Below are 57,671 nucleotides of genomic sequence, written 5' to 3' on the forward strand. Positions count from 1 at the left end.
GTATATGCTATTAGTTTTATCCAAAGGAGCAAAAATGATACTGAAAAATTTGAGTGATATAAAAAATCTTGGCCATAAAGGCCTTGATATATAAGGGTTAAGAAATATGATTAACCCTAAAATTGTAAATTATTACGAGGTGAAGAAATGTGGCAAGATGTACTTATGATAATAGCGATAGGGTTATCTGTATATAGCATATATGATTTTGGTTCTATGATAATTAAAAAGATTATAAATAATACAAAAATATCTAAAAAGATATATAGTTTTAAAGGTAAAATTAGATATTATCCTTTACTTGGATTAATTATATTTATGAGTAATTTAATTGGATTAACCAAAAAAAGTGATGAGGAAATAATTATTAGTAAATATATGTTAAGTGTAATGGTACAGAAACTTTATAGTAAATCTGGAACTTTAAATAAGCTGACTATAGGTATTTTGAGTCTTTTTTTAATAATAAATTTTATTTTAAGTATACTTGTAAAACCTATTATGTATGAAGAAGGAATTGTATGTTATGATGGAAATTTTTTATCATGGGATAAGATAAAATCAATAACTACCGTACAAAATCAGATAGGTAGTAGAAAGTTTATAGTTATTAATACGGCTAATAAAGAAATATACCTTAGAGTAGCTAATAGTGAGAGTAATAAAGTAAAAGAAATAATATTTAATAAAACTGGTATAGTAAATAAGGAAATAGTAACAGAATTTAATTAGGATTGATAATACATACATAAAAGCAATTGTTATATAGATAACAATTGCTTTTGTGCTTAAAAAGTAAAAAAAGGATAAAAAGGAAATGATAAATAAAAATACTCGTAAATACAAAGGTTTTACAAAGGGGGAGAAGTATTTAAAAATAAAATTCAAAAATTACCATGAAAAAGATTGACAAAAAATAAACAATAGAATAAAATAAAGACATAGGAGATGTTAAAAAAATAACAAACACAGTATAAGTTAAATAACTAAAATAAGTAAATAAGTAAAATTCATATATATTTAGGAGGAAATAGAATGATAGTAACAAATGCTCAAGAGTTAACAAAAAGAATTGAAGAATTAAGAAAGGCTCAAAGAGAATTTTCAAAATTTAATCAAGAACAAGTTGATGAAATTTTTAGACAAGCAGCTTTAGCAGCTAACCATAATAGAATTAAATTAGCGAAGATGGCTGTTGAAGAAACAGGAATGGGAATAGTTGAAGACAAAGTAATTAAAAATAACTTTGCAGCTGAATATATATATAATCAATATAAAAACTTAAAAACTTGTGGGGTTTTAGAAGAAGATAAAACAAATGGTATTACTAAAATCGCTGAGCCAATCGGAGTTATTGCAGCAATAGTTCCAACAACAAACCCAACATCAACAGCGATATTTAAGTGTTTAATAGCCTTAAAAACTAGAAATGCAATAATAATATCACCACATCCAAGAGCTAAAAAAGCGACAATTGAAGCAGCTAGAATAGTATTAGATGCAGCGGTAAAAGCTGGAGCTCCAGAAGGAATAATTGGATGGATAGATGAACCATCAGTTGAATTATCACAAAATGTTATGAGAGAGTCAGATATAATTCTTGCAACAGGTGGGCCAGCAATGGTTAAAGCTGCTTACTCATCAGGAAGACCAGCTTTAGGTGTTGGAGCAGGTAATACACCAGCAATTATAGATGAAAGTGCACATATTAAAATGGCTGTAAATTCAATTTTATTATCAAAAACATTTGATAACGGAGTTATTTGTGCATCAGAACAATCAATAATAGTTTTAGAACAAGTTTATAATGAAGTGAGAACTGAATTAGCTGAAAGAGGAGCGTATATCCTTAAAGGTGAAGAAAGAGATAAAGTAAGAAAAGTTATTTTAAATGAAAGAGGCGGCTTAAATGCTGATATAGTTGGACAAACTGCTCATAAGATAGCAACAATGGCTGGTGTTGATGTTCCAGAAACAACTAAAGTATTAGTTGGAGAAGTTACATCTGTTGAATTAGAAGAACCATTCTCTCATGAAAAATTATCTCCAGTTTTAGCTATGTACAAGGCTACTACATTTGAAGAAGCTTTAGATAAGGCTGATAGATTAATTGAATTAGGTGGTATGGGACATACTTCAATCCTTTATACAGATCAAATAATAAATAGAGATAGAGTATTAGTATTTGGCGAAAGAATGAAAACTGCTAGAACTTTAATAAATATGCCAGCAGCTCAAGGGGCAATCGGAGATTTATATAACTTCAAATTAGCACCATCATTAACATTAGGATGCGGTTCTTGGGGTGGAAACTCAGTTTCAGAAAATGTTGGTCCTAAGCATTTAATAAACGTTAAGAGTATAGCTGAAAGGAGAGAAAATATGCTTTGGTTTAGAGTTCCAGAAAAAACTTACTTCAAATACGGATGTTTACCAGTTGCTTTACAAGAATTAGGAGAGATGGGTAAAAAGAAAGCTTTCATAGTAACAGATAGAGTGTTATTTGAATTAGGATATACAAATAAAGTTACTGAAATATTAGAAGCGAATGGAATTCAATATAAAATATTCTCTGATGTTGAGCCAGACCCAACTTTAAGATGTGCTAGAGCTGGAGCAGCAGAAATGACAAGCTTCCAACCAGATGTTGTTATTTCATTAGGTGGTGGATCAGCTATGGATGCTGCAAAGATTATGTGGGTTATGTATGAACATCCAGAAGTTAACTTCCATGATTTGGCTATGACATTTATGGATATCAGAAAGAGAATATACAAATTCCCAACAATGGGACAAAAAGCAATGATGGTTGCTATAGCAACTTCAGCTGGTACTGGATCAGAAGTAACACCGTTCGCAGTAATAACTGATGAAGAAACTGGAGTTAAATATCCATTAGCTGACTATGAATTAACACCTGATATGGCTATAGTTGATGCTGAATTAATGATGACATCACCAAAAGGGTTAACAGCTTGTGCTGGTATAGATGTATTAGTTCATTCAATTGAAGCTTACGTTTCAATTATGGCTTCAGAATATACTAATGGATTAGCGTTAGAAGCAATAAGATTAGTATTTAAATATTTACCAGATGCTTATAACGAGGGAACTACTAATGTTAAAGCTAGAGAAAAGATGGCCCATGCTTCATGTATGGCAGGTATGGCATTTAGTAATGCATTCTTAGGAATTAATCACTCAATGGCTCATAAGCTAGGTGCATTCCATCACTTACCACACGGTATGGCTAATGCTTTAGTTATGAAAGAAGTTATCAAATTTAATGCTACTGATGCACCAACTAAGCAAGCAGCATTTGCTCAATATAAGTATCCAAATGCAGCATGGAGATACGCAAGAATTGCTGATCACTTAGGATTAGGCGGAAATACTGAAGCTGAAAAAGTTGAATTATTATTAAAGGCAATAGACGAATTACAAGCAAAGGTTAATATGCCAAAGACAATTCAAGAAGCTGGAGTAAGTGAAGTTAAATTTATGGAAACATTAGATGAAATGGTAGAGCAAGCATTTGATGATCAATGTACAGGTGCAAATCCAAGATATCCATTAATGAGTGAGTTAAAAGAAATGTATATTACTTCATATTATGGAGAAAAGGCTAATGTTATGGCAGAAGCAGCAGTAGAAAATACAAAGAAAAAAGAAAAGAAACAAAAATAGTACTTTATAAATAATGATGTAAAAAATTTATTACTTTCAATAGGGATCTTAGTAGAAATGCTAAGGTCCTATTTTTATTGTAAAAGAATAGAGGTTACATATAGTAATTAATGAAAGTTATGAAAATAAAGAGAGATTATTCAATGTTAAACAGGAATCTACTATTAAGATAATAGCAGCTTTATGGTATAAATGTAATTGGCTATGTTAAGTGAAGTAAAAGTACTTTACTAATAAAATATTGGACAAGTATTATGTTGTTCGAAAAAATAAAAAGGGGTGGTACAATGAAAAATAAACTTATAGCCGCGATTATATCGATTTGTATAATAGGGGGATTGGGTGCTGCTATTGTATTAGGTTCAAAGGTTGATGATTCAAGCAATTTAGCTGATAAAAAAGTTATTCAAGAGAAAAGTATAGAAGAAAATAATTCGATAGAAAAAGATGATGATAAATCTCAAGAAAACGTAGAGGTTGAAAGCGTAGAAATTACCAATGATAGTGATGTCCAAACTGCAATGATAGAAAATTCGCAGCCAATCCAAAATTATGTAGAAAAAGAAATGGAAGCATCTAATGATGCTATAGAGAATTATACTGAGGAATCCACACAAGTAGTAGAATCAGAGCAGAATAGTATTGAATTCTCTGAACCAAACATTGAAACACAAACTCCAAGCTACTCTTCTGATTTTATGGCTGAAGTAGAAAGTATGATTTTTAATAAAGTGAATGAAGAAAGAAGTAAAAATGGACTTGCTCCACTAGCTTATAATAGTACGATGGAGCGTTATGCAAGAATAAAATCTCAAGATATGGGAGATAGGGGATACTTTGACCATAATAATCCAGAAGGTGAACTTATAACAGCTCAAATGCAAAGGGATGGTGTAAGTTATAGTTCGTGGGGAGAAAATATAGCTTATATAGGTGGCGTTTCTGATGCAGCTACATTAGCTAATCAATTTATGACTAACTGGATGAATTCATCAGGTCATAGAGCTAATATATTATCAACTAATTTTACTTCTATTGGAGTAGGGGTATATAAGATTGGTAATACAGTTTATGCAACACAAGAGTTTTATAGATAGATAAATATTAACTTTAATTATTTAAGGAGCTATACATTTTGTAATAGCTCCTATTTTTTATTATAGATTTTAATATATAATATAAATTATGTTATACTTTTGTGATGATAGGAGTTTAAAATTTTTAATTTAAATAAATTTGAGGTGTTAGAATGAAACCGTTAGCGGATTTAGTTAGGCCAAAAAAGTTAAGTGAGGTTTATGGACAACAACATATATTGGGTGAAAACAAAATTTTAGATAGAATAGTAAAAAGTGGACGTATTTCTAATATGATTTTCTATGGGCCACCAGGTGTTGGGAAAACTACAGTAGCCAATATTATAGCAGAGAAAGCTGGTAAAAGGTTTTATAAATTAAATGCTACAAATGCATCCTTGAAGGATATTCAAGATATAACAAAAGAATTGGATACATTCATGGGGATAAATGGAGTGCTTTTATATTTAGATGAGATACAAAACTTTAATAAGAAGCAACAACAATCCTTATTAGAGTATATAGAGGATGGAAGAATTACCCTTATTGCATCAACAACAGAAAATCCGTATTTTTACATATTTAAAGCGTTGTTGTCTAGATCGACTATCTTTGAATTTAAACCTTTAAGTGAAGAGGATATCAAAAAAGCTATAAATAGAGCTATAGATATTAAAATTAAAGATTATAGCGAAATAAAGTTGGAAGTTACAGATGAGGCGAAGATGTACCTTGCATCATATTGTAATGGTGATGTTAGAAAAGCTTTAAATGGGTTAGAAGTAGCTCTCAATTCTACTAAACCTAATGAAGATAAGGTTATATTAATAGATATTGATGTAGTTAAAGATTCTACACAAAATAAAGTTATATCCTATGATATGGATGGAGATGCTCATTATGATGTTTTAAGTGCTTTTCAGAAATCAATTAGAGGTAGTGATCCAGATGCAGCTATTCATTATTTAGCTAGATTAGTTAAAGCAGGTGATTTGATTTCTATTTGTAGAAGGCTTCAAGTTATAGCATCTGAGGATATAGGGCTTGCTTATCCACAAGCAGCTTTAATTGTAAAATCATTAGTAGATTCAGCAAGGGAGCTAGGTTTTCCAGAAGCCAGAATACCATTAGCTGAAGCAACTATACTTTTGGCAACAAGTCCTAAATCAAATTCGGCGTATTTGGCATTAGATGCTGCACTTAGAGATTTAGAAGATATTACTATAGGGGATATACCTATGCATTTGAAGGATGCTCATTATAGTGGGGCTTCTAAGTTGGGGAGAGGGTTAGAGTATAAATATCCTCATAATTATCCTAAGCATTATGTAGAACAACAATATCTTCCTGATAACATTAAAGATAGAAGCTATTACAAATATGGAGATAATAAATTTGAAAAAGCTACTAAAGATTATTGGAGAGCGATTAAGGAAAAATAATGGCTATAGATTAATAAAATAAGCATTTTTTATATTTAAAATAAAAGTTTTGACAAAAAAAGTATATGAAAAACTTATTATTAATTAAAAATTTAAAAAACTAATTAGTATAGTTGACAAAAGCAGAGTAAGTTAGTATGATATAAATATAAAGCAGAGCAAAAGAGTCAGAATAAGGGGTGAGAAAATGAAACTATCTACAAAAGGAAGATATGGAGTAAAAGCTATGGTAGAACTTGCTATAAACCATGGTAAATCCCCTCTATCAATAAAAACTATTTCTCAGAGACAAGGTATTTCTGAATATTATTTAGAACAACTTTTTTCTCCTTTGAGAAAGGCAAAGCTTATAAATAGTATAAGAGGTGCTCAAGGGGGGTACGTCCTTGGGAGGGAGCCAAAAGACATAAAAGTTTCTGATATAATGTATGTTCTTGAGGGACCTATAGAAATTGCTGATTGTATTGAAGGGGTATCTTGTGATAACATTGATTGTTGTGCTACAAGGCTTTTATGGACAAAGATTAAAAATAGTATAGATGAAGTTATGGAAAACATAACATTACAAGATATAGTAGATGACTACAATAGAATAAAAGAAAAGAATGAAACTTTAGTTTTAAAGAGGAGTGAACAGTAAATGAGAACAGTATATATGGATTATGCGGCTACTACATATGTTAAGCCAGAGGTTTTAGAAGAAATGATGCCATATTTTACTCAAAAATTTGGAAATCCATCATCTTTTTATGGGATTTCAAGAGAAACGAAGATGGCTATAGATAAGGCTAGAGGTCAAGTGGCTAAAGCTCTTAATTGTGATGTTAATGAGGTTTACTTTACAGGAGGTGGATCTGAAGCAGATAACTGGGCGATAAAAGGAATTGCTTCAGCACATAGAAAAAAAGGTAATCATATAATAACTACAAAGATAGAACATCATGCTGTTCTTCACACTTGTGAATATTTAGAGAAAAATGGTTTTGATGTAACATATTTAGATGTAAATGAAGAAGGATTTATAGATTTAGAAGAATTAAAAAATGCAATAACTGATAAAACTATTTTAGTATCAATTATGTTTGCTAATAATGAAATTGGAACTATTCAACCTATAAAGGAAATAGGTCAAATCTGTAGAGAAAGAAAGGTATTCTTCCATACGGATGCAGTTCAAGCAGTAGGAAATATCCCTGTTGATGTTAAAGAAATGAATATAGACTTATTATCTTTAGCAGGACATAAGATATACGGTCCTAAAGGTATAGGTGCATTATACATAAGAAAAGGAATAAAGATTGACAACTTAATCCATGGCGGTGGGCAAGAAAGAGCTAGAAGAGCTGGTACTGAAAATATTGCTTCTGTAGTAGGATTAGGAAAAGCTATAGAGTTAGCAACTGAAGATTTACAATGTCATATGGAGAAATTATCTTCATTAAGAGATAAACTAATAGACGGAATATTAGAAAAAGTTCCATATTCATATTTAAATGGACCAAGAGGAGATAAAAGATTACCTGGTAATGTAAATGTAAGATTTGAATTTATAGAAGGTGAATCTATACTTTTATCTCTAGATTTTGAGGGTGTATGTGCATCAAGTGGAAGTGCTTGTACTTCAGGATCATTAGATCCATCGCATGTATTATTAGCGATAGGATTACCACATGAAAAAGCTCATGGATCATTAAGATTAACTTTAGGAGATGGATCAACAGAAGAGGATGTTGATTATGTTATTGAGGTATTACCTGGAATTATAGAAAGAATTAGAAATATGTCACCATTATGGAGTGATTTTGTGAAGAAGGGAGAAAAATAATATGATATATACAGATAAGGTTATGGACCATTTTAGAAATCCAAGAAATGTAGGAGAAATTGAAGACGCAAATGGTATTGGAGAAGTAGGAAATGCTAAGTGCGGAGATATAATGAGAGTTTACTTAAAGGTTGAAGATAATATAATAAAAGATGTTAAGTTCCAAACTTTTGGCTGTGGATCTGCTATAGCTTCATCTTCAATGGCAACTGAAATGATTAAAGGTAAAACTTTAGAAGAAGCTTGGGAACTTTCAAACAAGGCTGTTGCTGAAGCGTTAGATGGACTTCCACCAGTTAAGATGCACTGTTCAGTGTTAGCTGAAGAAGCTATTCATAAAGCTATAAATGACTACAGAAAAAATGCTGGATTAAGCACAGAAGGATGGGAATTTGAAGAAACAGATCACGATGAATTACATGATGCTGTTCATGGTCATGAATAAAATTTAAGGTGTGAGTTAATGAAAAAGAAAGTAGTTATAGGTATGAGCGGCGGAGTAGATAGTTCCGTTGCTGCTTACCTTTTAAAAGAGCAAGGTTATGATGTTATTGGTGTAACAATGCAAATATGGCAAGAAGATAATGAGTATACAGAGAGAGAAGGTGGATGCTGTTCACTTTCTGCTGTTGATGATGCAAGAAGAGTTGCGGATAAAATAGGTATTCCTTTCTATGTAATGAACTTTAGAGATAGTTTTAAGGAAAAAGTTATTGATTATTTCGTTCAAGAATATATAGATGGAAAGACTCCTAATCCTTGTATAGCTTGTAATAAACATTTGAAATTTGATGAGTTATTAAGAAAAGCAAAAGGGATTGGTGCTGATTATGTAGCAACAGGTCATTATGCAAAGATAGAAGAGAAAGATGGAAGGTATCTTTTAATTCGTTCTGATGATGATAGAAAAGATCAAACATATGCATTATATAATTTTACTCAAGATCAATTAGCACATACATTAATGCCTTGTGGAGAATATACAAAAGACAGAATTAGAGAGATTGCTAAAGAAATCGGATTAGCGGTACATAATAAAAAGGATAGTGAAGAAATATGTTTTATTCCAGACAATAATCACGGACGATATATTTCAGAAGCTAGACCTTTAGAGGTTGTTCCAGGAAATTTTGTTGATAAGAATGGTAATATATTAGGTAAACATAAAGGTATAGTTTATTATACTATAGGTCAAAGAAAAGGGTTAGGAATAGCACTTGGAAGACCGGTTTTTGTAACTGATATAAATCCACAAACTAATGAAGTAGTTCTAGGACCAGAGATAGATATATTTAAAACAGATCTTGTTGCCAAAGATGTTAATTTTATTCCTTTTGATAAATTAGAGGGCGAACTAACTGTTGAAGCGAAGGTTAGATATTCAGGAAGACCAGCAGAAGCCGTTATATCACAATTAGAAGGTAATAGGGTTAAAGTTAGCTTTAAAGATAAACAAAGAGCTATAACTAAAGGTCAATCTGTTGTTTTCTATCAAGGTAATATAGTTGTTGGTGGTGGAATAATAGAAGAGATTCTATAATACATTTAGCTTGTAAGAAGTCATTTTATATGACTTCTTTTTTTATTAGAAAAAATAGCTAGTTGTTAGTAATAATATTATTTAGATAAGGCAATAATAAAAAAATAATATTTAAAAGGAGAAAATCTATGTTTAAAACTAGAGATTTTTATTTGATGAAAGTCTATGATACAAATGGAAAGTATCTAGGGGAAATAAGTGATATAGCTATAGATTTTTATGAGGGCAGTATTATAGGTTTTATTATCTCAAGTTTATCTATTTTTAGTAAAAAGAATTTTATTAAAAAAGAAAGTATACTCTCTTTAGAGGATGTACTTATAGTTTCTTCTATTGAAAGTTATAAAGGTCTAACATTTAATAATATTAAATTTATGGATGTTATAGATAATAAAAATGTTATGAAGGGTGTTTTGGAGGATCTTATAATAGATAAGGATACATTTACTGTTAAAGGTATGATAATAAGCTCTGGAGTTATAGATACAATGTTTAAAGGGAAAGAAATCATTTTATCTAGTGGATGTGTTTTATGCGAAAAATTTATTCTCTATAAAGGGAAGGACTATATTAGGCTTAAAACATTACCTCATAACTTAGGAGGAATAATATCGTGATTAAAAGAAAATATAAATCTATATTAATAAAAATATGTATAGTACTTATTTTTATATTACTTTTATCAATTTATTTTTTTTATGATCCAGTACGTTCTGTTGTAAATTTAATATTAATATCTTTTATTATAGCTTATGCAATAAAGCCTCTAAGAAACTATTTCTGTGATAAGTTTAAAATTTCTAAAAGAATATCATCTTTAATTATAATTATCTTATCCATAGGTTTATTTACTACTATAATATATTTTATAGTTCCTACTATAATTTATGAAAGTGGAAATTTTGGAGTTATGTTAGATAATGTTGAATTGTATTTAATGAATATGGCTAATAAACTTAATTTAAGTGATTTGAGTTTATTTGAAACTGCATACATTCAAATAAATGAAAAAATAAATTTGTTTTTAGCATCTTTATCAGGAAATTTAATAGACAATATAGCTTCTATTTTAGAAAATTTAGTTGGATTTGCTATAGTTCCTGTAGTGGCATATTATTTTTTGGCTGATGGGGAGCTTATATATAACAAATTGTTATTAATATTCCCAACAGATAAAAGGATATTAATTAGAAAAATAAATGGTAATATTGACAAGGTTCTAAGTAGGTATATTATCAGTCAGTTATTATTATCAGGAATTATTGGTGTGCTAACTTTTATAATGTTAATAATCTTAGGAATAAAATTGCCACTTATATTAGCTATACTTAATGCAATAGCTAATATCATCCCTTATTTCGGCCCAATTATAGGGGGAGCTCCTATAGTATTTATAGCATTAATGCAATCACCTACAAAAGCTATATTAGCTCTAATAGGCGCATTTGTAATTCAACAGATTGAAGGAGATTTGCTTGCGCCTAAAATTACTGGGGTATGTATAAATTTTCATCCTATAATCATTATTATATTGCTTATATTAGGTGGTAAAATTGGAGGAGCTGCTGGAATGATCTTAGCTGTTCCTATATTGGTTATAATAAAAGTGATATATGATGATATTAATTATTACTTATTTTAAGGATAAGAATTGACATAATGCTATAAATAAACTATAATTTGCCTAGGAATAAACAAATAAATATAAAAGACGATGAAAAGAATGAGTAGGTATGTAATAAATATAAAGAGAGGAAGTGGTTGGTGCAAACTTCTTATTTATCATATTGAAGCTATCTTGGAGTCTTTATGCTTTAAGTGATGTGCAATTTAGTACATAATTAGGGTGGTACCGCGGAATTCAAGTTTTCGTCCCTTGTTTTTAGGGATGAAGACTTTTTTATTTTATAAAATTATAATAATAGTAAAAATGGAGGAAATTATATGCAATTCATAGGAGCAAATGATTTAAGAGAGCAATTTTTAAAGTTCTTTGAATCTAAAGAACACTTAAGAATGGAAAGTTTTCCATTAGTACCTAAGAACGATAATAGTTTATTATTGATTAATGCTGGTATGGCACCGCTTAAGCCATATTTTACAGGTATACAAACCCCACCAAGTAAGAGAGTAACTACATGTCAAAAGTGTATAAGAACCGGTGATATTGAAAATGTTGGTAAGACATCAAGACACGGTACTTTCTTTGAAATGTTAGGAAATTTCTCCTTTGGAGACTATTTTAAAAATGAAATTATTCCATGGTCATGGGAATTTGTAACTGAAGTTTTAAAGTTACCTAAAGAAAAACTATACGTAACTATTTATTTAGAAGATGATGAAGCTTATGATATTTGGACTTCTAAAACTGATATAGACCCAAATAGAATTTTTAGATTAGGTAAGGATGATAACTTCTGGGAAGTTGGAACTGTTGGACCATGTGGGCCTTGTACTGAAATACATTTTGATAGAGGTGTAGACGTAGCACCAGTTACAAATGTTGAAGATTTCGTAGCTGCATCTGATGCAGATAGAATAGTTGAATTCTGGAACCTAGTATTTATTCAATTTGATAAACAAGAAGATGGAAGCTATGCTCCATTAAAGAATAAAAATATAGATACAGGTATGGGATTAGAAAGAATTGCAACTATAATGCAAGGTGTTGATAACATATTTGAAATAGATACAGTTAAAAATATACTAAATAGAGTATCTAAGCTATCTGGTGTTGAATACGGAAAAGAAAGTAACACTGATGTATCTTTAAGAATTATAACAGATCACGTTAAAGCTGTTACAATGCTTATATCTGATGGTGTTCAACCAAGTAATGAAGGTAGAGGTTATGTTTTAAGAAGATTACTTAGAAGAGCTGCTAGACATGGAAGACTTATCGGAATTAAAGGCTTATTCCTAAAGGAAGTTGTAGATGCTGTAATAGAAAATTACGGTGGATCATATCCTCAACTAGTAGAAAATAAAGAGTATATTACGAAGATAATAACTTTAGAAGAAGAAAGATTTAATGAGACAATTGATGCTGGTATGAATATATTATCAGGTTATATTGCGGAGTTAGAAGAGATAGGAACTAAAGTTTTAAGTGGTGAAAAAGCATTTAAGCTTTATGATACTTATGGATTCCCTATAGAATTAACAGAAGAGATTTTAGAAGAAAAAGAGATGACTGTTGATTCAGAAGAGTTTAAGAAGGAAATGGAAGCTCAAAGAGAAAGAGCTAGAAGTGCAAGAGGCGAAACTTCGTATATGGGAAGTGAAGAAGTTCCAATAAATAAAGTTAAAGCAGATGTAGAAACTGAATTTATTGGATATACTGATACTATAGGAACAGGAAAAGTTGTAGTTCTAGCAACAGATGAAGAGTTTGTTGAAGAATTATCAGAAGGAAATAAAGGTTATATTCTAACAGATAAAACTCCTTTTTATGCAGAAATGGGTGGTCAAATAGGTGACACAGGTATAATAGAAGGAGAAAATGGAACAGCATTAGTTTATAATACTAAGAAAAATGTTGGTGGAAAAACTATTCATTATGTTGAAGTTAAAAATGGAACTATAAAAATTAATGATGTTGTAACTTTAAAGGTTGATAAGGTTAGAAGAAATAGTGTTTGTAAAAACCATACTGCAACTCACATGTTACAAGCAGCTTTAAAGGAAATAGTAGGATCACATATACATCAAGCAGGTTCATATGTTGATAATGAAAGATTAAGATTTGACTTTACTCACTTCCAAGGGTTAACAATTGAAGAAATTGAAAAAGTTGAAGATTTAGTTAATGAAAAGATAATGGAAGTTGATTCTGTATGCACTAAGTTAATGACAATTGACGAAGCTAAAGCATCAGGTGCAACTGCACTGTTTGATGAAAAGTATGGAGATAAGGTAAGAGTTGTATCAGCTGGTGAGTTCTCAAAAGAATTATGTGGTGGTACTCATGTTAGTAATGTTGGGGAGATTGGTTTCTTTAAAATTATATCTGAGACTGGTGTTGCAGCTGGAATAAGAAGAATTGAAGCTTTAACAGGTAAAAATGCTATAAGATATATGGAAGAAAAACAAAGACTATTAAAAGAAGCGTGTTCAACACTAAAATGTAATGAGAAAGATATCTTAAAGAAGATTGCATCGCAAGGAAATGAAATAAAGGAAAAAGATAAGGAAATAGCTGAATTAAAAGCTAAACTAACTTCAGGTGCAGAAGATGATATATTAAATTCTGCAAGAGATATATCTGGAATTAAAGCTATAGCTTATGGATTAGAAGGCGTTGATGGAAATGCTTTAAGAGATTTAGCTGATAAAATTAGAAGTAAGATGAGTAGTGGTGTGGTAATCTTATTAAGTAATGGTGGAGATAAGGTTAATTTAGTGGCTATGGCAACTAAAGATGTATTAGCTAATGGAATCCATTGTGGAAAGATTATAAAAGAAGTTGCAGCTGTTGTTGGTGGCGGCGGTGGAGGAAGACCGGATATGGCTCAAGCTGGTGGTAAGAATCCAAGTAATATTTCACAAGCTATCGAAGTTGCTTACGAAGTAATAGAAAATTTAGTTAAGTAAAATAGTATACTTTTATAAAGTTTTGTTATATAATTAAGTTAACAATATTTGAATAAATAATCTAAAAGTGATAATACTATTAATAGTTGTAAAAAACGTAAGGGGGTGAGCTGCAAATAAGCAGCACAGTATGGAAAACAATCTTGACAGAACAATGCAATTCAACTTAGGTGTTGATAAAGAAGATTTAACAAAGTCTATATTAACAGATGTATATAAGGCATTAAAAGAAAAAGGCTATAATCCTGTAAATCAATTAGTTGGATATTTAATTTCAGGAGACCCTTCTTACATTACAAGTTACAACGGAGCAAGGGCTTTACTTAGAAAGCTTGAAAGAGATGAAATACTAGAAGAAGTAATAAAATCTTATTTAGAAATAAAGTAGAAAGTGCCCGTTAATCGGGCACTTTTAATTTAAGGAGTTTTTAATGAGAATATTAGGGCTAGATGTTGGTTCAAAGACTATAGGAGTAGCTTTAAGTGATCCCCTAGGATGGACAGCACAAGGAATTACAACTATTAGAAGGACAAAAAAAGAACAAGATATAGAAGAAGTTCATAAGATATGTAAGGAATATGGTGTAGAAACTATAGTTATTGGATTACCTAAAAATATGAATGGAACTATAGGAGAGTCTGGGGAGAGAGTTATTGCTCTAGCAGAAGTAATTAAAGAGAAAACTGGCTTGCCTATAGAAATGTGGGATGAAAGACTAACTACTGTTGCTGCACATAGAGCAATGCTAGAAGCAGATCTTTCAAGAGGAAAGAGAAAAAAGATTGTTGATAAGATAGCTGCAATATACATACTTCAAGGTTATCTTGACAAGTTAAGACTTAGTAAATAAAAAAATGACAATACATTAAAATAAAATTTAAAATGATTCAAAGGAGAAAAAAATGGAAAAAGAATTAGAAAACATTAAATTATACGATGAAGATGGAAATGAAATAAACTTAAAGGTAATAGCTTTTTTTGATGTGGTTAATCCAGATAACGATGAGAAATGTGAATATGTTATAGTAGAAGATGAAGCATATCCAGATGAAAATCCATTTGCTTTAAAAGTAACTAAGGATGAAGATGGAGAAGAAGCTTTTGAACTAATAGATAATGAAGTAGAACTAGCAGCTGTAGAAGAAGCATATAATACTATTTTTATTGATGAATAAATATATGAAGAGGTGTTATGATGGGAGGAATAAGTATTAATATAAATGAACTAAAAGAAAATTTAAAGGAAAAGGGATATAAATTAACGCCTCAAAGAAGAGCTATACTTGATATAATAATAGAAAAAGAAGGTCAACATTTAACTGCAGAAGAGATTTATGATGAAGTAAAGAAAAGATGTCCTGATATAGGTTTAGCAACAGTATACAGAACAGTATTACTTTTAGAAGAAGTTAATGTTATATATAAATTAGATTTAAATGATGGATGTAGTAGATATGAATTAGTTCATAGTGATGAGGAGCATAGACATCATCACTTAGTATGCAATAAGTGTAAAAGAGTTTATGAAGTTCAAGATGATTTATTAGAAGAACTTGAAGAAAGAATAGAAAAAACTTATAAATTCAAGATATTAGATCATAGTGTAAAGTTTTTTGGAATTTGTTCAGAGTGTTGCGACTGTAACGAAGACTTAAAATAAGGGGGAACTCTCGCTTAAAAGCGTGATTGATACATATACAAGAAAGAGATGAAGGAGGGGACATATGAAAAACGAAAAAGCTAAAGTTAAGATTATTCCTTTAGGCGGAGTAAACGAGATAGGAAAAAATTTAACAGCTATCGAATACAAAAATGATATTGTTATAATAGATTGTGGCTTAAGATTTCCAGATGAAGATATGTTTGGAATTGATTTAGTTATTCCAGATATAACATATCTTCTTAAAAATAGAGAAAGAGTTACAGGGATTTTTCTAACCCACGGGCACGAAGACCATATAGGAGCATTACCATACTTTTTAAAGCAATTAAATGTACCGGTATATGGAACAAAACTAACTTTAGGGATAGTAGAAACAAAGCTTAAGGAACATGGATTATTAAGCACAACAGAATTGATTAGGGTTAAACCTAGAGATGTCATAAGACTAAATTCTGTTTCAGTAGAATTTATCAAAACAAATCACTCTATAGCAGATTCAGTTGCTATAGCAATTCATACACCACTTGGAGTGGTGCTTCATACAGGAGACTTTAAGGTTGATTATACACCAATTGATGGTGAACCAATGGATTTTGCAAGGTTTGCAGAATTAGGTAAAAAGGGTGTACTTGTAATGATGGCAGACTCAACAAATGTTGAGAGACCTGGATATACTATGTCTGAAAAAGTGGTTGGTGAAAGTTTAGTTAAAATATTTGGTAAAGCTAAAGGAAGAATTATAATAGCAACTTTTGCTTCAAATATCCATAGAATTCAGCAAATAATAGAGGCCGGTAAAATTTACGGCAGAAAAGTTGCTGTTTCTGGAAGAAGTATGGAAAATAATATGCAAGTTGCTATGGATCTTGGTTATATAGATGTAGATAAAGAAACACTTATAGGTATAGATCATATTAACAAATATAATGATAATGAATTAGTTGTTATTACTACAGGAAGTCAAGGCGAGCCGATGTCAGCTCTTTCAAGAATGGCTTCATCAGATCATAGAAAAGTAAATATAAAACAAGGAGATACAGTAATTATATCTGCGACACCTATTCCAGGAAATGAAAAGCTTGTATCTAGAGTTATTAATCAGCTTTTCAAAAACGGTGCAGATGTTATTTATGAATCTTTAGCACAAATTCATGTATCAGGTCATGCTTATCAAGAAGAGTTAAAGTTAATGCAAGCATTAGTAAAACCAAAGTTCTTTATACCAGTTCATGGTGAATATAGACATTTAAAGAAGCATGGAGAGCTTGCTATGTCAGTAGGATTGCCAGAAAACAATCTTATTATTGCTGATATAGGAGATGTAATCGAGGTTACACGAAACTCTATAAAGAAAAATGGATCAGTGGCTGCAGGGCAAGTGTTTGTTGATGGATTAGGCGTTGGTGATGTTGGAAATATAGTTTTAAGAGATAGAAAACATTTATCTCAAGATGGTATTTTAACAGTAGTAGTAACATTATCAAAGGAAAATAAAGCAATTGTTGCAGGACCAGACATTATATCTAGAGGATTTGTTTATGTAAGGGAATCTGAACCATTGATGGATGAAGCGAGAGATATAGTTAAATCTATATTATTAGAGTGTGAAGAAAAGAAGATAAATGATTGGGCTACATTAAAGTCTAGAGTAAGAGATGAACTTAGAAGTTATCTATATGAAAAGACTAAGAGAAAACCGATGATTTTACCAATAATAATGGAAATATAACTGGAAGTTGACAAGAGGTCAAATAGATAGTAGAATAGCTTATAGATTTGGAAATTGGATACATGTGTATCCAATTTTCTTTTTGGGTAAAATATTTATAGGTTTACATTAAAGCAAAGATAATAATTTAAATAATTTGAAGTTACTCTTTTAAAACTTCTGACAATATAATTTAAAATTATTATTACAAATTTGGAGGAAATATATATGGAATTAATAAGTAGAGATGATATTAGAAATATAGCTATAATAGCTCACGTTGACCATGGTAAGACTACATTAGTTGATGCTATGTTTAAGGAAAGTCACGTATTTAGATCTAATGAAAAAGTTGATGAAAGAGTTATGGATTCAAATGATTTAGAAAAAGAAAGAGGTATAACAATCCTTTCTAAAAATACTGCAGTTATGTACAATGGAATAAAGATAAATATTGTAGATACTCCAGGGCATGCTGATTTCGGCGGAGAAGTAGAGCGTGTACTTGATATGGTAGACTCAGTTTTATTAGTAGTAGATTCATATGAAGGACCTATGCCACAAACAAAGTTCGTTTTAAAGAAAGCATTAGAATTAAAATTAAAACCAATCGTTGTTATAAATAAAATAGATAAACCGAATGCAAGACCAGAAGAGGTTATTGATGAAGTATTTGAGTTATTCTTAGAATTAGGTGCAGATGATGAGCAATTAGATTTCCCAATAATATACGCATCAGCAAGAGAAGGTTTTGCTAGATACAATGTTGAAGATACAAATATGGGAATGGAACCATTATTTAAGACTGTTATAGAAAATGTTGAATGTCCAAAAGGATATATTGATGGACCTTTCCAAATGCTTGTAACAAGTTTAGATACTAATGAGTACTTAGGGAAAATTGCTATAGGTAAAATCCACAGAGGAAAAGTAAGAAAAAATCAACAAGTTGCATTAGTAAGAAAAGATGGTACAACTTCTACTTATAAGGTATCAGGTGTATTTGGATATAATGGATTACAAAGAGAAGAGGTTCAAGAAGCATCTTTAGGAGATATAATTGCTTTAAGTGGTGTTGTTGATGCTAATATAGGTGAAACTATAGCAGATTCACAAAATCCAGAAGCTTTACCATACATAGAAATTGATGAGCCAACATTAAACATGAACTTTATGGTAAATGATTCACCATTTGCAGGTAGAGAAGGTGACTTCGTTACATCAAGACATTTAAGAGATAGATTAATGAAAGAGCTTGAAACAAATGTAAGTTTAAGAGTAAATGAGATAACTCCTGATTGCTTCGAAGTTTCAGGAAGAGGAGAATTACACTTATCTATACTTATAGAAACAATGAGAAGAGAAGGATTTGAGCTTCAAGTTTCTAAACCAAACGTTATATTTAAAACTATTGACGGTAAAAAGATGGAACCAATGGAATACTTAACTATAGATGTACCAGAAGAGTTCATGGGACCTGTTATGGAAAAGATGGGACCAAGAAAAGGTGAAATGGTTAATATGACATCAGCTGTAAATGGTTATACTAGATTAGAATTCAATATACCAGCTAGAGGTCTTATCGGATTCAGAAGTGAATTTATGACTGATACAAAAGGTAATGGTATAATGAACCACGTATTTAATGGATATGGTCCATATAAAGGAGATATTCCAACAAGAAGCAGAGGTTCAATAGTTTCATTTGAACAAGGGGAAGCAATTGCTTACGGATTATTTAATGCTCAAGAAAGAGGTAAGTTATTTATAACTCCTGGAACACCAGTATATGAAGGTATGATTGTTGGAGAGTGTTCAAGAGCAGAAGATATAGATATAAATGTATGTAAAGGGAAAAAGTTAACAAATACAAGAGCATCTGGTTCAGATGATGCAGTTAAACTTGTACCAGTTACTCAATTAACATTAGAACAATCATTAGAGTTTATAAATCATGATGAATTAGTTGAAGTTACTCCTGTTAGTGTAAGAATGAGAAAAAGAGCGTTAAATGCTGCTGAAAGAAAGAGATTAATAAGCAGAAGTAAAAAATAATAGCTAAATTTCTTTAAAATTTCATAAAAAAGTATTATAATAGTGAATAGCCTTTAGGGGCTATTTACTTATATATAGGGGGTATTTATGAATTTTAAATCTAAAAGGTTAATTAAGATTGCAATGGTAACAATCTTATGTTTTATTATCGTAGGTATAGTTGCATTTAAATCTGTAATAGATAAACCTTTAAAAATAGTTTCAGATTATCAGGTAACGATAGATGAAGGTGAAAGTTTTTATAGCTTATTAAATGAACTAAAATCAGAAGGCGTTATTAAAAATACAGTAATTATAAAAGCTTACACTAAAATTAATAGACTTAATTTAGATATTATACCTGGTCAGTACATAATGAATAAAGATATGTCTATTAAGGATATTATTGAACTATTAAAAAGAGAATCAGAAGATAGCTACATAAACTTTACAATACCTGAAGGTTTTACAATTGATGACATAGCAGAAAAATTAGAAAATGAGGGTATATGTAAAAGTGACCAGTTTATTAATGCTGTAAAAGAATATCCTCTACCATCATACATAAAAGAAAATAGTGAAAAAAGATATAACCTAGAAGGTTTCTTATTTCCAGATACATATAAATTTGAAAAAGGTATAAAACCAGAAGCGATAGTTCAAACTTTATTGAATAGATTTGATGAGGTTTGGAATGAAATAATAACAAACCTGGGTGTTGAAGTCAATAATGATGATATTGAAAACATAATTACTGTTGCATCAATGGTTGAAAAAGAGGCAAGAGTAGATGAAGAAAGAGCTACTATTGCATCAGTTATATACAATAGAATAAATGAAAATATGACATTGAGTATTGATGCAACTGTATTATATGCTCACGGATATCATAAGGATAAACTTTATTATAAAGATTTAGAGATAGATTCTTTATATAATACATATCTTTACAAAGGATTACCGATTGGACCAATAAGTAATCCAGGAGCACCGTCTATTATTGCAGCATTAAAGCCAGAAGATACAGATTATCTATTTTATGTTTTAGAAAGTGATAATAAGCATTATTTTACAAATAATGATGAAGATTTTATGAAGAAGCAAGAAGAACTTGGATATTAACTAGTAGGAGGAATATAATGAGTGGAATTACCTATGATTACATGGAAGGATATATAAGGTCATTAATACCTGAAAGTGAAGGCAAAATCAAAGAATTAGAAGATTTTGCTGAGGAAAATAAAGTTCCTATAGCACAGAAAGAAACAATAAAATTTCTTGAATTTATGGTAGGGATGAAAAAGCCTTTAAGAATATTAGAGCTTGGTACCGCTATAGGTTATTCTGCTATATTAATGTATGAAGCTGCAGGAACTAATCCACATATAACAACTATTGAGAGAAGCGAGGAAATGATTGGGTTCGCTAAGAAAAATATCGAAAGCTTTGGTTTAGAGAAGAATATAACTATTGAAGCTGGAGAGTGTTTAGATGTTTTAGAAAGACTAGAAGAGCCATATGACCTTATCTTTATGGATGCAGGGAAAGGTCATTATAACCATTTCCTTCCTCACTGTTTAAGACTTTTAAAAGAAGATGGAATTATTATAGCAGATAATGTGTTATTTAGAGGTATGGTTGCATCAGATGATTTAGTTAAACGTAGAAAAATAACTATAGTTAAAAGAATGAGAACATATTTAGAGATGGTTTCAAATGATAAAAATTTAGTAACATCAGTAATACCTATGGGAGATGGAATTGCTATTACTAGAAGGAGGTAAAAAATGAGAAAACCTGAAATACTAGCTCCGGCTGGTAATCTAGAAAAATTAAAAATTGCTGTAGACTATGGTGCAGACGCAGTTTACATAGGTGGAGGAAGGCTTAATCTTAGAGCTTTTTCAAATAATTTTACTACAGAACAAATAATCGAAGGTATAAAATATTGTCATGATAGAGGAAGAAAGTTATATGTAACTTTAAATGTTTTCCCAAGAAATCATGATTTAGAAGGGGCAGAAAGCTATATTAGAGAACTTTATGAAATAGGCGTAGATGCAGTAATTGTTGCAGACCCTTCGCTTGTGGCTATATGTAAAGAAGTAGCACCAGAACTTGAAATCCACTTAAGTACACAAGCTAATACTGTAAACTGGAGAGCTGTTAAGTTTTGGTATGAACTTGGAGTTAAAAGAATTGTTTTAGCAAGAGAGTTAACATTTAAGGAAATAAAGACTATTACATCTTATATGCCTAATGGATGTGATATTGAAGCCTTTGTTCATGGGTCTATGTGTGTAGCATATTCAGGAAGATGCTTAATATCTAATTATATGTTAGGTAGAGATGCGAACAAAGGGATATGCGGTAATGTTTGTAGATATAAATATTATTTAGTTGAAGAAACAAGACCAAATGAATACTATCCTGTGGTAGAAGATGATAATGGAACTTATATAATGAATTCTAAAGATTTATGTATGATCAAACATATACCAGAACTTATTGAAAGTGGAATTTATTCTTTTAAAATAGAAGGAAGAATGAAAAGTGAGTTTTATGTAGCTTCAGTTGTTAAAGCTTATAGAGAAGCTGTTGATTCATATTTAAAAAATCCATATGAATATGAATTTAAAGATGAATGGATGGATATCTTAACAAAAATAAGTCATAGAAAATACCATACAGGATTCTATCTTGGGATAAATGGTGAGGAAAATTATGATGAATCATCATATTTAAGAGATTATGATTTAGTAGGTATGGTAAAGGAATATGATGAAGAAACTGGGGTAGCAACAATACTTCAAAAAAATAGAGTTTTTGAAAATGATGAAGTTGAAGTTCTAAGAGCTGAAGATCCATACTTTAAAGTAACACTAACAGAAATGTTTGATATGGATAAGAACGTAAAGACTGATGTAGCTAATAGAGCACATATGATGTTTAAAGCTAAGGTTAATAAACCACTTAAGAAAAATGATATGCTAGTTAAAGCAAGTAAGAAACTTACTTTGTAGAATCATAGAGGAGGACTATTAATGAGAAGACCTGTGTTAATAGGGATTACTGGGGGAACAGGATCCGGAAAAAGTACTATAGCTGACGCGTTATATTCTACTTTTTCAGAAGATTGTATAGCGATGATACAACAAGATATGTATTATAAAGACCAAAGTCATTTATCAATGGAGGAAAGAGTTAAAACAAATTATGACCATCCAATGGCTTTTGACAATGATTTATTAGTTGAGCATTTAAAGTCACTTATAAATGGTGATTCTATTGAAAAACCAAGTTATGACTTTACTGTACATAATAGAGCAAAAGAAACTACAACAATAGCTCCAAGAGATATTATACTTGTTGAAGGAATTCTTATCTTAGAAGATGAGAGAATAAGAGATTTATTAGACATAAAAGTATATGTAGATACTGATGCTGATATAAGAATATTAAGAAGACTTGTTAGAGATATAAATGAAAGAGGAAGAACTGTTGAGTCAGTTATAGATCAATATTTAACTATGGTTAGACCTATGCATATGCAGTTTACTGAACCAAGTAAAAGATATGCAGATATCATAGTTCCAGAAGGTGGACATAATTATGTGGCTATAGACCTTCTTATGACTAAAATTAAGGATATATTGAAGTAATTGTATAAAACACCTTTTTTTGGATAGAATTTATTCAAAGGGAGGTGTTTTATTTTTGTATAAACATGTTATAGATAAGAGAAGAATAATTTTTATTTTAATTATATATGCATCAGTACTAATTTTATTATCAGTACGATTATATTTTCTTCAAGTACGACCATCTACCCAAGTTCAAGGGGAGTTACAAAATCACCAGATAGAAACATTAGCAGAACTTAATTATAGAATTTTAGATACAAATGGAAAAGATTTATTAAGATATAAGAAAAAATATGTTTTAGTAATTGATTCTAAGCCTTTTCAACTTAATAATTATGAAGAAACACTAGAAGATTTATTAGCATTAAATTTTATTATGAAATCAGAGGATCCTGATTTTAATTATTCAGATATAATAGCTTTAAATGGTAAAACTTATTATGATGAAATAACCGAAGAGACATATAATAAAATTAAAAAGTTAGATAATATTAAGGGTATATATTTATATGTTTATGATATGATAGATCGTGATGAGGGGTGGAGAATAGAAAATTTTATATCTAATATTACTGAAGATAATGCAGTGGAAGGATCATTTCAACGAGAAATATTAGATATAGTTGAGAATAATGAATATCCTTCAATTAGCTTTAATTTAGATCAAAAAGCAAATTACACTGAAAGTGTATTAAATTATGGAGAAAATAATAAAAACTTAAAACTTACAATAAATAAAGAGTGGGAAGAAAAAATAAGAAAAGTAATTCTAGATGATTCTTATAGTTTTTTAGATAATATAGGTGTTGTTTTATTAGAGAGTGAAACAGGAAAAATTAGAGCTATGGTACAAAAGGATGAAAGTAAAGCAAATGTAAACTTGGGAATAGGCACCATAGGATATGAACCAGGTTCAATATTTAAAGTATTAACAGAAGCTATAGGTTTAGATTTAGGAAAGATTTCTTCGTCAAGTACGTTTACTTGTGAAGGTAAAATTTGTACTAAGCTAGGTGAACCATATGCACATGGAACTTTAACAGTAGATGAAGCATTACAAGTATCTTGTAATGATATATTTGCTAAGGTTGGAGAATTAGCAGGCTATGAAAATATGATAAAATACACTGAAAAGTTAGGCTTATATCAAAAGGTATTAGGTCTTTCAGGTGAAAACAAAGAAGAAGCAGCAGGGATTAAAGCCACTTATGAAGATGGAATAAGTAATTTTTCAATAGGACAATGTGTAACAGTTACTCCATTGCAAATAGCTGGAGCTATAAATGCGGTTGTAAATGATGGTATTTATATTAAACCAACAATTATAGATTCAATTATAGATAATGATGATAATGAGGTTGAGCATATTGATATTGAAGGAAATAGAGTATTTAGTGAGACAACAGCAAAAATAGTTCAGGATAGTATGACAAATGTAATTTGGAAAGGTACTGGTTATGAAGCTAAGGTAGAAGGAATAAAACAAGGTGGAAAAACTGGTACTTCTACAGGTGAAGGTGGAAAAACTAATCATGGTTGGTTTGCTGGATACTTTGAAATGGATGGTAAAAAATATACTTTGCTCGTAGTTGCACCTAATATTGGAGATAGTCATCCAGATGGAAGAGAACTTGGTGGAGGTAATACTGGAGCTCCAATCTTTAGGCAAATAATTAATTCTCTGAATTCAAATAATTAAATAAAAATACTATAATAGACGGCTTATTTAAGCCGTCTATTATTTATTCATAAAATTTAAAATTAAATGAAGCAATATTTTTAGAAAACATCATATTATATAATAAGCACTGCTAGGAGGAAAATGGAGTGATATTATTTTCTAATATTATGGAATTCTTTTCTAACAATATTCTTTTAACTGGATATATTTCGGGAAATAATACATTTCCAAAGCCTTTGGACGAAAAGGAAGAGGAGAAGTATTTAGAGTTGTTGAAAGAAGGGGACAAAAGAGCAAAGAGCATTCTTATAGAAAGAAACTTGAGACTTGTAGCTCATATAGTAAAAAAATATTCTTTTCCAAACAAAGATATTGATGAATTAATTTCTATTGGAACAGTGGGTCTAATTAAAGCTATAGATTCTTTTGATGCATCAAAAGGGACAAGATTAGCTACATATGCTTCTAGATGCATAGAAAATGAAATTTTAATGCTATTTAGAAATAATAAAAAGCAGAATAGTGAAACATCATTACAAGACCCTATTGGAGTGGATAAAGAAGGAAATGAAATATGTTTAATAGATGTTTTAAGTAGTGATAAAGACTCTGTTCTTGATAAAGTAGAAGTTAATTTACAGATAAAAGCTTTATATACTAAAATGAGTACAGTATTAACCGATAGGGAATCAGAAATTTTAAAAATGAGATATGGATTGATTGATGGAAGATGTAGAACTCAAAGAGAGATAGCTGGAGATTTGGGAATTTCACGATCTTATGTATCTAGAATTGAGAAAAAAGCTTTAAAGAAGTTAAAAAAAGAATTATCAACTAAATAATACAAAATATTATAAAAAATTAAAATACATTGAATTATTACCATATATTTTATAGAATATATATAACGGCTAGATATTTTAAGCCTATAAGGGGGAGTTATATGTATTTTTTAAAAGAACTATTAGTTAATACATTAGAGTTGGGAGCTTCAGATTTACACTTAACTGTAGCAGTACCTCCTACTGTAAGAAAAAATGGTAAGTTAATTAAAATAGGTAATGAAAATTTATTGCCTGAAGATATAGAGAAATTTGCAAGAGAGATATTAGAAGAGAAATACGAAGAATACCTGGAGATTGGAGAATATGATATATCCTATTCTTTAACAGGAGTAGGAAGATTTAGAGCCAATATATTTAAACAAAGAAATAGTGATGCGATAGCAATAAGAGTAATAGCTTTGAAAATACCGACTCTTGATGAACTTAAATATCCATCGGTATTAAAAGATATTTCAAATAAACAAAGAGGATTGATTTTAGTTACAGGACCAACAGGAAGTGGTAAAAGCACAACTTTAGCAGCTATGATAAATGAAATAAATTCATCAAGACAAGGACATATAATAACTTTAGAAGATCCTATTGAGTACTTACACAAACATAAATCTTGTATAATTAATCAAAGAGAGATTGGAAAGGATAGCAAAAGCTATAAAAATGCTCTTAAAGCGATATTAAGAGAAGATCCAGATGTTATTTTAGTAGGTGAGATGAGAGATCTTGAAACTATTTCTATTGCTATCACAGCAGCTGAGACTGGACATTTAGTTCTTTCAACGCTTCATACAATAGGATCAGCAAAGACTATTGATAGAATAATAGATGTATTTCCTCCATATCAACAACAACAAGTTAAAGTTCAATTGGCGTCAGTTCTGCAAGCGGTAGTATCTCAGCAACTTATAGAGAAGGCTGATGGAAGTGGAAGAACTGCAGCTTTAGAAGTTATGGTTACTACTCCGGGTATTCAAAACCTTATAAGAGAAGGAAAGACTCATCAAATTGAATCTGCGGTTCAAACAGGAAGTAAATACGGAATGAAAACAATGGATATGGCTTTAGCAGATTTATATAAAAGAGGTGAAATAACATCGGAGTCAGCTATTAGTTACGCAGTTGATAGAGAAACGTTAAAAAGGCTTATGATAATTTAAAATTTAAAAAGTAAAATATTAGGAGGGAGTTGTTCCTCCTTTATTTTTTTTGAAATTTTTTGAAAAAATATAAAGGAAATAAATAATGTATGTTGAATAAATTAATTGAGTAGAAAAATATATTCATTTAAATTGTATTTTAGAACTACTTAATGTATTTAATTAAAGAATAGTTTATAGTAATTTTCGTGGAGTTTTTTGTTAAATTGGTAAGATATACTTAAAGTCTGCTAAAACCTACAAAATTCTTCAATAAATATATTTTTTCTATTGTTAAATGTATATAAAATGATGTAAAATTATAATAGGATAAGTTTTAAAAGTTAATATAGGTATAATTTAACTTATGCTGTTGAGTATTTTTATGGAATTATTTAAACTTTACTAATAGAGATTTTTAAAGGAGGAATTGTTTTGTTAGATTTTGAATTAGATATGCAAGAATTAACTAATATAAAGGTCATAGGTTGCGGTGGCGGCGGAGGTAATGCTGTCAATAGAATGGTACTTGAAGGATTAAGAAATGTAGAATTTATTGCTGTTAATACAGATAAACAAGCATTATTGTTATCTCATGCTAATACTAAAATCCAAATTGGAGAAAAGTTAACAAAAGGATTAGGTGCTGGAGCTAATCCTGAAATAGGTAAAAAAGCTGCTGAAGAAAGTAGAGAAGAAATTGCTGAAGCGATTAAAGGCGCTAATATGGTATTTATAACTGCTGGTATGGGCGGAGGAACAGGAACAGGTGCTGCCCCTGTGGTTGCAGAAATAGCTAAGTCTATGGATATACTTACTGTTGGAGTTGTTACTAAACCGTTCCCATTTGAAGGTAAAAGAAGAATGAGACATGCTGAAATGGGAATAGAAAACTTAATGCAAAAAGTTGATACATTAGTTATAATACCTAATGAAAAGTTATTAGCTATGGCAGATAAGAAAACAACATTATTAGATTCATTTAGATTAGCAGATGATGTATTAAGACAAGGGGTACAAGCTATTTCTGACTTAATAACAATTCCTGGTGTGGTAAATGCTGACTTTGCAGATATTGAAACTGTAATGAAGAATAAAGGGTTAGCTCATATGGGTGTTGGATATGGTAAAGGAGATAATAAGGCTCAAGATGCAGTGAGACAAGCAATATCATCACCATTATTAGAAACATCAATTGATGGGGCTACTGGCGTAATAATTAACTTTACAGGTGGAGTTGATTTAGGAGCTATAGAAGTTTATGAAGCTGCTGAAATTGTTAGAGAAGCTGCAGATATGGATGCAAATATTATATTCGGAGCAGTCATTGATGAAACTTTAAATGATGAAATAAGATTAACTGTAATTGCAACAGGTTTTGAAGATGATAATGCTAAATCATCATTAAAAGCTAGCGAGCCAAAAATGGAAATAAAAACACCAATTACTCAAAAAGTAGAGGAAGTTGTTAAAGAAGAAGTCGTTTCAAAGGTGGATCCATTATTAGATATTGACAGAGAAAGTGTTAATATACCAAGTTTCTTAAGATCAAGAAGATAATATAATAAATAAAATGAAGTGTTTAAAAGCTATCAAATTAAGTTTTGGTAGCTTTTTATTTTTATGTAATAAAAATAATGTGCTTTATTGTAAAAAAAATTAGACTAAAAAATTAATATTTGAACTTAATTATGACAAAAAAATAATTAACTTAGAAGTATAATTTTATTAAATGAGGAGGGGTGGTATGGAAATTTATGTAGATGTTATAGTTGTAGAAAATTTTATAATAAACTTATTTTTATTATTGATTACTACCAAGTTATTAAAATATCAATATAGAAATATTAATATTTATCTAGCGGCAATAATAGGAGCCATATATACCCTAGTGTTGTTTATAGATGTTAAAATGTTATCATCTTTAGTATTCAAAATATTAGTTGCTATGTTGATGATTGCAATGGTTATAAGACCAAGAAGAATTACAAATATAATTAAAGGAACTATAGTGTTTTTCATTAATTCTTTTATGTTATGTGGTTTATGTTTTGGACTTGTAATGATGCAAAATACTTATGTATTAGGAGAAGGCTTTAGTATTAACAACTATTCTATTAAGTGGATACTATTATCTATTATGGTATTTTATATAGTTTTAGTAAGGGTTAATGACTACTTGAAAGATAGAGCTACAATTAATAATTTTATATATGATATATATATTAATATTGGTGGAAATATATTAATTTTAAAAGCATTTTTAGATACTGGAAATGAACTTAGAGAAGTAGTAAGTAATTTACCGTGTATAATAATTGAGGATAGGTATTTAAAAGAAATTGATATTAAAGAAAATGATAAATATATAATAAATTATAATACGATAACAGAATGTGGACAACTTGAAGGAATTAAGGGCGATAAGATAATGATAAGGAACAGTTTAAATGATGAGTGGCAAAGAATTGATGCAATAATTTGCAAGAGTCCAATGGTTTTAAGTAAAGACAATGATTATCAAGCGTTATTATCAAGAGGGGTTATATAGGAGGAAGTATGAGAAAAATAATTTTACTATTAAATAAAATTTTATCTAAGTTTAATTTATTTACTAAAAAAGTATTTTATGTGGGTGGAAACGATGCATTACCACCACCATTAAAGAAAGATGAAGAGGAAGAATTAGTTGAAAAATTAATGACCGGTGGGAGTGAAATAAGAGATATATTAATTGAGAGAAACTTGCGACTTGTAGTTTACATAGCAAGAAAATTTGAAAATACAGGTGTAGGTGTAGAAGATTTGATATCAGTTGGAACTATAGGATTAATAAAAGCAGTTAATACTTTTAATCCTGATAAAAAAATAAAATTAGCAACATATGCTTCAAGATGTATTGAAAATGAAATACTTATGTACTTGAGAAGAAACAGTAAAGTGAAAGCTGAAGTATCATTTTATGAACCTCTGAATATAGATTGGGATGGAAATGAATTGTTGTTATCAGATATTTTAGGAACTGAAAATGATACTGTTTACAACTTAATTGAAGATGAGGTTGATAAACAATTATTATTTTTAGCTTTAAAAAATTTAAATGAAAGAGAAAAAGAAATTGTAAAATTAAGATTTGGGTTAGATGGTTATAGAGAGAAGACACAGAAGGAAGTAGCTGATATGCTTGGAATATCTCAGTCATATATTTCTAGACTAGAAAAGAAGATTATAAATAGATTAAAAAAAGAAATCAATAAAATGATATAGTTTGTCTTAGTATAAAAGATACCTCTATCGGAAATAATTAAAAATGCAGTATGTTATTTCTTAAAGAGGAGTTGAAGATTTTGATCATTAACAAGGTTGAAATTTGTGGAGTAAATACTTCGAAGTTACCAGTACTTAAAGAAAAAGAAAAGAGGGAACTCCTTCTAAAGATGAGAGAAGGCGATAAAACTGCTAGGGAAACATTTATTAAAGGAAATTTAAGGTTAGTATTAAGTGTTATACAAAGATTTAATAATAGAGGCGAAAATGTAGATGATTTATTCCAAGTCGGATGCATAGGACTTATGAAGGCTATAGACAATTTTGACCTATCACAAAATGTTAAGTTTTCAACTTATGCAGTTCCGATGATAATAGGAGAAATTAGAAGGTATCTTAGAGATAATAATGCTATAAGAGTCAGTAGATCTTTAAGGGATATAGCATATAAAGCTTTATTAGTTAGAGATAGATTAGTTAAAGATAATAATAAAGAACCAACTATTTCTCAAATTGCAAAGGAACTTAATATCCCTAGAGAAGATGTAGTTTTTGCACTTGATGCAATCCAAGATCCAGTATCATTGTTTGAACCGATTTATCATGACGGTGGTGATGCTATATACGTTATGGATCAAATTAGTGATTCAAAGAATAGTGATGACAGTTGGTTAGAAAATATATCTATTAAAGAGGCTATGAAAAAGTTAAATGATAGAGAAAAATTAATTTTAACATTAAGGTTTTTTAATGGAAGAACTCAAATGGAAGTTGCAGATGAAATAGGCATTTCTCAAGCTCAGGTTTCACGATTAGAAAAAACTGCATTAAAACATATGAGAAAATATATTTAGGACTCTTTTGAGTCCTATTTTTTCGCTATTTTTATAATAAATTTATATTAGTAATCATATAAATAATTAAGTAGAATAGGAGGGGTAATTATGGATGAAGATTTAGTTTTATTTTCAACAAATGCTATAAGAAGTATGGAGGTTATCGATATATCTACAGGTTCTAAGCTAGGGTATGTTAAAGATTTTAGGGTGGATGTAAATGAGCAAAGAGTTATATCACTAACATTACCATCGCCTACTAAAAGTTGGTTTGGAAAAGAAGAAGATATAGAAGTGCCATGGGAAAAAGTGATTAAATTAGGTGTTGATGTTTTATTGATTGATGGAAGTGATATTCAAAGGGAGTTAGAGCAAAATAGAATCTAGCAAATTTTATTAAAAGATAATATAATATAGTAAAGTACATATGAGAAAGGTTTGATAAATATGAAGTGCCCTTTTTGTGGATTTGACGAAAGCAAGGTAGTTGATTCTAGATCTACAGATGATAATACAACTATTAGAAGAAGAAGAGAGTGTGCAAACTGTAGTAAAAGGTATACAACTTATGAAAAAATTGAGGATATTCCAATTTTAGTTATAAAAAGAGATTCAACAAGAGAAAACTTTAATAAAGAAAAAATCGTCAATGGGCTAATTATTGCATGTCAAAAAAGACCTATTTCTAGAAGGCAAATTGAGGATATAGCTGAAGATATTGAAAAGTCTATATCTAATAAAATGCTGACAGAAGTAGAGACAAAGTTGATTGGTGAAATGATAATGGAAAGATTGAAAAAAATAGATGAAGTATCATATGTAAGATTTGCTTCTGTATATAGACAGTTTAAAGATATAAATACATTTTTAGAAGAAATAAAAAATTTAATGACTAAATAATAAAAAATAGACTTTCTCAATTTAGAAAGTCTATTTTTATATTGTTTATGGCAAAGATAATAATTATATATAAATTAAAATTTATATTATCATTTTTACTTAAAGTTAAAATTAAGTAAAAAATATATAATTGAATAGAAAACAAATATAAAAAATGTTAAAATATGCACAAGTATATTAAAAGTGAGGATTTTTATGAAAAAAATAAATATAAATAATTTAAAAGTTTTTAAGGATTTTTTAGTTATTGAAGGGGAGAAGGTTGATGTTGTATTTTCAACAGCTAAGGATTCTAGAAGTTTTAATAGAAATACTGAAGAAGGGCAAAAAAATATAAATTCATTAAAGGAAGATTTTAATGTCAATGAAGTTGTGTATCTTCATCAAATACATAGTGATAATGTATTTGTATTTGAAGGTGATGCAGAAGAATTTAGAGAGTATGAAGGGGATTCTATAATAACAAAAGAAGAAAAAGTTATTATTGGAGCCTTTACAGCAGATTGTGTTCCAGTAATTTTAGTAGATGAAAGAGAAGGTGTCATAGCTGCGATTCATAGTGGTTGGAAGGGAACTTTTAACTCGATAACAAAAAAGACTATTGAAAAAATGATTCAAGAATATGATGTTAAAATAGAGAATATTAAAGTTTATATTGGACCTCATATAAGACAGTGCTGTTATGAGGTATCTGAAGAGTTAAAAGAAAGCTTTTTAAATAAGACTAAAATAAATGAAAATGAGCTATTTAAAGGTAGAAATCTTAGTATGGAGCGTTGTATCTTAGAAGATTTAAGAAATATAAATATTAAAGAAGATAATATTTATACAATTAATCTGTGTACTTATTGTGAAAAAGACATAAAATTATTTTCTTATAGAAAAAGTGTTGGAACGTATGGAAGGTTATTTACTTTTGCTTACAAGAAATAATAAAAGTTCAGGGGGAATACTTAATGGCTAATGAAAAAATATTAGTAGTAGATGATGAAGAACATATTGTAGAACTTATAAAATATAACTTGTTATCTTCAGGGTATGATGTAATAACATGTAATAATGGAATAGATGCAGTTAATTTAGCTATAAATGAAAGACCTAATTTAATACTTTTAGATTTGATGATTCCAGGAAAAGATGGGTATGATGTATGTAAAGAGATAAGAACAAAGAGTGAAGTGAAAAATATATCAATTATTATGCTTACTGCTAAAAGTGAAGAGTTTGATAAAATTTTAGGACTAGAGTTAGGGGCGGATGATTATATAACAAAGCCGTTTTCAGTAAGAGAACTTTTGGCAAGAGTAAAGGCTGTATTAAGAAGAGTAGGTGCTAAAGAAGAACAAAGCGATATTATGGTGTTCGGGGATTTATCTGCAAATTTTGAAAAAAGGGAAATAAGAATAAAGGGTAAAAAAATAGATTTAACATTAAAAGAGTTTGAATTATTAGAAATGTTAATTAAAAATAGAGGTAAAATTTTAAGAAGAGAAATGCTTTTAGATAAGATTTGGGGTTATGAATATATAGGGGAAACTAGAACAGTAGATGTTCATATTAGATATTTAAGAAAGAAAATAGAAGATGATGATAAAAACCCTAAATTTATTGAGACTATAAGAGGAGTAGGGTATAGATTTAACCCAGATCTATAATATATGAAAAAGAGAATTATAATCTCATCTCTTGCAACTGTAATATTTTCTCTAGTATTAGTATGTTTAGCATTTAAAGAATTAATAAATATACAAGAGATAGATAGAACTAAGGGTATTTTATCTGTATATAATGAGTTATTTATTAAAGAAATTAAAGAGAATGATGTTGATTTCAGTAAATTTAGAATAGATAATAATCAAGTTAGATTTACTATAATAGATAGACAAGGTAATGTTTTGTATGACTCAGAAAGTAAGGGATCACTTTCTGATAATCATATTGATAGAGAAGAGATTCATCAGGCTTTTATTAATAATGAGGGTTCAAGCGTAAGGTATAGTAGTACCTCTACAGTTAATCTAGTATATTACGCGACCAAAATAGATGAAAATACTGTAGTTAGAAGTTCTGTGCCAACAAGTGCAATAATGGTATTTTTATCAGGAACTTATAAATATTATATATTTATTATAATTATAGTAGCTATTTTAGCTTTATGGTTATCTGTTAAATTAACAAAGATTATAATATACCCAATAAAGGAATTAGAAGAGGCTACTGCTAAGATTTTGAATGGAGACTTATACAATAGAGCTAAGGTATATAATGATGATGAAATTGGATCTTTAGCAAGAAGTTTTAACAAAATGGCAGATGAATTACAGATTAAGATTAATGATTCTTACGATAAACAAAACAAATTAGAAGCAATATTAGAAAGTATGGATAGTGGAGTTATCGCAATTGATAACTATGGAAAGATAATGCTTATAAATAACTATGCAAAAAATTTATTTGGATTAAAAGGAGAAATAATAGGAGAGAAAATTGAAGAGTGTATTATAGATTATGATTTGTTGCAATTTGTTAAAGATATTCCAGAGATTGACTCTAAAGAAATAAAATTATTTCATCCAGTTCAAAGAGAGTTAAAGGTGAAAAAAGCTCCTATAATTAATGGTAATGTAAATACTATAGGTATAGTTATAACTTTGGCTGATATAACAGATATAAAAAGATTAGAGAACATGAGAAGTCAATTTGTAGCAAATGTTTCTCATGAACTAAAAACTCCATTAACATCTATAAAAGGTTTTTCAGAAACTTTAAAGTATGTTGATGATAATAAAACTAGAAAGAAATTTTTAGATATTATAAATAAAGAAGCTGATAGATTAAGTAGACTAATTAATGATATATTAATTTTATCTAATATTGAAAATATGAAAGTAACTAGAATGGAAAAATTTAAGCCGATGGATGTAGTACAAGAGGTTATAGATGTAATAAGTACTGAAGCTAGCTCTAAAGGCATAGAAGTTAAGTTAGTTGATGAATATAATGGGGACTTAAGTGGGAATAGAGATAAATTCTATCAGTTAAGTATGAATCTTATTGATAATGCAGTGAAATATTCAAAAGAGAATGGGAAGGTAAAAGTTAAGCTTTTAGAAAAGAATAATTATCTTATAATGGAAGTAGAAGATAATGGGGTTGGTATACCAAAGGAAGACTTACCGAGAATATTCGAAAGATTTTACAGAGTTGATAAATCAAGATCCAGTAAAGGTACTGGATTAGGGCTCGCTATTGTAAAACATATTGTAAAACTATTTAATGGCGAAGTAGATGTTTATTCAGAATTAGGAGAAGGTACAAAGTTTATAGTTAAAATTAGAAAATAATTAAAAGAGTTTATGGCTTTACACGCCAATAAACTCTTTTAATTTTTTTTATATTATTACAATTAACAGCAACTTAACATTCTTATAATACTCTTTAACAATAGCATAATATTCCTTTAACGTTAAGATATTATTATTGTTATTGTAAGGTAATAAATTGATAAATCGAACAAATTAAATGAAGTGGATTTGGAGGAAAATTTATGAAGAGTAAAAAGTTAAAATTGATGGTAGGTGCTTTAGTAGTAATGATGATGGGAGCAACTTTAACAGGTTGTGGAGGAAATAATGGACAAAGCGGAGATGCTGGAACGGAAACTCAAACAACTATTTCAATTTCGGGATCTACTTCTGTTGGGCCATTAATGTTAAAAGTTCAAGAAAGATATGAAGCTGCAAATGAAGGCATAACATTAGAAGTTCAAGAAAATGGTTCAGGTGCAGGGATTAAAGATGTTATAAATGGTGTTTCAGAAATTGGAATGTCTTCAAGAGAATTAAAGAGTGAAGAAGCTTCACAAGTGGATGGAACAGTAATTGCTCATGATGGTATTGCATTGCTAGTAAATCCATCAAATAAAGTAGAAAACATAACTTTAGAACAAATTAAAGGAATTTATACAGGAACAATAACTAACTGGAAAGAGTTAGGCGGATCTGATTCTCCAATAGTTGTTATAAGTAGAGAAGAAGGCTCAGGAACAAGAGATGCCTTCCAAGAAATAGTTGGTTATAAATCAGAGGAATTAATAAAAGATGCTTCAATTGCAGATGGAAGTGGAGCTGTTAAAACTACAGTTGCAGGGAATGAAAATGCAATAGGATTTGCTTCTTTTGAATATATAGATGATAGTGTAAATGCTTTAAAAGTAAATGATGTTGAAGCAACACCAGATAACGTAAAGGCAGGAGAATATAAGTTATCAAGACCTTTCTTATTAGTAACTAAGAAAGATACTTTAACTGAAGCTGGAGCAGCTTTAATTGAATATGTTTTAAGTTCAGAAGGTCAACAAATTGTTAAAGATAACAAATTAATAACTTTAGAATAATAATTAATATTTGAGTAAGAATGCCTCAATGCTTGAGGCGTTTTTACTACATAAAATCAAGGATATTTATTACCATTAGGAGGACTAAAATGGTAGAGGGAAATATAAAGAGTAATACGAGTAAATATATTGTTGATAAGATTACTAGAGTGATATTCTTAATATGTGCACTTGTTGCAGTGGTAAGTTTAATTTTAATTATAGGATTCGTATTTATGAAGGGATTAAAGCCTTTTGTTACAGGAGATAAATCTTTTATAGAATTTATATTTGGTACTGATTGGTACCCTACATCAGAAGTGCCTAAATACGGTATATTACCGATGATAATTGCTTCAATATATGGTACTGTAGGAGCTTTAATTATAGGGGTTCCAATTGGATTACTAACAGCTATATTTATAGCTGAAGTTGCACCAAAAGGAGTATCAAAATTTATGATTCCAGCAGTTGAACTTTTAGCTGGAATACCATCTGTGTTATATGGATTATTTGGTTTGGCAATAATTGTTCCATGGATACAAAGAACTTTTAATTTAGCGCAAGGACAAAGTTTATTTGCAGTAATTATTGTACTAGCTGTAATGATGTTACCAACAATAATTTCAGTTTCAACCACTGCGATAAAAGCAGTTCCTAAAAGTTATAAAGAGGGTTCGTTAGCATTAGGAGCTTCACATATAGAGACAACTTTTAAAGTGGTTGTGCCTGCAGCAAAGTCAGGTATATTAGCAGCAATAGTTCTTGGAAGTGGAAGAGCTATTGGAGAGACGATGGCTATAATTTTAGTGGCAGGTAATTCAGTACAAATACCAACATCTATTTTTGATAAGGTAAGACCACTTACTAGTAATATAGCGTTGGAAATGGGATATGCATCACAAGCACATCAAGAATTATTATTTGCAACTGGGGTCGTGTTGTTTGCATTTATTTTAATATTAAATTTAGTTATTTCAAAACTTTCTAGTAAGGAAGGTAAATAAAAATGAGAAAATTCAAAGAGAGTATTTTAAAAGTATTATTATATTTATCAGCTGTAATAACTGTTAGCATATTAGTTTTCATACTTGGATTTATATTTATAAAAGGATATAAAATAATTAATTTTAATTATTTATTTAGTGAATATAAACCTTCTGGTGGTGGAGGAATAAAACCATTTATTATATCTACGTTGTATACAGTTGCTTTATCACTTGCAATAGCTACACCTATAGGAGTTCTTTCTGCGGTATATTTACAAGAATATGCTAAGCAAGGAAAGATGGTAAAGATTATAAGGTACTCAACAGAAGCTTTGGCAGGGATACCCTCTATAGTATATGGATTATTCGGAGCAGCATTTTTTGTGGCTGCATTAAATTTTGGATATTCACTTATTGCAGGTTCATTGACTTTATCTATAATTATATTACCTGTAATAATACGTACTACAGAGGAGGCATTGAAAGTTGTTCCATCATCATATAGAGAGGCTTCTTTAGGACTTGGAGCTACTAAGTTTCAAACTTTGTATAAAGTTATTCTCCCAAGTGCAACACCAGGAATACTTTCAGGAGTAATATTATCAATGGGACGTGTAATAGGAGAGTCGGCTGCGTTATTTTTAACAGCAGGTACAGTATATAAAATACCGAAGAGTATTATGTCTAGCGGAAGAACATTGACGGTTCATGCCTTTTTAGAAACAAAAGAAAAAGGTGATATTGCATCTGCAGCTGCTGCTGGAATAGTTTTGATAGTAATGATTTTAATATTAAATATTATAGCTAAGTTAATAAGCAAGAAATTAAATAAGGCCGAGTATTAATTAAATTTAAATAGTGAGTATTATACAATTTTAAGAGGTGTAAGTATGTCAAATATAATAACGCCTGAAATTCAGGTGAAAAATTTAGATTTGTTTTATGGAGATAATCAAGCTCTGAAGAATATTAATATAGATATAGAAAAAAACAAGGTTACAGCATTAATAGGACCATCAGGATGTGGTAAATCGACTTTTTTAAGAACTTTAAATAGAATGAATGATCTTATTGCAGGAGTGAAGATAGATGGTGAAATTCTAGTTGATGGTAAAGATATATATAAAGATTTTGATGAAATAGATTTAAGAAAGAAAGTAGGAATGGTATTTCAAAAGCCGAACCCATTTCCAATGTCTATATATGACAATATAGCATATGGTCCGAGAGTTCATGGGGTTAAAGATAAAAAGACTTTAGACCAAATAGTTGAAAAAAGTTTAAAAGGTGCTGCATTATGGGATGAAGTTAAGGATAGACTCAAAAAAAGTGCTTTAGGTTTATCAGGTGGGCAACAACAAAGACTTTGTATTGCAAGAACTATTGCAGTATCACCTGAAATAATATTAATGGATGAACCCACATCGGCTCTAGACCCTATATCTACAAATAAAATGGAAGAGCTAATGGATCAACTAAAAAAAGATTATACCGTTGTTATAGTTACACATAACATGCAACAAGCAGGAAGAATTGCAGATAAAACTGCATTCTTTTTATCCGGTGAACTTATAGAATATGGAAAAACAGAAGATATTTTTTATAGACCACAAGATAAGAGAACAGAGGATTATATATCAGGAAGATTCGGCTAAAATTTAAAAGGGAGTGAGATTATGACAAGAACTGTTCTAGATAATAGAATGAAAGTACTAATTTCTGAATTGGCAGAAATGGGAAGTTTGGTAGAAAAACAATTATATGATAGTATTGAAGCTTTTAAAAATAGAGATATGGATCTTGTAGAAAATGTAATGAAAAATGATGATAAGGTAGATGAACTAAATAAAAAAATTGAAGAGCAATGTTTGAAGTTTATGGCTATGGAATCTCCTGTTGCTACAGATTTAAGAAAAATTTTTACGACATCTAAAATTGTTACAGATTTAGAAAGAATGGGAGATTATGCAGTAGACATATGTAAAATAACTAAAAGGGTTGAGTTAGAACCAATAGGTGAAGAGTGTGATTCAATATGGGAGATGGTTGATATTCTAATTAAAATGATTGGAAAATCAATTGAAGCATTTGTGGATGGAAATGTTGAAGAAGCTTATGAGATATGTAAAATGGATGATAAAGTTGATATATTGTATCGTGGGCTATTCAATGAAATGTTAAAGAAGATGGCTAAAGATGAAACTATGATAAATAGAGGAGCACAAATTTTATTTGCATCAAAATACCTAGAAAGAGTTGGGGATCACGTAACAAATATTTGCGAGTGGATAATTTTTTCTAAAAAAGGTGATTATGTAGATTTAAATGAGTAATAATAAAGAATATGAGAACTTCTCATATTCTTTATTTTATTGTGAAAATGTGGCTTAGAATAATCTCTTTTGTTGACTGAAGATAATTATTAGGTTAATATATCATAGAGATGATAGGTTATTATAGGAGTGACGTTATGAGGAATGTAGTAACAAATGTAATACCTTATAGTATTGCTGAAGAGGTTGGCATCGAAGTTAATGATATTTTATTATCAGTAAATGGAGAAAAAATAACAGACATTATTGATTATAGATTTTTAACAGCAGATGAAGAGTTAGTTTTAGAAATGGAGAAGTCTAATGGAGAAGTTTGGGAATACGAAATCGAGAAGGATTACGGCGAAGAACTTGGATTAGAATTTGGCGGCGGAATAATGGATAAAGCAAAAAGGTGTAGTAATAAGTGCATGTTTTGCTTTATAGATCAGAATCCTAAAGGAATGAGAGAAACCTTATACTTTAAAGATGATGATTCAAGACTATCTTTTCTTCAAGGAAATTTTGTAACACTAACAAATATGAAAGATGAAGACATCGATAGAATTATTAGATATAGGATTAGTCCTATAAATATTTCTGTACATACTACAAATCCAGAGTTAAGAGTTAAGATGCTTGGTAATAGATTTGCAGGGCAAGTATATGATAGAATGAAAAAGTTAGCAGATGCGGGTATTGAAATGCATTGCCAAATAGTTCTTATTCCAGAAGTAAATAATAAGGAAGAGCTAAAGAAAACTATAAATGATTTATATAGCCTGTATCCATCAGTAGCTAATGTTGCAGTAGTACCAATAGGCGTTACTAAGTTTAGAGATGGACTAGTGAAGGTAAAAACATTTGATAAAGAATTAGCCAGAGAAGAATTAGAAATGGTTATGAAATTCCAAGAAAAATTTATGAATGAAATTGGAGATCCTTTTATAAGAATGTCTGATGAATTTTATATTGTATCAGGAATAGATGTACCTGAAGAGGAATTTTATAAAGGGTATGAACAAATTGAAGATGGAGTTGGAATGATTAGATGCTTTAGAGAAGCAATTAATTATGGAGTGCAAAATCTAAGAAAAGATATTAGCGGTACATTTACTATAGCTACTGGAAAACTTGCATTTAATGAAGTTATGAATGGTGCTAAGAAGATAATGAAAGCTAATGAAAATATAAAAATTGATGTATTTGAAATAATAAATCATTTTTATGGTGAATCTATAACAGTTACAGGTCTTTTAACTGGTAAAGATATAATAAGTCAATTAAAGGGTAGAATTAAAAGTGAATATTTAATTATGTCTAGTAATATGTTCAGAAAAGGATATGAGTTAGCGCCTGCTGATTATATAATGCTAGATGATGTGAGAGTAGAGGATATAGAAAAAGAATTAGGAGTTAAGGTTCTTGTTGCTGACCACACAGGAGAAGACTTAATAGATATTATAAACGATGTATGTCAGGAGGAAAAATAATGGGAAAACCAATAGTAGCTATAGTTGGAAGACCAAATGTAGGAAAATCAACATTATTTAATAAATTAGCAGGGAAAAGAATCTCTATTGTACAAGATACTCCAGGAGTAACTAGAGATAGAGTTTATGCAGAAGCAGAGTGGTTAAATCATGTATTTACAATGATAGATACAGGTGGGATTGAGCCAGAAAATCAAGATATTATTGTAAAACAAATGAGAAGACAAGCGAATATTGCTATAGAAACAGCTGATGTTATAATGTTTGTTGTTGATGGTAAAGAAGGATTAACAGCGGCTGATAATGAAGTTGCAACTATGCTTAGAAAGTCTAAGAAACCAGTTGTATTAGTTGTTAACAAGATAGATAACTTAAAAGATGAAGAAAATGCTTGGGAATTTTATAACTTAGGGATAGGTGATCCAGTAGCTATATCTGCAGGTCAAGGAAAAGGACTTGGAGATATGCTTGATATGGTTGTAAGTCACTTTGATTCAATAGGTGAAGCAGATGAAGAAGAAGAAGATATAAAAATAGCTATGATAGGTAAGCCTAATGTAGGTAAGTCTTCATTAATAAATAGATTATTAGGTGAGGATAGACTAATAGTTTCTGAGATAGCTGGAACTACAAGAGATGCAATAGATAGTAAAATAGAAACTGATTTTGGAAAGTTTACTTTAATAGATACTGCTGGTCTTAGAAGAAAAAGTAAGGTAAAAGAAGAGATTGAAAGATATTCAGTTATAAGAACTCTTACAGCAATTGAAAGAGCTGATGTATGTATACTTATGATAGATGCTACAGAAGGTGTTACAGACCAAGATGAAAAGATAATAGGATTTGCTCATGAGTTAAACAAAGCTATAATGGTAGTTGTAAATAAGTGGGATCTTATTGAAAAAGATGGTAAGACTATGGATGTATATAAGAAAGACTTACAATCAAATTTAAAATTTATAAGTTATGCTAAGTATCTATTTATATCTGCATTAACAGGGCAAAGAGCGCATAAAGTTTTAGAAGTAGCTAAAGAATGTTATGATAATTACAGTAAGAGAGTTGGGACTGGTGTATTAAATGATGTAATTAGTAAAGCAATATTAATGAAAGAGCCACCAGTAGTAGCATTAAAAAGACTTAAGATTTATTATGCAACACAAGTTGCTACAAAACCACCAAAGTTTGTATTCTTTGTTAATGATACAAATGCGAGACATTTCTCTTATGAAAGATATTTAGAAAATCAATTAAGAGATAGTTTCGATTTTAGTGGTACAGGAATTCAAATAGAGTATAGAGAAAGAAAGGAATAATCTATATGAGTAAAGTGACTTTTGTAGGTGGTGGGAGTTTTGGTACATCACTAGCTATATTATTAGGTAACAAAGGAAATGATGTATCTATATATGATAGAGATATATCTGTGGTTAACGATATTAATATAAATAGAAAAAATGATAGGTATATAAAAGGATTAGAAGTGCCTAAGAATGTCACAGCTTATAATGATGTAGATAAAGCTTTAGAAGGAGCAGAATATGTTGTTTTAGCATTACCATCTCAGATTATACGAATAGGAGCTAAAACTTTAAAAGGAAAAATATCTTCTGATATACCGGTTATATGCATAGCAAAAGGAATAGAAGAAGGTACTAATAAAACTTTAGTAGAAGTTATTAATGATGAAATAGATAATCCTGTAGTTGTTTTATCTGGTCCAAGTCATGCAGAAGAAGTTGCTTTCAATATACCAACTACTGTTGTAACATCTTCTAAAAATATGAAAGTGGCAGAAGAAGTTCAAGATTTATTTATGACTAAAGAATTTAGAGTTTATACTAATAGTGATTTAGTTGGGGTAGAAATTGGTGGAGCTGTAAAGAATATTATCGCATTAGCTGCCGGAGTTTGTGATGGATTAGGATATGGTGATAATACAAAAGCTGCTTTAATGACTAGAGGAATGGCTGAAATAGTTAGAATTGGTACAAAGTTAGGTGGAAATATTGAAACATTTTTAGGCCTTACTGGAATGGGTGACCTTATAGTTACTTGTACTAGTATGCACTCTAGAAATAGAAAAGCTGGTATTTTAATAGGAAAAGGTATGAGCAAAGATGATGCTGTAAAAGAAGTAGGTATGGTAGTAGAAGGTATTACTGCGTGTAATGCATTCTATAAATTAAAAGAACAGCTAGATGTTGAGATGCCGATTACAGATGGATTATATAGAGTTTTATTTGAAAATAGAAAAGCTAAAGATGTAGTAGATGAACTTTTAAAAAGAGACAAAAAGTCTGAAGTTTATTAATAGTTTGATGCACGTATATAAATATACGTGCATTTTTTGTATTTATATATACTATACATAAACAAAGTGTTGCAAAAGAAAGAATTAAATTTTTTGATTTGAAATAATTATAAGCAGAAAAACCAGTATACTTTTTCTAGCATGAGAATATATATATATTGTTAAAAATATATAGGAGGGAAAATTAGTGGAGGGTTTCAACATATACAGAGATATAGCAGAAAGAACTCAAGGGGACATATATGTAGGAGTAGTTGGACCTGTTAGAACAGGTAAATCTACTTTTATTAAAAAGTTTATGGACCTAATGGTTATACCCAAAATTGAAAATTCTTTTAAGAAAGAGAGAGCAAAAGATGAATTGCCACAAAGTGGATCAGGAAAAACTATTCATACTACAGAACCAAAATTTGTACCAAATGAGGCTGTAGAAATTACTGTGGATGACGATATTAGTTTTAAGGTAAGATTAGTTGATTGTGTAGGTTATATTGTAAAGGGAGCATTAGGGTATTTAGAAGAAGATGAACCTAAGATGGTAAATACACCATGGTATGATTATGAGATACCTTTTGAAGATGCAGCAGAAATTGGAACAAGAAAGGTTATTACAGATCATTCTACTATAGGTTTAGTTGTAACTACTGATGGTAGTATAACTGGTTTAGAGAGATCTGAGTACTTAGAAGCAGAAGAAAGGGTAATAGATGAATTGAAATCAATAAAAAAACCTTTCGTAGTTGTACTTAATACAAAGAACATAAATTCACCAGAGACTGAATCATTGAAGAAACAAATGGAAGCTAAATATGATGTTACAGTTCAAGTGATGGATGTTTATAATATGACTGAAAAAGATATTGAAAATTTATTTGTACATGTACTTAAAGAGTTCCCAGTAAAAGAAATAAACATAGATATGCCTACATGGGTAGAAAAGCTTGATCCAGAACATTGGTTAAAGAAAGAATTCTTTAAAATAGTAAAGGGAATGTGTGACGATGTAGAAAAGATAAAAGACATAAAACCTTCATTTAACTCATTTAAAGAAGATGAAAATGCCAATGCTTCAGAATTAAGTGAGATTAAACTTGGAGAGGGTACTGCAAAAATATTATTAAAGCCAAGTGAAAGTATTTTTTATAAGGTGTTAAGTGAAGATTGTGGAGTTGAGGTTAGCTGTGAGAGTGATTTAATATCTTTAATTAAAGAGCTTAATGTAGCAAAAAAAGAGTATGATAAAATCAAAGATGCTCTTTATGATGTTAGAGAAACAGGTTACGGATTAGTTGCACCACAATTATCAGAAATGAAATTTGAAAAACCTGAAATGATAACTCAAGGAAGTAAATATGGAGTTAAACTTAAAGCTAGTGCACCATCACTACATTTTATAAAGGCTGATATAAAGACTGAAATAAGTCCAATAATGGGATCAGAAAAAGAAAGTGAAGAATTAGTTAAAGCCTTAATGGAAAAATTTGATAGTGATCCAGAATCTTTATGGCAAAGTAATATGTTTGGAAAGTCATTAGAAGTATTAGTTAAAGAAGGCTTACAAAATAAACTTTATAAGATGCCAGAAGATGTTCAAGTTAAGATCCAAAAAACACTTCAAAAAATAATTAATGAAGGTAATGGCGGATTGATCTGTATAATTTTATAACAATATTTGGCACCTATCTTTTTAGATAGGTGCTTTTAAATTTTAGTTAACTTTATAATTATATATATTAAGTGTGAAATATATAGGGAATGTAGAATATAATATATTAAGCAAGTAATATGTGCTTAATATATTATAGTAAAGAGGGATAATATGAATAGCAGATTTTGTACCTATAAAAGAGTGGGTTATTTGAGGCGGAGTGTTGCAGATGAGTTAGGTATAGAGTTTACTGGAGCGATATATGCCTGCCCTGGAGTGCTAAAGCATATTATTAAAAGACATGGTAAACAATTAGACAAGAATATAAAGAAAAATATATTTGAGTTTATGAAAGTTATACTGGAAGAACCGGATTATATCGGACTTTACAAAAGTGAGGAGGGAACTACTTCTATTCAGTTTGTAAAGAAAATGTATAATTATTTGTTGTTAGGAGTGGAGGTGGACGAAATGAACCAGTATATTTATGTATCTACTATGTACCCTATAAATGATAATAAAATAAAAAATAGATTAGATTATGGTGAACTAATTAAAGTGAATTGTGGCTAAAATATATTTATTGAAAGAAATGGAGTGGGGTTGTATAATAAACTCAAGAAATATTTGTTGATAATCTTGAGCTATTAAATTAAGTTTTGAATTAAATTATTGCTTATATAAAAAAGTGGCTTTGCCACTTTTTGTTTGTTTAGGTTATAGGATAAATTATATTGAGATGGAGTGATAAAATGAAGAAGATAGCAGTTATTTTTAATGGTGGGACAATATCTATGAAAGTAGATGAAAGGATTAAGGCAGCTGTTCCAAGTTTAACAGGGGAAGAAATAATGTCTATGGTGACTGGAATAGAGAATTATGCAGAAATAGAATCATATACTTTCTCTAGTATGCCATCACCTCACATGACTTTTGAGACAATATTAGAACTAAGTAATTTCGTAACAGAATTAGTAAATAGAAGTGATATAGATGGGATAGTTATTACACATGGAACTGATACTTTAGAAGAAACAGCATATTTTTTAGATTTAACAATAGATACATCTAAACCGATAGTAATAACTGGAGCTATGAGAAGTAGTTCAGAATTGGGATACGATGGCCCTTTTAATTTAGCAACATCAATTTGTACTGCTATATCTGATGATTCTATTGGAAGAGGAGTTTTAGTTTGCTTTAATGGAGAATTAAATTCAGCAGCAGAAGTTACAAAAGCAAATTCTATGGCTTTAAATGCATTTAGAACTCCTAATTTTGGGCCAATTGGAATTGTAGATAATAATAAGGTTATCTTTTATAGAAATACTATAAATACTTCAAAATACAAAGTTAACAAAATTGATAAAGAAGTAGCGCTGATTAAATGTGCAGTAGACATGGATTCTACATTTATAGATTTTATTATTGAAAAAGGTTATGGTGGAATTGTAATAGAAGCTTTAGGAAGAGGAAATGTTCCACCTAGAATGGTTCCTGGAATAAAGAGAGCTATTGAGAATAATATTCCAGTGGTAATAGTGTCACGATGCTTTGAAGGAAGAGTTCATGAATCTTATGGGTACGAAGGGGGAGGAAAGATGTTGCTAGATTTGGGGATAATATTCGGAGATACACTACCAGGTCAAAAAGCAAGAATAAAACTTCTTTTATCAATAAATTCAGAGTTAGATTTAGAACAAATAAGAAAGCAGTTTGAATAAAGAATGTTAGGGAAAAACTACATAATAAATAATATGTGCGAAAATTGATTTAAAACATATAAAAAACATTCGGAATAGTTGACCGAAAGAGTTAAAAGTGATACAATAATATTCGTAAGGTGATTCGATTGGGATAAACAAACACGAATGTTTCTTTGGAAAAGAAATGTTTTATTATTGATTTATACGCATAGATTTGAATTTTTAAGCTATGGTGAGTCGTCTTAATTAACTTATCATAGCTTTAATTTATTTACATATTATTTATAAGGAGTGTTGAAAATGGGGGAATTATCAACGAAAAAACTATCAACAAAAGAAAAACTTTTACCGATATTAACAAATAAGAATGTTGATATTAAGAAAGAAATGCTTGCAGGGTTAACTACTTTCTTGACAATGGCATATATTATCGCAGTTAATCCTAATATACTATCAGCTACTGGTATGCCTGCTGGAGCATTAGTTACAGCAACTTGTTTAGCGGCTGCACTTGCTTGCATAATGATGGGGTTATTTGCTAACTTACCATTTGCATTAGCTTCAGGTATGGGATTAAATGCTTACTTTGCTTATTCTGTTGTCTTAGGAATGGGAATTTCATGGGAAGTGGCTTTGACAGCTGTATTTATTGAAGGTATCATATTTATATTATTATCAATATTTAAAGTTCGTGAAGCAGTAGTAAATGCTATTCCTAAAAATATGAAATTAGCTGTTACAGGTGGTATTGGATTATTTATAGCGTTTATTGGATTAGTTAATTCAGGGCTTGTAGTTTCAGATGAGGCTACGATGGTTGCTTTAGGTGAATTTACTCCAGCGGTTATAATTACGCTTATAGGATTAGTTATAATAACTGTTTTAAATAAGAAAGGTGTTAGAGGATCTATTCTTTGGGGAATATTGATTTCTTCATTAATTGGATGGGGATATGCTTTAATAAACACAGAAGCAGCTGCAGCTTTAGGAATTTATCTGCCTAGTGGAGTGTTTAAGTTTGAAGGTATAGGAGAAATAGCTGGAAAAATTGATTTAGCTCATGCGTTCCATCCAGATAATTTAAAGATGTTTATAACTGTAGTTTGTACATTCTTATTCGTAGATTTCTTTGATACAGTTGGTACTTTAGTTGGAGTTTGTTCAAAGGCTAAAATGTTAGATAAAGATGGTAATGTTCCTAATGCGGGAAGAGCGCTTTTGGTTGATGCTATAGGAACAACTGCTGGAGCTTGCTTAGGAGTTTCAACAGTTACGACTTATGTTGAAAGTGCAACAGGTGTTGCGGAAGGTGGTAAAACAGGATATACATCAATAACAGTAGGTATATTATTCCTTATTGCAATGTTCTTCTCACCAATAATTGTAGCTATACCGTCATGTGCTACAGCACCAGCGCTTATTTATGTTGGATACTTAATGCTTGAAGCTGTTAAAGAAATAGAGTTTGAAAATATTACTGAAGGAGTGCCAGCATTCTTAACTATAGCTGCGATGCCATTAACATATAGTATAGGTGATGGATTAACTTTAGGAATAATTTCATACGTAGTAATTAACCTAATATATAACATCTTCTTTGCTAAAAGCAAGGAGAAAAAGACAAAGATTTCTTGGGTTATGTATTTACTATTAGTAGTATTTATTTTAAAGATTGCATTCTTATAAAATTAAATAGAGTATAGACGTTTGAAAGTCTACTTCTTAGGAGGTAGACTTTTTTAATTTAATTATGAACAATTTGTTAACAAAAAGTTGACATTAGTAAGTTGAGAATATAAACTGTTTATATTGTCAAAAAAGTATATAAGATAAATATTGAAAGTTAGGGATGAATTATGGTAAAAAGTATGACTAGCTTCGGTAGAAGTAGTAGTGAAGAAGGACAAAAACGTATTTTTACTGTTGAGATGAAAAGTGTCAATAATAGATATTTAGATATAAATATCAGAATGCCTAAAGCTTTAATTTCATTAGAAGAAGAAGTGAGAAAGATGATTTCATCCTCTTTATCAAGAGGAAAAGTTGATGTTTTTATTAACTTAAAAAATTATTCTCAAAATGAAGGAACACCAAAGGTTGATTTAAAGCTTGCTGAAGACTACTTAAATTGTTTAAGAGAAATAGAAACAAATTTTGGACTTAAAAATGATGTATCAGTAATGCAACTTGCAAGATTCCCAGAAGTTATAACAGTAGTTCAAGAAGAAGAGAAGGTAGAGGAGATATTCGAAGAATTAAAACCTTTAATTTCAACTTCAATTGAAATGATGATAAATATGAGAATTGTTGAAGGGGAAAAATTAAAAGAAGATATATTAGATAAAGTAAGTGTAATAGAAGATTTAGTTAGAGAAATCGAAAAGGTAGCTGATACAGTTCCAAAAGCTTATAAAGTTAAATTAGAAGAAAGATTATCAGAACTTTTAAGTGGTGCGGATATTGATCAAAATAGGTTAGCCACAGAAGTATGTATATTTGCAGATAAAGCAACTGTAGATGAAGAAATAACAAGATTAGGAAGTCACATTAGCCAAATTAGAAAAACTTTAAGCTTAAATGAACCTATAGGAAGAAAATTAGATTTTATAATTCAAGAAATGAATAGAGAGACTAATACTATAGGATCTAAATCAAGTGATATTCATATGACTAATATAGTCATTGATATAAAAAATCTTATCGAAAAGATAAGGGAACAAGTTCAAAATATAGAATAATAGGAGGAGAGCAATGGGAATTAAGTTAATCAACATTGGTTTTGGAAATATTGTTTCAGCAAATAGACTTGTAGCAATAGTAAGTCCAGAATCAGCACCGATTAAAAGAATAATCCAAGAAGCTAGAGACAGAGGTATGTTAATCGATGCAACTTATGGAAGAAGAACAAGAGCTGTTTGTATAACTGATAGTGATCATGTAATTTTATCAGCAGTTCAACCAGAAACTGTTGCACATAGATTATCAACTAAAGATGAAACTGTAGATGAGGTTGATGAATAATGACTAATAATAAGGGATTATTAATAGTGGTATCAGGACCATCAGGAGCTGGAAAAGGTACAATATGTAAAGCGTTATTAGAAAAACATGATGATTTATTTATATCTGTTTCAGCTACTACGAGACAGCCTAGAGCTGGTGAAGTAGATGGTGTTAATTATCACTTCATAACAAAAGAAGATTTTATTAAAAGAGTAGAACAAAAAGATTTCCTAGAATATGCTGAAGTATATGGAAATTATTATGGGACACCAAAGTCAAAAGTTGAAGAAATGCTTAATAGTGGCAAAAATGTAATTCTAGAAATAGATATTCAAGGTGCACTTAAAGTTAAAGAGAACTTTAAAGAAGGGGTATTTATATTTATACTTCCTCCATCAATGGAAGAATTAAAACAAAGAATAATTAAAAGAGGCAGTGAAACACCTGAATCTTTAATGAGAAGATTTAAATCTGCATATCAAGAAATAAATTATATATCAAAATATAATTATGCAGTAGTAAATGATATAGTTGATGTAGCAGTTTCTAAAATAGAAGGAATTATTACAGCTGAAAAATGTAGAGTGGATAGAATAAAAGATACAATATTAGATTCTAAGGAGGGCTTAATTCATGAACAACTCTATGATTAATCCATCAATAGTAGACTTATTAAAAAAGGTAGAAGATAGATATTCGTTAGTTATCGTTTCTTCTAGAAGAGCAAGACAAATTATAGATGGAAGTAATCCATTAACAACAAATAAATCAAAAAAACCTTTAACATTAGCTATTAATGAAATTAATGAAGGTTCAGTTAGCTACCATAAGGTAGAAGAAGGTACAAAATAGTCATGAGAGACAAAAAGAGAGTGGTAATAGGTGTTACTGGAGGAATTGCAGTATATAAAGCTTTAGACATAATAAGTGCTTTGAGAAAACAAGATGTTGAAATTAAAGTTATAATGACTGAGTCTGCACAAGAATTCGTTACACCTTTAGCGTTTCAATCGTTAAGCCAAAATATGGTTATAACCGATATGTTTGCAGAACCTAAGGCATGGGAGATTCAACATATATCTTTAGCTCAGTGGGCAGATATAATGTTGATTGCACCAGCCACTGCAAATATTATTGGTAAAGTTGCTAATGGTATAGCAGATGATATGCTTTCTACAACGATAATGGCAACAGAAGCAAAAGTTATTTTTGCGCCAGCTATGAATACAAAAATGTATGAAAATAAAATAGTTCAAGACAATATTAATAAATTGAAAAATTACGGATATAAATTTATAGAACCAGCTAGTGGAAGATTAGCTTGTGGAGATCTTGGAAAAGGTAAATTAGCTAATGTATCTGATATAGTTGATAGAGTATTGTTAGAACTTGAAGAAAAAGAACAAGATCTTTTAGGTAAAAAAGTATTAGTTACTGCAGGACCTACTATAGCGCCTATTGATCCAGTGAGATATATTACAAATAAATCTACAGGAAAGATGGGATATGCTATTGCACAAGAGGCAAAAGAGCGAGGGGCTGAAGTAACATTAGTATCTGGCCCGACAAATATACCTAGAATAGCAGATATTAATTTTATAAGTGTAAAAACTAATAGTGAAATGAAAGATGCAGTTTTAAGGTATTATGATTTTGCTGATATAGTAATTAAGTCAGCAGCAGTAGCTGATTATAAACCTAAAGAATATAGTAATGAAAAGATAAAAAAAGGTGAGGGTGACTTACAGTTAACACTTACTAGAGATAGTGATATCCTAAAAATTTTAGGAGAAAGAAAAAAAGAGCAAATTCTTGTTGGTTTTGCAGCAGAAAGTAATAATGTTTTAAATAATGCAGAAAAGAAGCTTAAAAACAAGAATTTAGATTTTATTGTAGCTAATGATATTACTGCAAGTGATACTGGTTTTGCAAGTGAAGATAATAAAGTGACTATACTGTCTAAGGATGGTAGTGTTATAAATCTTGATAAGATGAGTAAAAAGCAGGTAGCTACAAATATATTTGATATGATTCTAGGAAAGCGCTAATTGCGCTTTTCTTTATATTGAAAGGGTCATTAAAAATAAATATTATATGGATTATATTAGTAATATGAGGGTGATTTTTTGATTCTTTATGGTGAAATAATATTAAATAGCGAAGCTGTAGAAATTGATAGACCTTTTACTTATAAAATTCCTGAAAGTCTTAACGATAAGGTTAGTGTAGGGCAGATTGTAAAAGTTCCTTTTGGCTTTAGAAATAAACCAGTAGAAGGGTTTATAATAAGTATAAAAAAAGAGGATGAAGTAGAATTTGAATACAAGGTGAAAGAATTACTATCTATTGAAACAGAGGAACCAATCATTACCCCAGATGACATTGAATTAATTTATTTTTTGAAGGAAAAATATCTTTGTAAATATATAGATGCTTTTAGGCTTTTAATACCTATAGGGATTATGAAAGGTGCTAAAAATAAAGTTAAAAATGTTATAGTATTAGTTAAAGATGATTTAGATGATATAAAAAATCCAGATGGATATAAAGAAATTATAAATATTTTAAAAGAGTATTCAGGTAAATATTCTAAAAGTGAACTAATAAAGAACTTTTCTATATCTCAATATAAACTTAACAACTTGATAAAAAAAGGAATTTTAAAATCCGTAGAAGAAGTTGTATTTAGGTATAATGAAAGAGAATATATAAAAGATGAAGATAAAAAATTAACTTATGAGCAACATAATGCTATAGAAAAAATATTGAATTCTGATAAAAATATCTTTTTGTTAAAAGGGGTAACGGGATCAGGAAAAACAGAAATATATATGAGATTAGTTCAATGGGAATTGAGAAATAATAGATCAGCTATAATCTTAGTACCAGAAATAGCTTTAACACCGCAGATGATAGAAAGATTTAAAGGAAGATTTGGCAAAGATGTAGCGTTGTTTCATAGTAAGCTTTCAGATGGAGAGAGATTTGATGAGTGGCATAGAGTTAAAGAAGGAAAAGCAAGAGTAATTGTAGGAGCAAGAAGCGCACTGTTTTTACCTGCTAAAAACTTAGGGCTTATTATAATAGATGAAGAACATGAAAATACATATAAGTCAGAGCAAAATCCTAAATATCAAGCAAAAGAAGTTGCTGAATATATTGTAAATAAAAGGGGAGCTAAATTAGTTTTAGGCTCAGCAACACCTACTATTGAAAGTTATTATAGAGCTATTTCAGGTGAAATTGATTTAGTTGAGATTACTAAAAGAGTCGATGGTAAACCTATGCCTACAATGGAACTTGTTGATATGAGAGAAGAGTTGAAGGTAGGTAATAGATCATTATTTAGTAGGAAGCTATTTAAGAGCATCGAAGAAGTGCTGGCGAAAAAAGAACAAATAGTTTTGTTTTTAAATAGAAGAGGTTTTTCAACGTTTGTATCATGTAGAAGTTGTGGATATGTTTTTAAATGTGATGAATGTGAAATTTCTATGACATATCATAAAAATGGTTTTCTAGTATGTCATTATTGTGGTAAAACTAAAAGAGAGCCTAGTAAATGCCCAAAATGTGAAAGTAAATATGTGAAATTTTTTGGAGCAGGAACGCAAAGGGTTGAAGACGAAATAAAAAAGTACTTTAAAGATGCAAGAGTTATAAGAATGGATGTAGATACTACAAGAGCAAAGGATTCTCATGAGAGATTATATAATGCCTTTAAAAGAGGAGAGGGAGATATTTTAATTGGAACCCAAATGATTTCAAAAGGATTAGATTTCCCGAATGTAACTTTAGTTGGCATTTTAGCGGCTGATATGTCTATCAATATACCGGATTATAGATCAGCAGAAAGAACCTTTCAATTAATAACTCAAGTTGCAGGAAGAGCAGGTAGAGGGGTTAAAGAAGGAAAGGTTATTATACAGACATATACTCCAGAACATTATAGCTTACAATATGCTAAAAATTATGATTATGAAGGATTCTATGAAAAAGAATTTACAGTGAGGGCATTAATGAATTATCCTCCTTTTGGGAAAATATTATTAATAAATGGAAGTTCAAAAGATGAAAAAATACTAAAAGATTTTATGAATGATATAGCAACTAAGATATCTATGGTGGTAAAAGATTATGATGAAATTGATATATTAGGTCCTATTCCATGTATGATTCAGAAAATCAAGGAAAATTTTAGGTGGCAAATAGTTCTAAAAGGGGAATTTGATTTAAAATTTGCAAAAAAAATTCAAGAATTACTTTATGATAATAATAAGAGCAATTATAATGAAATAAGAATAAGTATAGATATTAATCCAAACAGTCTAATTTAGGAGGAATAATTATGGCAATTAGAAATATAAGAAAAATTGGTGATGATGTTTTAAGAAAGAAATGTAAAGAGATTACAGAAATAACACCAAGAGATTTAGTTTTAATAAAAGACATGGCTGAGACTATGTATGCTGCTGATGGTGTTGGGTTAGCAGCTCCTCAAGTAGGAATTTTAAAAAGATTATTTGTAATTGATATAAGAGATGAAGAAGGGCTAATGGTATTTATTAATCCAGAAATATTAGAAACTAGTGGATCTCAAATTGATGATGAAGGGTGCTTAAGTGTTCCAGGTGAATCTTGTGAAGTAGAGCGTCCAAATTATGTTAAGGTAAGAGCTTTCAATGAAAAAGGAGAGCAATTTATTTTAGAAGCAGAAGGACTACTTGCAAGAGCTGTGCTTCATGAAAATGACCATTTAAATGGTGTTTTATACGTAGACTACAGAAAATAAGGAGAGATTAGAATGAAGATTGTATTTATGGGAACTCCAGATTTTGCTGTACCTTCATTAGAAAAAATTATTTCTAAATATGGAGTTGAAGCTGTATTTACTCAACCTGATAGACCAAAAGGAAGAGGTAAAAAGATGGCTTACTCACCAGTAAAAGAGGTTGCTGTAAAGCATAATATAAAAGTTTTTCAACCAGAAAAGCTAAAGGAAGATAGAGAAGCTATAGAATATTTAAAAGATTTAAAACCAGACTTTATAATAGTAGTTGCTTTTGGGCAAATATTAACTAAAGAGGTTTTAGATATACCTAGTATAGGATGTATAAACCTACATGCATCATTATTACCTATGTATAGAGGAGCAGCACCTCTTAATTGGGTAGTGATAAATGGAGAAAAAGTATCTGGAAATACAACTATGCTTATGGATGTTGGCTTAGATACTGGAGATATGCTATTAAAGGATGAAGTAGAAATAACTGAAAATATGACAGCAGGTGAATTGCATGATAAGCTTATGATAAGTGGAGCTGATCTTTTAATAAAAACTATTGAAGGAATGTCAAAAGGAGAAATAACTCCAATAAAGCAAGAAGGTGAAACTTGTTATGCTAAAATGTTAAATAAAGATACAGGAAAAATAGATTGGGAAAAATCGGCTAAAGATATTCACAATTTAATAAGAGGACTTAATCCATGGCCTATAGCTCATACTACATATAAAGGTGAAAGTATGAAAATCTATGAAAGTATTGTTATAAATGAAAATAGTTCTAAAGAACCAGGAACTATTATTAGTGTTAACAAAAGTGGTATGAAGGTAAACACTTCAGATGGAATAATATTAATAAAGAAGATTCAATTTCCAAATGGTAAGCCATTAACAATTGAACAATATATTAATGGTAAAGAGATTGAAGTAGGAACTAAACTAGTATAAAGAAAGGGAGAGGGAAATATGCCTTTTGGATTTTATCCAGATAGAACAATGTTAATGCTAATACCAGCGATATTAATTGCTTTATGGGCTCAAAGTAAGGTAAGTAGTACTTATAGAAAATATAAAGCTATAAGAACTATGAATGGATATACTGGTGAGCAAGTGGCTAGAATGATGTTAGATGAAGCCGGACTTTATGATGTACCAGTTGTAGAAACAGGTGGGGAGTTATCGGATCATTATGATCCAACTCGTAGAATTGTAAGATTATCGAGAGATGTGTTTTACGGAACATCTATATCTGCAGCAGGAATAGCAGCTCATGAAATTGGGCATGCAATACAACATAAAGAGCACTATAAACCACTTGTTTTACGTACATCAATAGCTACAGGCGTTAATTTTGCAAGTCAAATGTCTATGATTTTATTTGTTTTAGGGATATTTTTAAGCATTCCTGGACTTACAACTATAGGAATTATATTCTTTTCTGCATCAGTAATTTATCAACTAGTTACATTACCGGTTGAGTTTAATGCATCTAGTAGAGCGTTAAAGGTGTTAGAAGGAAGAGGAATTTTACTAGGAAATGAAGTAGATGGGGCAAAAAAGGTATTAGGTGCAGCAGCTATGACTTATGTAGCAGCAGCATTAATGTCAATAACACAATTATTAAGATTAATTGCATTAAGCAATAGAAATAACGATTAAGAGGTAAAGTATGAATAGTAGAGAAATAGCATTAAATGTAGTAAATAGAGTATTAAATGAAGGAGCTTATTCAAATTTAGTTCTTTCTAAAGAACTAAATCAGTCTGATTTATGTGATAAAGATAAGGCTTTAGTAACAGAACTTGTTTATGGAACATTAAGAAGAAAAAATACTTTAGATACTATAATTTCAAATTTTATAAGAGATATAAATGAAATGGATAGAGAAGTATTAAATATATTAAGAATTGCAATATATCAAATGCATTTCTTAGATAAGGTTCCAGAGTTCGCTGCATGTAATGAAGCAGTTGAACTAGCTAAAAAGATATCTGAAAAAGATGCTAAATTAGTTAATGGAATATTAAGAAGTTACACTAAAAATCCAGATGATATAGAGGTTAAAAGTGGAAAAGTTAATGAATTAGCGTATATCTATTCATATGAAGATTGGTTCATAAGAATGATATATAAGCAATATGGTGAAAATTACGGTAAAAAGATACTTGCTGGATTAAATCAAACTCCAAAGGTTACTGTAAGAGTAAATAATAATAAGGCTGATTATGATGAAGTTTATGACAAACTTGAAGAAATGGAATATAACATAGAAGAAGGATATGCTTGTCCTGAAGCTATAATAATTTCAGGAGGAAAGTCAGTTGAGAATAATCCTTTATTTGTAGAAGGATATATAACTGTTCAAGACGAAAGTGCGATGATTGTAGCGCCATTATTAGATGTAAAAGAAGGGGATACAGTTTTAGACTTATGTGCTGCTCCTGGAGGAAAAACAACTCATATAGCAGAGTTATTAAATAATACAGGAAAAGTTTTAGCTTTTGATTTACATGAAAATAAGTTATCACTAATTACTGAAAATGTTGACAGATTAGGATTAAACAATGTAACTGTAGATGTTATGGATGCAACAAAGTTAAATAGTAAATTAATAGCATCTGCTGACTCTGTTTTAATAGACGTACCATGTTCAGGTATTGGTATAATAAGAAAGAAACCAGAAATAAAGTGGAATAAAACAAGAAATTCACTTAAAGAATTAGTTCCAGTTCAAAGAGAAATAATGGATAATGCATGGCATTATTTAAAGAGTGGAGGAACTTTAGTATATTCTACATGTACTCTTAATAAAGAAGAAAATGAAGATAATATAAATTGGTTCTTAAATAAATATAAAGATGCAGAAATAGAGAAAATATTCTTAGGTAATATGGAAAACTTTATATATAATGATAATGGTTCTTTAACAATATTACCAAATCAATATATGGATGGATTCTTTGTAGCAAAGCTTAAGAAAAAGTAGTAGGTGAACCTATGGAAAATTTATTAGATTTCACATTAGAAGAATTACAAAATTGGATGAAGGAAAATGGGGAAAGTGCTTTTAGAGCAAAGCAAGTTTTTTCATGGATATATAATGAAGTATGGGATTATGATGATATGAAGAATATTCCTAATTCTTTAAAGCATAAACTAAAAGATAACTTTTATAT

At 29.8% G+C, this 57,671-nt stretch carries 56 protein-coding genes and 1 other annotated feature (1 of these 57 running past the window's edge); all 56 genes read left to right on the forward strand.

The annotated features are described in order from the left end of the window. Window positions 1-147 precede the first annotated feature (147 nt). Window positions 148-732, forward strand: a complete 585-nt coding sequence (locus H8S10_RS00005) for a hypothetical protein (RefSeq protein WP_055263147.1) — start codon at window positions 148-150, stop codon at window positions 730-732. Window positions 733-1,035: 303 nt separating this feature from the next. Next, window positions 1,036-3,687, forward strand: a complete 2,652-nt coding sequence (gene adhE / locus H8S10_RS00010) for a bifunctional acetaldehyde-CoA/alcohol dehydrogenase (protein ID WP_186837543.1) — start codon at window positions 1,036-1,038, stop codon at window positions 3,685-3,687. A gap of 287 nt (window positions 3,688-3,974) precedes the next feature. After that, window positions 3,975-4,784, forward strand: coding sequence for a CAP domain-containing protein (locus H8S10_RS00015; RefSeq protein ID WP_243175802.1), 810 nt, complete (start codon window positions 3,975-3,977; stop codon window positions 4,782-4,784). Between the two features lie 152 nt (window positions 4,785-4,936). Continuing rightward, window positions 4,937-6,205 (forward strand): replication-associated recombination protein A, encoded by a 1,269-nt coding sequence (locus H8S10_RS00020; RefSeq protein ID WP_186837545.1) that lies wholly within the window; start codon window positions 4,937-4,939, stop codon window positions 6,203-6,205. A gap of 187 nt (window positions 6,206-6,392) precedes the next feature. Continuing rightward, window positions 6,393-6,845: an Rrf2 family transcriptional regulator gene (locus H8S10_RS00025; RefSeq protein ID WP_055263153.1), complete on the forward strand. Its 453-nt coding sequence runs from the start codon at window positions 6,393-6,395 to the stop codon at window positions 6,843-6,845. Beyond that, window positions 6,846-8,030 carry a cysteine desulfurase NifS gene (gene nifS, locus H8S10_RS00030; protein ID WP_055263155.1) on the forward strand — a complete coding sequence of 395 codons (1,185 nt, stop codon included), beginning with the start codon at window positions 6,846-6,848 and terminating at the stop codon, window positions 8,028-8,030. Window position 8,031: 1 nt separating this feature from the next. Then, window positions 8,032-8,475 carry a Fe-S cluster assembly scaffold protein NifU gene (gene nifU / locus H8S10_RS00035; protein WP_042395324.1) on the forward strand — a complete coding sequence of 148 codons (444 nt, stop codon included), beginning with the start codon at window positions 8,032-8,034 and terminating at the stop codon, window positions 8,473-8,475. Window positions 8,476-8,493: 18 nt separating this feature from the next. Further along, window positions 8,494-9,570 (forward strand): tRNA 2-thiouridine(34) synthase MnmA, encoded by a 1,077-nt coding sequence (gene mnmA, locus H8S10_RS00040; RefSeq protein ID WP_186837546.1) that lies wholly within the window; start codon window positions 8,494-8,496, stop codon window positions 9,568-9,570. 128 nt (window positions 9,571-9,698) lie between these two features. Further along, window positions 9,699-10,187 carry a PRC-barrel domain-containing protein gene (locus H8S10_RS00045; RefSeq protein WP_186837547.1) on the forward strand — a complete coding sequence of 163 codons (489 nt, stop codon included), beginning with the start codon at window positions 9,699-9,701 and terminating at the stop codon, window positions 10,185-10,187. After that, window positions 10,184-11,212 (forward strand): AI-2E family transporter, encoded by a 1,029-nt coding sequence (locus H8S10_RS00050; protein ID WP_341379650.1) that lies wholly within the window; start codon window positions 10,184-10,186, stop codon window positions 11,210-11,212. Before H8S10_RS00045 ends, H8S10_RS00050 begins: the two co-directional genes overlap by 4 nt. Before the next feature lie 63 nt (window positions 11,213-11,275). Beyond that, window positions 11,276-11,450: a binding site (T-box leader), on the forward strand. 64 nt (window positions 11,451-11,514) lie between these two features. Beyond that, window positions 11,515-14,163, forward strand: a complete 2,649-nt coding sequence (gene alaS / locus H8S10_RS00055; RefSeq protein ID WP_055263163.1) for an alanine--tRNA ligase — start codon at window positions 11,515-11,517, stop codon at window positions 14,161-14,163. Between the two features lie 130 nt (window positions 14,164-14,293). Then, window positions 14,294-14,551: an IreB family regulatory phosphoprotein gene (locus tag H8S10_RS00060; RefSeq protein WP_032118073.1), complete on the forward strand. Its 258-nt coding sequence runs from the start codon at window positions 14,294-14,296 to the stop codon at window positions 14,549-14,551. A gap of 43 nt (window positions 14,552-14,594) precedes the next feature. Continuing rightward, a complete protein-coding gene (gene ruvX / locus H8S10_RS00065; RefSeq protein WP_055263165.1) occupies window positions 14,595-15,014 on the forward strand; it encodes a Holliday junction resolvase RuvX in 420 nt (139 codons plus the stop codon). Window positions 15,015-15,066: 52 nt separating this feature from the next. After that, window positions 15,067-15,339, forward strand: coding sequence for a DUF1292 domain-containing protein (locus tag H8S10_RS00070; RefSeq protein WP_055263167.1), 273 nt, complete (start codon window positions 15,067-15,069; stop codon window positions 15,337-15,339). A 20-nt stretch (window positions 15,340-15,359) separates the two neighbouring features. Continuing rightward, entirely contained in the window at window positions 15,360-15,824 is a 465-nt protein-coding gene (locus tag H8S10_RS00075) for a Fur family transcriptional regulator (protein ID WP_148315727.1), read from the forward strand. Window positions 15,825-15,888: 64 nt separating this feature from the next. Further along, window positions 15,889-17,556 (forward strand): ribonuclease J, encoded by a 1,668-nt coding sequence (locus tag H8S10_RS00080; protein WP_055263171.1) that lies wholly within the window; start codon window positions 15,889-15,891, stop codon window positions 17,554-17,556. 207 nt (window positions 17,557-17,763) lie between these two features. Next, window positions 17,764-19,590 (forward strand): translational GTPase TypA, encoded by a 1,827-nt coding sequence (gene typA, locus H8S10_RS00085; protein WP_055263173.1) that lies wholly within the window; start codon window positions 17,764-17,766, stop codon window positions 19,588-19,590. 87 nt (window positions 19,591-19,677) lie between these two features. Then, entirely contained in the window at window positions 19,678-20,691 is a 1,014-nt protein-coding gene (gene mltG, locus H8S10_RS00090; protein WP_055263175.1) for an endolytic transglycosylase MltG, read from the forward strand. A 17-nt stretch (window positions 20,692-20,708) separates the two neighbouring features. Next, the gene (locus H8S10_RS00095; protein ID WP_186837548.1) at window positions 20,709-21,353 is read left to right on the forward strand and encodes an O-methyltransferase; all 645 of its coding nucleotides are present in this window, start codon (window positions 20,709-20,711) and stop codon (window positions 21,351-21,353) included. A gap of 3 nt (window positions 21,354-21,356) precedes the next feature. Then, on the forward strand, window positions 21,357-22,592 hold the full coding sequence (locus H8S10_RS00100; protein ID WP_055263179.1) for a U32 family peptidase: 1,236 nt from the start codon (window positions 21,357-21,359) through the stop codon (window positions 22,590-22,592). Between the two features lie 21 nt (window positions 22,593-22,613). Continuing rightward, window positions 22,614-23,231 carry a uridine kinase gene (gene udk, locus H8S10_RS00105; protein ID WP_055263181.1) on the forward strand — a complete coding sequence of 206 codons (618 nt, stop codon included), beginning with the start codon at window positions 22,614-22,616 and terminating at the stop codon, window positions 23,229-23,231. Window positions 23,232-23,286: 55 nt separating this feature from the next. Beyond that, window positions 23,287-24,912, forward strand: a complete 1,626-nt coding sequence (locus tag H8S10_RS00110; protein WP_084758924.1) for a penicillin-binding transpeptidase domain-containing protein — start codon at window positions 23,287-23,289, stop codon at window positions 24,910-24,912. A 128-nt stretch (window positions 24,913-25,040) separates the two neighbouring features. Further along, window positions 25,041-25,736 carry an RNA polymerase sporulation sigma factor SigK gene (gene sigK, locus H8S10_RS00115; RefSeq protein ID WP_055263183.1) on the forward strand — a complete coding sequence of 232 codons (696 nt, stop codon included), beginning with the start codon at window positions 25,041-25,043 and terminating at the stop codon, window positions 25,734-25,736. A gap of 101 nt (window positions 25,737-25,837) precedes the next feature. Further along, window positions 25,838-26,893 (forward strand): type IV pilus twitching motility protein PilT, encoded by a 1,056-nt coding sequence (locus H8S10_RS00120; protein WP_055263185.1) that lies wholly within the window; start codon window positions 25,838-25,840, stop codon window positions 26,891-26,893. Between the two features lie 414 nt (window positions 26,894-27,307). After that, a complete protein-coding gene (ftsZ, locus tag H8S10_RS00125) occupies window positions 27,308-28,432 on the forward strand; it encodes a cell division protein FtsZ (protein WP_055263187.1) in 1,125 nt (374 codons plus the stop codon). Window positions 28,433-28,619: 187 nt separating this feature from the next. Then, the gene (locus tag H8S10_RS00130; RefSeq protein WP_186837549.1) at window positions 28,620-29,423 is read left to right on the forward strand and encodes a sigma-E processing peptidase SpoIIGA; all 804 of its coding nucleotides are present in this window, start codon (window positions 28,620-28,622) and stop codon (window positions 29,421-29,423) included. A gap of 8 nt (window positions 29,424-29,431) precedes the next feature. Continuing rightward, window positions 29,432-30,139, forward strand: coding sequence for an RNA polymerase sporulation sigma factor SigE (sigE, locus tag H8S10_RS00135; protein ID WP_186837550.1), 708 nt, complete (start codon window positions 29,432-29,434; stop codon window positions 30,137-30,139). Between the two features lie 80 nt (window positions 30,140-30,219). Beyond that, window positions 30,220-30,993, forward strand: a complete 774-nt coding sequence (sigG, locus tag H8S10_RS00140; protein WP_055263193.1) for an RNA polymerase sporulation sigma factor SigG — start codon at window positions 30,220-30,222, stop codon at window positions 30,991-30,993. A gap of 90 nt (window positions 30,994-31,083) precedes the next feature. Then, entirely contained in the window at window positions 31,084-31,362 is a 279-nt protein-coding gene (locus H8S10_RS00145; protein WP_055263195.1) for a YlmC/YmxH family sporulation protein, read from the forward strand. Between the two features lie 60 nt (window positions 31,363-31,422). Further along, complete coding sequence (gene nrdR, locus H8S10_RS00150; RefSeq protein ID WP_055263197.1) at window positions 31,423-31,875, forward strand: transcriptional regulator NrdR; 453 nt, start codon at window positions 31,423-31,425, stop codon at window positions 31,873-31,875. Between the two features lie 195 nt (window positions 31,876-32,070). Next, on the forward strand, window positions 32,071-32,808 hold the full coding sequence (gene pgeF, locus H8S10_RS00155) for a peptidoglycan editing factor PgeF (protein WP_055263199.1): 738 nt from the start codon (window positions 32,071-32,073) through the stop codon (window positions 32,806-32,808). A 23-nt stretch (window positions 32,809-32,831) separates the two neighbouring features. After that, complete coding sequence (locus H8S10_RS00160) at window positions 32,832-33,530, forward strand: response regulator transcription factor (protein WP_186837551.1); 699 nt, start codon at window positions 32,832-32,834, stop codon at window positions 33,528-33,530. A gap of 3 nt (window positions 33,531-33,533) precedes the next feature. Continuing rightward, on the forward strand, window positions 33,534-35,219 hold the full coding sequence (locus H8S10_RS00165) for an ATP-binding protein (RefSeq protein ID WP_186837552.1): 1,686 nt from the start codon (window positions 33,534-33,536) through the stop codon (window positions 35,217-35,219). Window positions 35,220-35,422: 203 nt separating this feature from the next. Next, window positions 35,423-36,271, forward strand: coding sequence for a phosphate ABC transporter substrate-binding protein (locus H8S10_RS00170; RefSeq protein WP_055263205.1), 849 nt, complete (start codon window positions 35,423-35,425; stop codon window positions 36,269-36,271). Window positions 36,272-36,360: 89 nt separating this feature from the next. Next, the gene (gene pstC, locus H8S10_RS00175; RefSeq protein WP_186837553.1) at window positions 36,361-37,257 is read left to right on the forward strand and encodes a phosphate ABC transporter permease subunit PstC; all 897 of its coding nucleotides are present in this window, start codon (window positions 36,361-36,363) and stop codon (window positions 37,255-37,257) included. A 2-nt stretch (window positions 37,258-37,259) separates the two neighbouring features. Further along, the gene (gene pstA / locus H8S10_RS00180) at window positions 37,260-38,084 is read left to right on the forward strand and encodes a phosphate ABC transporter permease PstA (protein ID WP_186837554.1); all 825 of its coding nucleotides are present in this window, start codon (window positions 37,260-37,262) and stop codon (window positions 38,082-38,084) included. 45 nt (window positions 38,085-38,129) lie between these two features. Beyond that, complete coding sequence (pstB, locus tag H8S10_RS00185) at window positions 38,130-38,894, forward strand: phosphate ABC transporter ATP-binding protein PstB (protein ID WP_186837555.1); 765 nt, start codon at window positions 38,130-38,132, stop codon at window positions 38,892-38,894. 21 nt (window positions 38,895-38,915) lie between these two features. Continuing rightward, window positions 38,916-39,572 (forward strand): phosphate signaling complex protein PhoU, encoded by a 657-nt coding sequence (phoU, locus tag H8S10_RS00190; RefSeq protein ID WP_055263213.1) that lies wholly within the window; start codon window positions 38,916-38,918, stop codon window positions 39,570-39,572. A 137-nt stretch (window positions 39,573-39,709) separates the two neighbouring features. Beyond that, on the forward strand, window positions 39,710-41,044 hold the full coding sequence (locus H8S10_RS00195) for a DUF512 domain-containing protein (RefSeq protein WP_055263215.1): 1,335 nt from the start codon (window positions 39,710-39,712) through the stop codon (window positions 41,042-41,044). Then, window positions 41,044-42,360, forward strand: a complete 1,317-nt coding sequence (gene der / locus H8S10_RS00200) for a ribosome biogenesis GTPase Der (protein WP_055263217.1) — start codon at window positions 41,044-41,046, stop codon at window positions 42,358-42,360. Before H8S10_RS00195 ends, der begins: the two co-directional genes overlap by 1 nt. Before the next feature lie 5 nt (window positions 42,361-42,365). Continuing rightward, window positions 42,366-43,358: an NAD(P)H-dependent glycerol-3-phosphate dehydrogenase gene (locus tag H8S10_RS00205; protein WP_055263219.1), complete on the forward strand. Its 993-nt coding sequence runs from the start codon at window positions 42,366-42,368 to the stop codon at window positions 43,356-43,358. 187 nt (window positions 43,359-43,545) lie between these two features. Further along, window positions 43,546-45,024 carry a stage IV sporulation protein A gene (gene spoIVA / locus H8S10_RS00210; RefSeq protein WP_055263221.1) on the forward strand — a complete coding sequence of 493 codons (1,479 nt, stop codon included), beginning with the start codon at window positions 43,546-43,548 and terminating at the stop codon, window positions 45,022-45,024. Between the two features lie 153 nt (window positions 45,025-45,177). Then, window positions 45,178-45,579 carry a PBECR2 nuclease fold domain-containing protein gene (locus H8S10_RS00215; protein WP_055263223.1) on the forward strand — a complete coding sequence of 134 codons (402 nt, stop codon included), beginning with the start codon at window positions 45,178-45,180 and terminating at the stop codon, window positions 45,577-45,579. A 179-nt stretch (window positions 45,580-45,758) separates the two neighbouring features. Then, complete coding sequence (locus H8S10_RS00220) at window positions 45,759-46,730, forward strand: asparaginase (RefSeq protein ID WP_055263225.1); 972 nt, start codon at window positions 45,759-45,761, stop codon at window positions 46,728-46,730. A gap of 282 nt (window positions 46,731-47,012) precedes the next feature. Continuing rightward, entirely contained in the window at window positions 47,013-48,398 is a 1,386-nt protein-coding gene (locus H8S10_RS00225) for an NCS2 family permease (protein WP_055263227.1), read from the forward strand. A gap of 170 nt (window positions 48,399-48,568) precedes the next feature. Continuing rightward, a complete protein-coding gene (locus H8S10_RS00230) occupies window positions 48,569-49,450 on the forward strand; it encodes a YicC/YloC family endoribonuclease (RefSeq protein WP_055263229.1) in 882 nt (293 codons plus the stop codon). Between the two features lie 13 nt (window positions 49,451-49,463). Beyond that, a complete protein-coding gene (locus tag H8S10_RS00235) occupies window positions 49,464-49,733 on the forward strand; it encodes a DUF370 domain-containing protein (RefSeq protein ID WP_032118106.1) in 270 nt (89 codons plus the stop codon). Further along, window positions 49,733-50,368, forward strand: coding sequence for a guanylate kinase (gene gmk, locus H8S10_RS00240; protein ID WP_084758926.1), 636 nt, complete (start codon window positions 49,733-49,735; stop codon window positions 50,366-50,368). Before H8S10_RS00235 ends, gmk begins: the two co-directional genes overlap by 1 nt. Continuing rightward, a complete protein-coding gene (rpoZ, locus tag H8S10_RS00245; RefSeq protein ID WP_055263233.1) occupies window positions 50,349-50,567 on the forward strand; it encodes a DNA-directed RNA polymerase subunit omega in 219 nt (72 codons plus the stop codon). Before gmk ends, rpoZ begins: the two co-directional genes overlap by 20 nt. Before the next feature lie 2 nt (window positions 50,568-50,569). Beyond that, complete coding sequence (gene coaBC / locus H8S10_RS00250) at window positions 50,570-51,763, forward strand: bifunctional phosphopantothenoylcysteine decarboxylase/phosphopantothenate--cysteine ligase CoaBC (RefSeq protein WP_055263235.1); 1,194 nt, start codon at window positions 50,570-50,572, stop codon at window positions 51,761-51,763. Window positions 51,764-51,841: 78 nt separating this feature from the next. Next, complete coding sequence (gene priA / locus H8S10_RS00255) at window positions 51,842-54,049, forward strand: primosomal protein N' (RefSeq protein WP_186837556.1); 2,208 nt, start codon at window positions 51,842-51,844, stop codon at window positions 54,047-54,049. A gap of 11 nt (window positions 54,050-54,060) precedes the next feature. Further along, window positions 54,061-54,504, forward strand: a complete 444-nt coding sequence (def, locus tag H8S10_RS00260) for a peptide deformylase (protein ID WP_055263239.1) — start codon at window positions 54,061-54,063, stop codon at window positions 54,502-54,504. Between the two features lie 12 nt (window positions 54,505-54,516). Beyond that, window positions 54,517-55,443 carry a methionyl-tRNA formyltransferase gene (gene fmt, locus H8S10_RS00265; protein ID WP_055263241.1) on the forward strand — a complete coding sequence of 309 codons (927 nt, stop codon included), beginning with the start codon at window positions 54,517-54,519 and terminating at the stop codon, window positions 55,441-55,443. 18 nt (window positions 55,444-55,461) lie between these two features. Beyond that, window positions 55,462-56,154, forward strand: coding sequence for a zinc metallopeptidase (locus H8S10_RS00270; protein ID WP_055263243.1), 693 nt, complete (start codon window positions 55,462-55,464; stop codon window positions 56,152-56,154). Window positions 56,155-56,164: 10 nt separating this feature from the next. Then, window positions 56,165-57,481 (forward strand): 16S rRNA (cytosine(967)-C(5))-methyltransferase RsmB, encoded by a 1,317-nt coding sequence (gene rsmB / locus H8S10_RS00275; protein ID WP_186837557.1) that lies wholly within the window; start codon window positions 56,165-56,167, stop codon window positions 57,479-57,481. Between the two features lie 11 nt (window positions 57,482-57,492). Next, on the forward strand, window positions 57,493-57,671 hold the 5' portion of the coding sequence (gene rlmN, locus H8S10_RS00280; RefSeq protein ID WP_055263247.1) for a 23S rRNA (adenine(2503)-C(2))-methyltransferase RlmN. 853 nt of this gene lie beyond the right edge of the window; only the first 179 of its 1,032 coding nucleotides appear in the window; the start codon lies at window positions 57,493-57,495; the stop codon falls past the right edge of the window.

The organism is Clostridium sp. NSJ-49 (assembly GCF_014287725.1).
Taxonomy (GTDB): domain Bacteria; phylum Bacillota; class Clostridia; order Clostridiales; family Clostridiaceae; genus Clostridium; species Clostridium disporicum_B.

What these genes read in the sequence shown, in the direction of transcription:
- H8S10_RS00005 (WP_055263147.1), top strand. Translation starts at nt 148, where the DNA reads ATGTGGCAAGATGTACTTATGATAATAGCGATAGGGTTATCTGTATAT.
- adhE (WP_186837543.1), top strand. Translation starts at nt 1,036, where the DNA reads ATGATAGTAACAAATGCTCAAGAGTTAACAAAAAGAATTGAAGAATTA.
- H8S10_RS00015 (WP_243175802.1), top strand. Translation starts at nt 3,975, where the DNA reads ATGAAAAATAAACTTATAGCCGCGATTATATCGATTTGTATAATAGGG.
- H8S10_RS00020 (WP_186837545.1), top strand. Translation starts at nt 4,937, where the DNA reads ATGAAACCGTTAGCGGATTTAGTTAGGCCAAAAAAGTTAAGTGAGGTT.
- H8S10_RS00025 (WP_055263153.1), top strand. Translation starts at nt 6,393, where the DNA reads ATGAAACTATCTACAAAAGGAAGATATGGAGTAAAAGCTATGGTAGAA.
- nifS (WP_055263155.1), top strand. Translation starts at nt 6,846, where the DNA reads ATGAGAACAGTATATATGGATTATGCGGCTACTACATATGTTAAGCCA.
- nifU (WP_042395324.1), top strand. Translation starts at nt 8,032, where the DNA reads ATGATATATACAGATAAGGTTATGGACCATTTTAGAAATCCAAGAAAT.
- mnmA (WP_186837546.1), top strand. Translation starts at nt 8,494, where the DNA reads ATGAAAAAGAAAGTAGTTATAGGTATGAGCGGCGGAGTAGATAGTTCC.
- H8S10_RS00045 (WP_186837547.1), top strand. Translation starts at nt 9,699, where the DNA reads ATGTTTAAAACTAGAGATTTTTATTTGATGAAAGTCTATGATACAAAT.
- alaS (WP_055263163.1), top strand. Translation starts at nt 11,515, where the DNA reads ATGCAATTCATAGGAGCAAATGATTTAAGAGAGCAATTTTTAAAGTTC.
- H8S10_RS00060 (WP_032118073.1), top strand. Translation starts at nt 14,294, where the DNA reads ATGGAAAACAATCTTGACAGAACAATGCAATTCAACTTAGGTGTTGAT.
- ruvX (WP_055263165.1), top strand. Translation starts at nt 14,595, where the DNA reads ATGAGAATATTAGGGCTAGATGTTGGTTCAAAGACTATAGGAGTAGCT.
- H8S10_RS00070 (WP_055263167.1), top strand. Translation starts at nt 15,067, where the DNA reads ATGGAAAAAGAATTAGAAAACATTAAATTATACGATGAAGATGGAAAT.
- H8S10_RS00075 (WP_148315727.1), top strand. Translation starts at nt 15,360, where the DNA reads ATGGGAGGAATAAGTATTAATATAAATGAACTAAAAGAAAATTTAAAG.
- H8S10_RS00080 (WP_055263171.1), top strand. Translation starts at nt 15,889, where the DNA reads ATGAAAAACGAAAAAGCTAAAGTTAAGATTATTCCTTTAGGCGGAGTA.
- typA (WP_055263173.1), top strand. Translation starts at nt 17,764, where the DNA reads ATGGAATTAATAAGTAGAGATGATATTAGAAATATAGCTATAATAGCT.
- mltG (WP_055263175.1), top strand. Translation starts at nt 19,678, where the DNA reads ATGAATTTTAAATCTAAAAGGTTAATTAAGATTGCAATGGTAACAATC.
- H8S10_RS00095 (WP_186837548.1), top strand. Translation starts at nt 20,709, where the DNA reads ATGAGTGGAATTACCTATGATTACATGGAAGGATATATAAGGTCATTA.
- H8S10_RS00100 (WP_055263179.1), top strand. Translation starts at nt 21,357, where the DNA reads ATGAGAAAACCTGAAATACTAGCTCCGGCTGGTAATCTAGAAAAATTA.
- udk (WP_055263181.1), top strand. Translation starts at nt 22,614, where the DNA reads ATGAGAAGACCTGTGTTAATAGGGATTACTGGGGGAACAGGATCCGGA.
- H8S10_RS00120 (WP_055263185.1), top strand. Translation starts at nt 25,838, where the DNA reads ATGTATTTTTTAAAAGAACTATTAGTTAATACATTAGAGTTGGGAGCT.
- H8S10_RS00130 (WP_186837549.1), top strand. Translation starts at nt 28,620, where the DNA reads ATGGAAATTTATGTAGATGTTATAGTTGTAGAAAATTTTATAATAAAC.
- sigE (WP_186837550.1), top strand. Translation starts at nt 29,432, where the DNA reads ATGAGAAAAATAATTTTACTATTAAATAAAATTTTATCTAAGTTTAAT.
- H8S10_RS00145 (WP_055263195.1), top strand. Translation starts at nt 31,084, where the DNA reads ATGGATGAAGATTTAGTTTTATTTTCAACAAATGCTATAAGAAGTATG.
- nrdR (WP_055263197.1), top strand. Translation starts at nt 31,423, where the DNA reads ATGAAGTGCCCTTTTTGTGGATTTGACGAAAGCAAGGTAGTTGATTCT.
- pgeF (WP_055263199.1), top strand. Translation starts at nt 32,071, where the DNA reads ATGAAAAAAATAAATATAAATAATTTAAAAGTTTTTAAGGATTTTTTA.
- H8S10_RS00160 (WP_186837551.1), top strand. Translation starts at nt 32,832, where the DNA reads ATGGCTAATGAAAAAATATTAGTAGTAGATGATGAAGAACATATTGTA.
- H8S10_RS00165 (WP_186837552.1), top strand. Translation starts at nt 33,534, where the DNA reads ATGAAAAAGAGAATTATAATCTCATCTCTTGCAACTGTAATATTTTCT.
- H8S10_RS00170 (WP_055263205.1), top strand. Translation starts at nt 35,423, where the DNA reads ATGAAGAGTAAAAAGTTAAAATTGATGGTAGGTGCTTTAGTAGTAATG.
- pstC (WP_186837553.1), top strand. Translation starts at nt 36,361, where the DNA reads ATGGTAGAGGGAAATATAAAGAGTAATACGAGTAAATATATTGTTGAT.
- pstA (WP_186837554.1), top strand. Translation starts at nt 37,260, where the DNA reads ATGAGAAAATTCAAAGAGAGTATTTTAAAAGTATTATTATATTTATCA.
- pstB (WP_186837555.1), top strand. Translation starts at nt 38,130, where the DNA reads ATGTCAAATATAATAACGCCTGAAATTCAGGTGAAAAATTTAGATTTG.
- phoU (WP_055263213.1), top strand. Translation starts at nt 38,916, where the DNA reads ATGACAAGAACTGTTCTAGATAATAGAATGAAAGTACTAATTTCTGAA.
- H8S10_RS00195 (WP_055263215.1), top strand. Translation starts at nt 39,710, where the DNA reads ATGAGGAATGTAGTAACAAATGTAATACCTTATAGTATTGCTGAAGAG.
- der (WP_055263217.1), top strand. Translation starts at nt 41,044, where the DNA reads ATGGGAAAACCAATAGTAGCTATAGTTGGAAGACCAAATGTAGGAAAA.
- H8S10_RS00205 (WP_055263219.1), top strand. Translation starts at nt 42,366, where the DNA reads ATGAGTAAAGTGACTTTTGTAGGTGGTGGGAGTTTTGGTACATCACTA.
- H8S10_RS00215 (WP_055263223.1), top strand. Translation starts at nt 45,178, where the DNA reads ATGAATAGCAGATTTTGTACCTATAAAAGAGTGGGTTATTTGAGGCGG.
- H8S10_RS00220 (WP_055263225.1), top strand. Translation starts at nt 45,759, where the DNA reads ATGAAGAAGATAGCAGTTATTTTTAATGGTGGGACAATATCTATGAAA.
- H8S10_RS00225 (WP_055263227.1), top strand. Translation starts at nt 47,013, where the DNA reads ATGGGGGAATTATCAACGAAAAAACTATCAACAAAAGAAAAACTTTTA.
- H8S10_RS00230 (WP_055263229.1), top strand. Translation starts at nt 48,569, where the DNA reads ATGGTAAAAAGTATGACTAGCTTCGGTAGAAGTAGTAGTGAAGAAGGA.
- H8S10_RS00235 (WP_032118106.1), top strand. Translation starts at nt 49,464, where the DNA reads ATGGGAATTAAGTTAATCAACATTGGTTTTGGAAATATTGTTTCAGCA.
- gmk (WP_084758926.1), top strand. Translation starts at nt 49,733, where the DNA reads ATGACTAATAATAAGGGATTATTAATAGTGGTATCAGGACCATCAGGA.
- rpoZ (WP_055263233.1), top strand. Translation starts at nt 50,349, where the DNA reads ATGAACAACTCTATGATTAATCCATCAATAGTAGACTTATTAAAAAAG.
- coaBC (WP_055263235.1), top strand. Translation starts at nt 50,570, where the DNA reads ATGAGAGACAAAAAGAGAGTGGTAATAGGTGTTACTGGAGGAATTGCA.
- def (WP_055263239.1), top strand. Translation starts at nt 54,061, where the DNA reads ATGGCAATTAGAAATATAAGAAAAATTGGTGATGATGTTTTAAGAAAG.
- fmt (WP_055263241.1), top strand. Translation starts at nt 54,517, where the DNA reads ATGAAGATTGTATTTATGGGAACTCCAGATTTTGCTGTACCTTCATTA.
- H8S10_RS00270 (WP_055263243.1), top strand. Translation starts at nt 55,462, where the DNA reads ATGCCTTTTGGATTTTATCCAGATAGAACAATGTTAATGCTAATACCA.
- rsmB (WP_186837557.1), top strand. Translation starts at nt 56,165, where the DNA reads ATGAATAGTAGAGAAATAGCATTAAATGTAGTAAATAGAGTATTAAAT.